This is a genomic window from Serratia sp. Res13-Sevr-LER1-36-b (assembly GCF_015673035.1).
In the GTDB taxonomy this organism is placed as follows: domain Bacteria; phylum Pseudomonadota; class Gammaproteobacteria; order Enterobacterales; family Enterobacteriaceae; genus Chania; species Chania fonticola_C.
The window spans coordinates 1-40,670 of the sequence record NZ_JADACK010000009.1 but is presented as its reverse complement, the minus strand read 5'-3'; the positions used below and the strand labels follow the sequence as shown (position 1 = coordinate 40,670).

Annotated in this window: 33 protein-coding genes; 15 read left to right on the top strand and 18 right to left on the bottom strand. The window is 53.2% G+C overall.

The genetic code is table 11. The annotated features are described in order from the left end of the window. The first annotated feature begins 179 nt into the window (after positions 1 to 179). A complete protein-coding gene (alr, locus tag IMQ33_RS06980) occupies positions 180 to 1,409 on the top strand; it encodes an alanine racemase (protein WP_098928489.1) in 1,230 nt (409 codons plus the stop codon). 79 nt (positions 1,410 to 1,488) lie between these two features. Here alr and IMQ33_RS06975 read toward each other — a convergent pair whose 3' ends face one another. The 11 genes from IMQ33_RS06975 to IMQ33_RS06925 all read right to left on the bottom strand — a co-directional run bounded on the left by IMQ33_RS06975 (position 1,489) and on the right by IMQ33_RS06925 (position 14,906). Beyond that, the gene (locus tag IMQ33_RS06975) at positions 1,489 to 2,610 is read right to left on the bottom strand and encodes a cupin domain-containing protein (RefSeq protein WP_196061636.1); all 1,122 of its coding nucleotides are present in this window, start codon (positions 2,608 to 2,610) and stop codon (positions 1,489 to 1,491) included. A 253-nt stretch (positions 2,611 to 2,863) separates the two neighbouring features. Next, positions 2,864 to 4,402, bottom strand: a complete 1,539-nt coding sequence (gene gadC, locus IMQ33_RS06970; RefSeq protein WP_065683871.1) for a glutamate:gamma-aminobutyrate antiporter — start codon at positions 4,400 to 4,402, stop codon at positions 2,864 to 2,866. A gap of 102 nt (positions 4,403 to 4,504) precedes the next feature. Further along, positions 4,505 to 5,905, bottom strand: coding sequence for a glutamate decarboxylase (locus IMQ33_RS06965; protein ID WP_196061635.1), 1,401 nt, complete (start codon positions 5,903 to 5,905; stop codon positions 4,505 to 4,507). Between the two features lie 295 nt (positions 5,906 to 6,200). Then, positions 6,201 to 8,240, bottom strand: coding sequence for a reverse transcriptase domain-containing protein (locus IMQ33_RS26120; protein WP_230326654.1), 2,040 nt, complete (start codon positions 8,238 to 8,240; stop codon positions 6,201 to 6,203). 91 nt (positions 8,241 to 8,331) lie between these two features. Beyond that, complete coding sequence (locus IMQ33_RS06955) at positions 8,332 to 10,950, bottom strand: fimbria/pilus outer membrane usher protein (RefSeq protein WP_196061634.1); 2,619 nt, start codon at positions 10,948 to 10,950, stop codon at positions 8,332 to 8,334. Positions 10,951 to 10,995: 45 nt separating this feature from the next. Beyond that, on the bottom strand, positions 10,996 to 11,748 hold the full coding sequence (locus tag IMQ33_RS06950; RefSeq protein WP_196061633.1) for a molecular chaperone: 753 nt from the start codon (positions 11,746 to 11,748) through the stop codon (positions 10,996 to 10,998). Next, the gene (locus tag IMQ33_RS06945; protein ID WP_230326655.1) at positions 11,748 to 12,494 is read right to left on the bottom strand and encodes a molecular chaperone; all 747 of its coding nucleotides are present in this window, start codon (positions 12,492 to 12,494) and stop codon (positions 11,748 to 11,750) included. The genes IMQ33_RS06950 and IMQ33_RS06945 overlap by 1 nt, the downstream gene beginning before the upstream one ends. Positions 12,495 to 12,512: 18 nt before the next feature. Then, positions 12,513 to 13,067 (bottom strand): fimbrial protein, encoded by a 555-nt coding sequence (locus tag IMQ33_RS06940; protein WP_196061631.1) that lies wholly within the window; start codon positions 13,065 to 13,067, stop codon positions 12,513 to 12,515. A 21-nt stretch (positions 13,068 to 13,088) separates the two neighbouring features. Next, entirely contained in the window at positions 13,089 to 13,631 is a 543-nt protein-coding gene (locus tag IMQ33_RS06935; RefSeq protein ID WP_196061630.1) for a fimbrial protein, read from the bottom strand. Continuing rightward, positions 13,615 to 14,331 carry a molecular chaperone gene (locus tag IMQ33_RS06930; RefSeq protein WP_173409745.1) on the bottom strand — a complete coding sequence of 239 codons (717 nt, stop codon included), beginning with the start codon at positions 14,329 to 14,331 and terminating at the stop codon, positions 13,615 to 13,617. Before IMQ33_RS06930 ends, IMQ33_RS06935 begins: the two co-directional genes overlap by 17 nt. Positions 14,332 to 14,396: 65 nt before the next feature. Continuing rightward, on the bottom strand, positions 14,397 to 14,906 hold the full coding sequence (locus IMQ33_RS06925) for a fimbrial protein (RefSeq protein ID WP_173410229.1): 510 nt from the start codon (positions 14,904 to 14,906) through the stop codon (positions 14,397 to 14,399). 577 nt (positions 14,907 to 15,483) lie between these two features. Between IMQ33_RS06925 and IMQ33_RS06920 the strand changes: the two genes are divergently transcribed. Continuing rightward, positions 15,484 to 16,125 carry a LuxR family transcriptional regulator gene (locus IMQ33_RS06920; RefSeq protein ID WP_196061629.1) on the top strand — a complete coding sequence of 214 codons (642 nt, stop codon included), beginning with the start codon at positions 15,484 to 15,486 and terminating at the stop codon, positions 16,123 to 16,125. Positions 16,126 to 16,358: 233 nt separating this feature from the next. Here the strand turns inward: IMQ33_RS06920 and IMQ33_RS06915 are convergent, their stop codons facing one another. The 3 genes from IMQ33_RS06915 to IMQ33_RS06905 form a co-directional block, all read right to left on the bottom strand. Next, positions 16,359 to 19,955, bottom strand: a complete 3,597-nt coding sequence (locus IMQ33_RS06915) for a transporter substrate-binding domain-containing protein (protein ID WP_196061628.1) — start codon at positions 19,953 to 19,955, stop codon at positions 16,359 to 16,361. 4 nt (positions 19,956 to 19,959) lie between these two features. Then, positions 19,960 to 20,574: an acid-sensing system DNA-binding response regulator EvgA gene (evgA, locus tag IMQ33_RS06910; RefSeq protein ID WP_024483683.1), complete on the bottom strand. Its 615-nt coding sequence runs from the start codon at positions 20,572 to 20,574 to the stop codon at positions 19,960 to 19,962. A 229-nt stretch (positions 20,575 to 20,803) separates the two neighbouring features. Then, positions 20,804 to 21,958: an IS481 family transposase gene (locus IMQ33_RS06905; protein ID WP_196061627.1), complete on the bottom strand. Its 1,155-nt coding sequence runs from the start codon at positions 21,956 to 21,958 to the stop codon at positions 20,804 to 20,806. Positions 21,959 to 22,358: 400 nt separating this feature from the next. Between IMQ33_RS06905 and IMQ33_RS06900 the strand changes: the two genes are divergently transcribed. Together IMQ33_RS06900 and IMQ33_RS06895 are read left to right on the top strand one after the other, a co-directional pair. Beyond that, a complete protein-coding gene (locus tag IMQ33_RS06900) occupies positions 22,359 to 23,528 on the top strand; it encodes an EmrA/EmrK family multidrug efflux transporter periplasmic adaptor subunit (protein ID WP_024483682.1) in 1,170 nt (389 codons plus the stop codon). 3 nt (positions 23,529 to 23,531) lie between these two features. Then, on the top strand, positions 23,532 to 25,064 hold the full coding sequence (locus tag IMQ33_RS06895) for a DHA2 family efflux MFS transporter permease subunit (RefSeq protein ID WP_196061626.1): 1,533 nt from the start codon (positions 23,532 to 23,534) through the stop codon (positions 25,062 to 25,064). A 39-nt stretch (positions 25,065 to 25,103) separates the two neighbouring features. Here IMQ33_RS06895 and arsC read toward each other — a convergent pair whose 3' ends face one another. Genes arsC through IMQ33_RS06880 form a run of 3 tightly spaced genes read right to left on the bottom strand, consistent with a single transcriptional unit; the run spans position 25,104 to position 27,230 of the window. Further along, the gene (gene arsC / locus IMQ33_RS06890; RefSeq protein ID WP_174334258.1) at positions 25,104 to 25,523 is read right to left on the bottom strand and encodes a glutaredoxin-dependent arsenate reductase; all 420 of its coding nucleotides are present in this window, start codon (positions 25,521 to 25,523) and stop codon (positions 25,104 to 25,106) included. Between the two features lie 12 nt (positions 25,524 to 25,535). After that, positions 25,536 to 26,825 carry an arsenic transporter gene (locus IMQ33_RS06885; protein ID WP_196061625.1) on the bottom strand — a complete coding sequence of 430 codons (1,290 nt, stop codon included), beginning with the start codon at positions 26,823 to 26,825 and terminating at the stop codon, positions 25,536 to 25,538. Between the two features lie 54 nt (positions 26,826 to 26,879). Further along, complete coding sequence (locus tag IMQ33_RS06880; protein WP_196061624.1) at positions 26,880 to 27,230, bottom strand: transcriptional regulator; 351 nt, start codon at positions 27,228 to 27,230, stop codon at positions 26,880 to 26,882. Between the two features lie 304 nt (positions 27,231 to 27,534). Here IMQ33_RS06880 and IMQ33_RS06875 point away from each other — a divergent pair, with 304 nt between their 5' ends. From IMQ33_RS06875 to IMQ33_RS06845, 7 genes are all read left to right on the top strand, one after another. Further along, complete coding sequence (locus tag IMQ33_RS06875; protein WP_196061623.1) at positions 27,535 to 27,891, top strand: YdiL family protein; 357 nt, start codon at positions 27,535 to 27,537, stop codon at positions 27,889 to 27,891. Between the two features lie 193 nt (positions 27,892 to 28,084). Beyond that, on the top strand, positions 28,085 to 29,293 hold the full coding sequence (locus IMQ33_RS06870) for an MFS transporter (RefSeq protein WP_196061622.1): 1,209 nt from the start codon (positions 28,085 to 28,087) through the stop codon (positions 29,291 to 29,293). A gap of 577 nt (positions 29,294 to 29,870) precedes the next feature. Beyond that, on the top strand, positions 29,871 to 31,106 hold the full coding sequence (locus IMQ33_RS06865; RefSeq protein WP_196061621.1) for an MFS transporter: 1,236 nt from the start codon (positions 29,871 to 29,873) through the stop codon (positions 31,104 to 31,106). Positions 31,107 to 31,168: 62 nt separating this feature from the next. Next, positions 31,169 to 32,035, top strand: a complete 867-nt coding sequence (gene ydiB / locus IMQ33_RS06860) for a quinate/shikimate dehydrogenase (RefSeq protein WP_196061620.1) — start codon at positions 31,169 to 31,171, stop codon at positions 32,033 to 32,035. Positions 32,036 to 32,111: 76 nt separating this feature from the next. Further along, positions 32,112 to 32,864, top strand: a complete 753-nt coding sequence (gene aroD / locus IMQ33_RS06855) for a type I 3-dehydroquinate dehydratase (RefSeq protein WP_196061619.1) — start codon at positions 32,112 to 32,114, stop codon at positions 32,862 to 32,864. 179 nt (positions 32,865 to 33,043) lie between these two features. Beyond that, on the top strand, positions 33,044 to 34,639 hold the full coding sequence (locus tag IMQ33_RS06850; protein WP_196061618.1) for an acyl CoA:acetate/3-ketoacid CoA transferase: 1,596 nt from the start codon (positions 33,044 to 33,046) through the stop codon (positions 34,637 to 34,639). Between the two features lie 13 nt (positions 34,640 to 34,652). Next, entirely contained in the window at positions 34,653 to 35,804 is a 1,152-nt protein-coding gene (locus tag IMQ33_RS06845) for an acyl-CoA dehydrogenase (RefSeq protein WP_024483672.1), read from the top strand. 70 nt (positions 35,805 to 35,874) lie between these two features. Here the strand turns inward: IMQ33_RS06845 and IMQ33_RS06840 are convergent, their stop codons facing one another. Beyond that, positions 35,875 to 36,759 (bottom strand): AraC family transcriptional regulator, encoded by an 885-nt coding sequence (locus IMQ33_RS06840; RefSeq protein ID WP_196061617.1) that lies wholly within the window; start codon positions 36,757 to 36,759, stop codon positions 35,875 to 35,877. A gap of 361 nt (positions 36,760 to 37,120) precedes the next feature. Between IMQ33_RS06840 and IMQ33_RS06835 the strand changes: the two genes are divergently transcribed. Genes IMQ33_RS06835 through IMQ33_RS06820 form a run of 4 tightly spaced genes read left to right on the top strand, consistent with a single transcriptional unit; the run spans position 37,121 to position 40,497 of the window. Continuing rightward, a complete protein-coding gene (locus tag IMQ33_RS06835; RefSeq protein ID WP_024483670.1) occupies positions 37,121 to 37,885 on the top strand; it encodes an electron transfer flavoprotein in 765 nt (254 codons plus the stop codon). Positions 37,886 to 37,907: 22 nt separating this feature from the next. Then, entirely contained in the window at positions 37,908 to 38,858 is a 951-nt protein-coding gene (locus IMQ33_RS06830) for an electron transfer flavoprotein subunit alpha (RefSeq protein ID WP_065683857.1), read from the top strand. 59 nt (positions 38,859 to 38,917) lie between these two features. Further along, on the top strand, positions 38,918 to 40,207 hold the full coding sequence (locus IMQ33_RS06825) for an FAD-dependent oxidoreductase (protein ID WP_161740113.1): 1,290 nt from the start codon (positions 38,918 to 38,920) through the stop codon (positions 40,205 to 40,207). Then, the gene (locus IMQ33_RS06820) at positions 40,204 to 40,497 is read left to right on the top strand and encodes a ferredoxin (protein ID WP_024483667.1); all 294 of its coding nucleotides are present in this window, start codon (positions 40,204 to 40,206) and stop codon (positions 40,495 to 40,497) included. The genes IMQ33_RS06825 and IMQ33_RS06820 overlap by 4 nt, the downstream gene beginning before the upstream one ends. The last annotated feature ends 173 nt before the right edge of the window (positions 40,498 to 40,670 follow it).

Genomic DNA, 40,670 nt, shown 5'->3' with positions numbered 1-40,670 from the left:
TTAACCAAATAGCTACATTTATTACCCCCTCCTCTGTAGCTTATTAATAAATTTGACAAAAAGTAACTTTTATCATTTATTGAATGCCGCTGATCGCTCAGCCACACCCGCCGTCAAATCAGATATAAAAACTGACTGAGGCCGATAAAAACTATTTTTTATTTCACCAGGAAGGGAATATGCCGCTACATTTACGCCATTTAGTCTTGATACCGATATTAACGTTGGTGGCTTGCCATCAACCCACTGCGACCAACCCCACTCATTCCCTCACCGCTACGGTTAAAAGTTCACCGACGGTGGTAAGCAATGCCCGGTTGGAAATCTCACAAAGCGCGCTGGAATATAACACCCACAAAATTCAGCAACTGTTGGGCGATAAAACGACCCTTTGCGCCATTTTGAAAGGGGATGCCTATGGGCACGACCTTTCGCTGGTAGCACCCGTGATGATCAAGAATCACGTACAGTGCATTGGCGTGGCCAGTAATCAAGAGCTGCAAACCGTGCGCGAACTCGGCTTTAAAGGCCGCCTGATGCGCGTGCGCAATGCTACGGAAGCAGAGATGCGCCAGGCTACCGACTATGACACCGAAGAGCTGATCGGTAATCTGGAAATGGCGAAGCGCCTGGATGCCATTGCCGCTCAGCAGGGCAAAACACTACGTTTCCATTTGGCATTGAACTCTGGCGGCATGTCACGTAACGGTCTGGAAGTCGGCGATCGCGCCGGATTGGCCGAAGCCAAGGCTATCTCAGCACTACCCCATCTGAAAATGGTCGGCATCATGTCCCACTATCCTGAGGAAGATGCGGCAGCGGTGCGCAAGGATCTCGCCCGCTTCAAGGTTCAATCCCAGCAGGTGCTAGACATTACCGGGATCAAACGCAGCGACGTGACCTTACACGTTGCCAATACCTTCGCTACCCTCACCGTGCCGGAGTCCTGGCTTGATATGGTGCGCGTTGGCGGGGTGTTTTATGGCGATACCATTGCCAGTAACGACTATAAACGCGTGATGACCTTCAAGTCATCCATCGCGGCGCTCAACCATTACCCTAAAGGCAATACCGTCGGTTACGATCGCACCTACACGCTGAAACGTGATTCGGTGTTGGCCAATATCCCGGTGGGCTATGCAGACGGCTATCGCCGAGTGTTCAGCAATGCCGGTCATGTACTGATCCAGGGGCAACGGGTGCCGGTGGTGGGTAAAACCTCGATGAACACCGTAATGGTGGATGTAACCGATGTGAAAGGCGTCATTCCTGGTGATGAGGTGGTGTTTTTCGGCAAGCAGGGTAATGCCGAAATTACTGCAACCGAAGTCGAAGACATTAGCGGGGCGTTGTTTACCGAGATGTCGATCCTGTGGGGCGCGACCAATAAGCGGGTGTTGGTAGATTAATTAACGTCCTAGGCAACGGCTTACGCCGTTGCCTAGGGGAAATCTATGCATACTGTCCGTTGCGAATTTAGTAGCACGCTTACTCGTCGAAGAACCAGTACCCCTGATTAACCAGTCCGGTTAACTCGGCAACGAACGCCGGGTTTTGCAGCGCGCTACCCAGTTCTTTTTTGCCAACTATGGTGTAACGGCATAGGGCATCGGCGGCTTTAGGCTCGACGGTATCCAAGCGTTCGCTGTTGATAAAGAAGCTGCCTCCCACCTCCAGCACTCTTAGGCCACTCAGGCGGGTCAGGACGGCACCGTCCATCAACGCTTCGATAACCTCATCCTGTTCGTAAGGCGGTTGCGCTGGGGCAATATCCAACTCGTGGCGTGGCGTGGTCACGAAGCGACCAAACCACTGTTTAAAATCTTCCGGCTGATTAATCATCTCGGCCATCATGCTGCGCAGGCGATCAAGCTCATATTCTTCAACCCGGCCAGGGTGTTCCCGGCAGGTTAAATCAGGATCGCTGTAGTGCTCGCCCCCGAGATCGTTTTCCAGCGCATAGTCCGCAAAGCTGCTGATGAGGTCCCTGCCGTTAGGGCCACGGAAGCCAACGGAGTAGTTAAGCGCGGTTTGGTGGGTAAAGCCGTCGTGCGGGAAGCCCGGCGGAATATACAAGATATCGCCCGGTTCCAGATCTTCATCGATAATCGGCTCGAAAGGTTCCACGTGCAGCAGCGCCGGATGCGGGCAAAACTGCTTCAACGGCAGTTTGTCACCGACACGCCAGCGGCGGCTCCCCATCCCCTGAATGATGAATACGTCGTACTGATCGATATGTGGCCCTACGCCGCCGCCAGGTACCGAGAAGGAGATCATCAGATCGTCCAACCGCCAATCCGGTAACACGCGGAACGGGGTCACCAACTCCGCTGACGGGGCATGCCAATGGTTAACCGCCTGGGCCAGCAGCGACCAACCGGTTTCTCCCAGGTTATCAAAATGCTCGAACGGCCCGTGGCTGGCCTGCCATTGGCCATTGGTTTGGCTGACCAGACGGCTGTCTACCTCAACCTCCATCGCCAGACCGGCCAACTCGTCCGGCGTGATCGGATCGATAAAGTTCGGGAAGGCATTTTTTAATACCACAGGTTGTTTTTGCCAGTATTTTTCTAAAAATTCGGGCCAGTTAAGATTCAGTTGATAAGCCATGGGTCTACACCAGTGAGAAGACAAACGGGCCTGATTATAAAGAGGCTGACAACGGTGCCGCCTTGTCATTGGTCAATGACTGGGCGTTCAATCAGGCGAAAATAATGACCCTCTCCCAAAGGGAGAGGGTTGGAGTCCGGTGCAGGAAGCAATTTGCAGCATGTTTCGCCCCCCTTAAACGAAAAAAGCAGATTGAAGTGGGTTATTACCCACCGCAACCTGCCTGGTGATTCAGTGCTTGGTCAAATAATGATTAATGCACTTGCTTATCATCGACAAAAATATGGTGCGCGGAGCGTGCACGCGGGTGGATAAAGAAGTGCCCTTCTGGCGCAGAATCCGTGCTTACAGGCACCAGCTTGAGGTTGGTCGCCTTCAAGCGTTTATCATGCAGCGCATAGATAATGAACGGAATAGCCACAACCACCAGGAAACACACCACCAGCATAGTCACATACATATGGTTGGCTTCTACCCCGGCCAGACCTGAAGGCGGGAAGAACGAAACCACAAAGGCAACCGCAGAGATCAGCAAACCAATAGTAGCCACGGCAAGCTTGACCATTTTGCCACCCGGAATATTGAAGACACGTTCGTTTTCCGGCTGTTTGCGTACCAGTTTGATGTAGCCCAGGAACAGCAGGAAATAGCTGCACAGGTAGATCACCACGGTCAACGCCAGCGCAATCAGGAAGGACATGTTATTGCCACCCCCGGTGTTGGTCAGGACAATCAGCGCAATCGAGGTAATCACCAACTGAGAAATCACCAGTACGACAGGCACACCATTCTTGTTCATTTTGGCAAAGCGAGCAGGCAAGATCCCTTGTTGTGCGGTAACCAGCATGCCGCGAGACGGCCCAACAATCCAGGCGGCAATTTCTGCCAGCACGCCCAACAGCAGCAGTGCGGCAATGACGCGAACAGCCCATTCAAACTGCGGACCGAAGTGCGAGATCAACACGCTGAAGGTTTGCATTACCCCCGCAGAAAGGTTGATTTCACCATGTGGGATCACCGCTGCGATAGAAAGCCCGCCGACAGAGCTTAAACAAATGGCCGCAACCATCAGCAACAGCATGGCAAGCGGGTAATCCCGGCCTGGGTTTTTCATCTCGTTGACGTGAGTCGCCGAGGCTTCAACGCCCATATAGCTCAGGATAAACGCCACAAACACCACCAGCGTGCCCATTTGGGTAAAGTCAGGGAAGAAGGTAGAGGCGTTCATTTCGATGGCCAACGGCGCACCAGAATGCAGATAGCTGACGGACAGGATCACCAGGACAGCCGCCGGTAACAGGATGCCGGCAAAGAAGCCAATCTTGGCAATGCGCGCGGTGTTTTTGGTGCCACCGAACTGGGTGAAAGCCAATCCCCACAAGATAATCAATGCAGCGACGGTTTTAACGATCGGGTCTTCGTTCAGTTCAGGCCACTTGAGGATATAAGACAGCGCCCCCAGCACAAAATAGAGCATAGGGATAAAACCTATGGCAATTTGCAGATAGCCAAAAGAGATGGCGGCAAAGCCCCATTTCTCACCCAGAGTTTTAGACACCCAGGTGAATACCCCGCCTTCCTGCCACCCCTTTACGGTCGCCATCTCGGCCGCGCATAGACCGACGGGAATAAACCATAAGAACCCGCCTAACAACAGGAAGAAGATCAGAGAAAAACCCGATGTTGCAAAGGTCGGATATTCATAAACCGCCATCACCATAGATGCGGTAATAGCAAAAAAGCCTAACAACGTTAATTGTTTTGGAGCGGCGCTTTTTTCTGTGCTCGCCATAACGATTCTCCTGCAGGAAGAGGTTACTCTTCCCAGCGAATATTGGTGGGGAAAAAAGCGGGGCTGGCATCAACGCCGCCCCGAAATAATAAAGTCGTGGCCTTAGCCGTGATGGAACCCGCTGCCTTGTTGCGCAGACACTGGGTTGATGACAGGGTGATTCTCGAATTCAACCAGCGCCCTTTTGATATCTTCGATCAGCAGGCAACCGAGGTCGTAGCTCACGCCGTGGCGCACCAGAATGCGTTGAATAACCAGATCTTCACGGTGTGTCGGCATCGAATAGGCCGGAACCTGCCAACCGCGAGCACGCAGTTTTTCCGCCAGATCGTAAAGGGTATAACCACCGATCGCCGCGCCGTCTTTCAGTTTCCACGCCAGCGCCGGGATGCCTTTATCGCTGTCACCATCAAACAGGATTTCAAACGGCCCTAACTTGCCAATCTCGGCCGCCAAATGCTGAGCCGTGGCGTAGCAAGCGCTGTGAATTTTGGCGTAGCCTTCGCGGCCAAGGCGCAGGAAGTTGTAATACTGCGCAACGATCTGGCCACCGGGGCGTGAAAAGTTCAGTGCGAAGGTTGGCATGTTGCCACCAAGATAGTTGACGTTGAAAATCAGCTCTTCGGGCAAATCAGCCGCTTCACGCCATACTACCCAGCCAGCACCCAACGGCGCCAAACCAAATTTATGACCGGATGAGTTAATGGATTTCACCCGTGGCAGACGGAAGTCCCACTCCAGTTCTGGCGAGCAGAATGGAGCCAGGAAAGCACCGCTGGCACCATCGATGTGCATCGGAATATCCAGACCGGTTTCCTGCTGCAAGCGATCCAGCGCATCACTGACCTCTTTCACCGGCTCGTACTGGCAGGTGAACGTCACGCCCAGCGTTGGCACGACACCGATGGTGTTTTCGTCAACGCGCTTGAGCACTTCTTCCGCGTTCATGATCAGACGATCGCCTTCCAGCGGGATTTCACGCAGCTCTACGTCAAAGTAACGAGCAAACTTGTGCCAGCAGATCTGCACCGGGCCACAAATCAGGTTCGGTTTATCGCTAGGCAACCCCTGCTCGGCACGCTTTTTGCGCCACTGCCATTTCAGCGCCAGCCCACCCAGCATGGCGGCTTCTGAGGAACCAATAGTTGAACAGCCAAGGGTGCTTTCCGGCGTTGGCGAATTCCACAGGTCGGCCAGCATTCTGACGCAGCGGGCTTCAATTTCGGCCGTTTGCGGATATTCGTCTTTATCGATCATGTTCTTGTCGATAGACAGATCCATCAGTTCACGAATTTCGTCATCCACCCAGGTCTGGCAGAACGTCGCCAGGTTTTGGCGGGAATTACCGTCCAACATCAGTTCATCGCGGATAGCATTAAAGACGTTACGCGGATTACGCTCGGTAATGGGGAAGGTTGACTTAGGTAATTCACCCGCTAAATCTACTGACGCGTAAACATCATCATTTTCATTATAAGTTGGAGTGTTATTTGCCTTGTTCATAATAATAACCTTTTAAGAGAGACCTATTAATCAAGAATTAAATTCGCGATATCAGGCAGCATAAATAGCGTTATTATTTGAACGCTACGTTCGCCGCAAAACTTGATAAGGATATTAGAACAGGCATCGTTTCGAAGATATGAGAGGGATTGGTAATTACTGTAGGTGCGGGACTACAGTTGTAGGCTTATATCAAGGGGCGCAGCAAGCCGCGCCCCTACTGGGAATGAATATACCTAAGGGCGGGAAAATGCCTCAATAACTGCATTCAGCCCCTGCATCAACTTTTCCGCCGTTACCAGGTTACTTCCAGAGACACCCGGCCGCTCGCAACACCGGGCACAGCCCCCCGGTCAGGGCACAGGGTCCAGGTTATGGGATAAGTTCGTGTTGTCCCCCCCGAGCTCGCAGGGAACGTGGGGTCGATAACAGAGCCTCGACCGTCCGTATACAGGGCGGTCGGCGAAGCGCCGCAATTCGCATCGGAAGACGTCCCCCAGTATCCAGACACGACACCAACACGAGCACCGGACGCGTCATTGGTTAGAAGAGTGCCTAGGGCTCCCGGTGAAGGTGCGGGCGACGTCGCCCTGATGGTGAGGGCTAGGTTTTGCCCCCCCCCCGTGCAGGTGACCTTCACATCCTCGCGGATCGGCCGCACATTGCCTAACCCAACATCCCCGAACACGACCGACCCCGGTGTCGACACGGTGCAGGCCGCGGGGTGATACGACACGGTGAACATACGGTATGTATAGGGGCCATTTATTGAGTCATACTGCAACATCAAAGACTTGGAAAACGGGGCTGCACCCGGTTTAACATAAATGCGGTAGGACAGGTCAACCACACGGGAACTGGTCGTAAAGCGGGCATACTCGAGGGACGGGGATGTCGGTTCGTTCCCGACACATACGTATCCACCAGGAGCGACGTAGGAAGCAGAGACGACGACCCCCTTGTCGTTTAGCGTGGCGAAAGCCTCATGGCCCGAGGTATTAGCCCACCGGCCTCCTGTAGCGCGCCAGTCCCATGCTACGGTGGCCGCGATCGTCCCCGAGACTACGAGGATAGCGCCGGGGGCGATGGTCATCCCGCGGTACCCGTCGATTTCGGCGGTTGGAAATCCCCCCCCACCATCGGGTGGAGTGGCGGAGCAGTAGACGAACTGAGGCGGCTTTGGTCCAAGGTAGATGACGCCGCCCGTCACGACCGCGGTGCCGGACGGCGACCGCCCCAGTTCCCCGATGCTCCCACCCTTATCGGAAAATCGGATGGTGCCCAGTTCCGGAGAGAGGCCGATACCTACGGGGATGGCGCCAGCGCCACCGACATGTACCCCCAGGGCAACTAACGCCCATCTCATCCACCTTGCTCGGTACACCGATACCTTGGCCTGCCGCGTTATACGCGATAGCCAGGTTTGCTCATAAAGCCATCGGACCTTCGCCCTGTGGTTAGCCAGCGCGCGCGGGGCTACCCCCGTCACGCCGCTGGCACCTAATTGTGCCCCCATCCAGTCGAATCCTTTGGCTGTCCGGCCGATAAAGGTTTTATCCGGATGCTGGCGAAAACCATAATCATTGAAAAAACGGTTAAGGCTTGCAACTTGCCGCCGTAATTGCCAGCGGGTTTTCGTCAGGATCACAAAGTCATCTATATAACGTGCGTAATAGATACCCGGCTGACGCGCAAAATGGTTGTCTACCGCCCAAAGGTGCAAGGCGCCCATAAGCGGGCTTAGCGCACAGCCGCGCGGGATACCGCGTTCCGGGGTATGAAACTCACCGCCACTTTCTACGCTGTAATACAAATACTGCTCAAGCAAATACAACACCTCTGGTGCTAACCGTTGCTGCCGCAATTGCTCCAGCAAGAAAGGCTTCTGTATTGCGCCGTAATAGCCTTTAATGTCTGTGCGGCACACCCACGGGTAATCGCCGCTGCGTACGACCTCGCTTAGCCGCCGCAGAGAGGCTGCCCCTCCCCCATGGCCCTTGACATGTTCGCAGCGTGGATGCAGTGGCAAACGCCCGGCAAGTTTCAGCGCCACCCACTTCAGCACCAAGGCGTCCTGTGCTGTCCACATCGCCTGTTTTTTTTTCCCAACAACCAACATAGCCGACAACCGGTAGCGGCCCACCTTGAGTTGCGTGAGCAGCCCGCAGCGCTGCTGTGGCCAGTGCAAACGCAAATCCCAGATATCTGCGCTCGGCGGGGCATTTTTCCGCGCGCTGCACAGCCAGTCCCAAGCCATGTCTAACAGTTGCTCATCCTTGTTCCCGGTTATCAGGCTGTCGGCATCGCCATTGGACGTAAAGGTTTCTTGAATCATCGGAGACTCCTGGCCCGGCAGAGCGTGCGATTTTCGCCGCCTGACCACCGGGAATGATTGTTAATTAAGACTATGCCCTGTCAGCATGCGATTACCGGCAGTCGCCATTTAGCTGGATCACCGGCATCTGTGGTGTCGGCGCAAGGCCGTCAAGATTGAAACTGACGCGGCACTGCTTATCCGCATTTTTACCCCACACAACAGACAATTCACCCGTTGGCGGCAAGCCCGCCAGATAAACCTGGCCGTTATCGCCCACAATACCGGTGGTCTCTTCCTGTGCCACGCGGTGCACTAACGATGCGGTTGCGCCAAACGGGACCGCACCTAACCCCTCCTTGCGGTTCAGCGTCATGAGTACCTGATAGCCAATACGGGTAGCGAAATTCGCTTTCACCACTGCGCCATTGGTCGGGTAGACCGACATCTGGTTCAGCGGCAGGTCGACGTTGTCCGGGAGCGTGCTCGGGTCAAGCCCGATGCTATTGTTGCTATAATCAGACAGATAAGGCACCACCGCATAACCACGCCCGTCCGTTATTCCCCCGCCATTGGAAAGTTTTACGCCGGCAGCGCCCGGGGCGCTAACCAACGCCACCGAACTGCCTAACGAACGCGACAAAGTGACCCCTTCGGCATGCGCCACCATGCCACCGCTCATGTTGACATTCATCGAACGTGAGTCTTTGGAATACGCGTACCCGACGCCAACGTTACCTTTACTGCCCTGATACGCCATATTCAGATTACTGTTACTGACCTGCTCCTGATTACCCCACCCTTGCTGCAGGCTATAAGAAAGCGCCCCATCCCGATCGCTACCACTCATCCCCACCTGGTTCTGGGTTCGTCCACGGTTGTCATGGGTCACCTGACTGCTGGCGTAGGTATTCTTCCAGGCGGATGAATAGCTGAAGAGGCTAAACGGCACGCTCATATTGAACGAAATTTGGCGGTTTTCCGGCCAGTTGAAACTCCCCTTCATGCGATCAATGGTGTAGTTCACCCCGTAGCTGATGCCGTACAGGCTGCCGTTATACCCTGCCGATAAACCGGTCAACGTTTTACTTGAGCCCCAGTAGCTATCACGGTTGGCTCGTAGGCTGACCGAGCCAAAACGGCCCAGTTGCTGGGTGATCTGAGTCTGGAAGCTACTTTGACGGCGGTCGAGTTGCCACGGCGCATCGTCATCACGCCGTGCACGACCAATGCCGTTGAATTCGGTAAAGTTATAGAAATTTCGTGTTGAATAGCGCAACGCCGTCAGATCCACCGACGTCCCGGTAGACAACAGACTTTTAGAGTAACGCAGTCGCCAAGACTCACCGGTCTGCCGTTCACCCTGGTCAAACGTCGCCATCGATAAGGTGGCATCCGCAGAAAGCGCCCCCATATCCCCCAGAGAGACGCCGGTACCTAAACTCAGAGCGGTATAAAAGTGAGAAACCAGCCCGCCGCCGTACAGAGTCAGGTTTTTCGGCAAACCGTAAATCAAGGTGCCAAGGGCAAAATTGGTGTCGCGTGTGCCCCGCGTATTGCCATCGCTGTACTGACCAACGGTCACTTCATATTTTAACGCGCCCGGACGTAACATCACCGGCAGCGATGAGTAAGGCACAATAAAACCGTGGATACTCCCATCCGCCTCGGTCACCGTGACGTCGAGATCGCCCGACATCCCGGCCTGAGAGAGATCTTTGATATCGAAAGGGCCAGGGGCGACATACGTTTCATAGACAATGTAACCATTCTGACGCACGGTGATCCGCGCATTGCTATTGGCAACGCCCGTGATTTGGGGCGCAAATCCACGCAGACGCGCCGGCATCATTTGTTCACTGGAGCGTAGTTGTACACCACGAAACGGCACACTATCCAACACCTCACTGCCCGTGCTGGTTTCACCCATGGTCAATTGGGAGCGCCAGGCAATAATGTCACGCGCCAGATACGAAGAGGAAAAACGCGTGTCGTCACGGTGGTTACGCGCCAGGCGATCTCCCCCATCAGCATCAGAATGGCTATGCGTAATGGTGCTACGTACACGCCATGCACCGGCATTCGCACCGAGTTGGGCGTTGGCAAACAGGTTATTATTGGTACGCCTGTCGTTATTGATTGTCTGTTCGTTACGACCGGCACTGAGGCTGTAATTAAGCAACAGTGCCGTAATGCCCTCATCCCACCTTTCAGGCTCAAACCGGCTATCTTTACCGGGCTGCATTGCCACCTGTGGGATACTGATATCCAGCCGCAAGCGCGATAAATCAAAGGTGACCGTCGACTGGGGGAGCAGCGCAGCCAGATCGCCCACCGGTTTATCTTTCGGTAACGTCTGCAGCGCAGGTAAGTGATCAACGTTCACCCCCAGTTCGGCTAACAACGCCGGTGTCAACTGTGGCACAACACTCCCCTGCGCATTTTTACTGAACACCAACTCCCGTGATACGGCCTCACGCTGGTTGATAAACAGGGTGACGAGGTACTTCCCTTCGGCGACCCCCCCCGCACTGGCAAAGGCAGACAGGTCCACATCCGAATGGCCTGCCCCGAGTGACAACAGTTCCGGGTCAAAATAATCGGCTGCCCATACGCTTCGACACCCCATCACGATAAAAAGAGACAGCGTTCTACGCGGGAAAGCACGCACGCTGGCAACCCGCGTATGGGGGCGCAGCCGGTTTTGGGAGGTCAATGATCTACTCAACATAAGTCTCTGCTTTTTATTCAACGCGATCTATCTGGTTATCCAGTCTTACAACGCTTGGTGCTGTAGGGGACTCGCCTGGCTGTCTTCATCGATTACCTGCCATTCCACCAAATCCGAGGTGCCACGAGGCAGGGGGTAGCTCTGCTGCCCCTTGGGGGGAACCAATTTACGTAATGCGTCTGCTGGCAAGGGTTTCCCCCCTACCGTGACCCGGCTGAAATTGATGTAAAATGGCGTGGGATTGTCGACCACCAACCGATCGCCGCGCTGGCTGAAACGAAGCTGACTTGACGCGGTGACGACACCGCCCTCCGGTAATCCTTCGGGGCGGTAGAACAGCTTCATGTTGTTCACCACCGCGACCACCATTTGCCCGCCAACCTGGGTGTTTTTGTCCGGCACCGATGGGATCCCTTTCACCGACAGATAAAACACCGATTCACGATCCTGCGGTAGTGTGCGTTCGGTGAGGCGTATACGCAGGGTCAACGACTGGCCAGCCTCGACACGTTCAAGCGGTGGCGTCACCATTAGCGGGATTGCCGTTTTCGCCTTCTTGGTATCGTCTTCAGCCAGTGGCAACCCGGTGGCAACATCCATCGGCCGGACCCACGACTGCATCAGATAGGGACGGTTTGTGTTGTTGGTCAGTGACCAGGTAATACCTTTTGCCGCCGATGCGGGATAAATAATGCGGAATTGATTCAACGTTATCCCGGATGACGAAGCCTCGTTGGCATGGCACGGCAACACCGCGAACAGCGCAGTCATCCACAGAGGCACTTTTTGCCAAAACATTATGATCCCCCCCCGTTGGATACCGGTGCACTGTACAGACGGCTATTGCCCCCATAGTCATTAATCACCGTCCACTGCGCCTGATAAACCGGACCGACCACCGTATAACCCGCCTGCGAAAACGGTGCGATCATCGGTACGCTCTCACGCACCTTGACCTCCGTACCGTCAAATATCAGACGGGATAGTGTCAGGTAATAAGGGGTCGGGTTAGTTACCAGGACCTTGTCCGCCTGATAATCAAACGTTAAGCGTCCTTCAGCCGCCTCGGCTGTCATTGCCAACCCGGCTGGGCGGTAAAATAGTTTGATGGTGTTTTGAATCCCCACGGAAACGCGCGCCGCCGTCGAGCCCGTATCGGCCTCTTTGGGTTGTGCCGATCCCGGTATCGCGATCGCGGTAAAGTAAAATATTGACTCCCGATCGGCGGGCATGACCGCATCGCCCTTGCGCAAAATTCGCAGCGTGTTTTGGCTGTTGGCTTCCAGACGAAACAGGGGGGGCATGGTGATAAATGGGGCCATTTCATGGCCTTCAGCCGACATCACAACGGCAGACTGAACCAAATAGGGACGAGCCCCCTGGTTCTGTATGGTCAGCGTCTGCGTATTGTCCGTCGACAGGTAAATAATGCGTGTACGGCTGAGGCTAATCCCTCCCTCGGTCTCAGCCGCCATCGCCAACGGCATCGGATTGCTCCACAGGCTAGATATCAGTAAAACACACGGTAAAATCGAACGGATCATAGACACACGAACCTTCCCTTACTGCCAGGTAAAATTAAAGGTAACGGCGGCCGTCAACATGCCACCCCTGGCATCGGCGCACTTATTGCCGCAAGACAGCGACGCTTTCAGTGGGATCGTCGTGCTGCCGCCATCAAAGCTTTCGCTGGTTAACGGCGCGGCCACAAAGGTATTGTTGGCAACAACAGCGCCAGTTGCGGTGGTAATGCGCACACCGTAACCCACGGTCTGCGAAGTGGGTTGGCGAAACAGGAAGTCACCCGCATCAGCATTGCCATTCCCCGTCACGGTGACCCCCGGCTTTTTGACTGTTCCGATAAAGCCAGCACACTGCGATAGCGTAATATCCAGATTCAGTGGATGATTCAGGCTGTCACCTTGTTTGATACTGGCTGATTGCACCGAGCCAAACTCAAGAGTAGGCGGTGCAGAAACCTGACAGGTCGGAGCCTGAAAGGTCGCGGTGAACACCACATCGACCGCTTGCGCACCAGGTACGACGGCCAACAGACACAGGCTCAGAGCAAACCAAAGGGGGGGAGGGTTCCCCAAAAACACATTGAATTTTTTCATCACATCTACATGTCAACAACGTTATGGGAAGATAAAGGCAAAGGTGATTTTTGCGTTGACCACCCCGGTGGCAGGCATCGGGTCACCGGTGCTATGCACTAACCCCACGCTAAACTGCTGCACGGAACGGCCATCCATCGGCGTAATCGGCAGCACCTCGCCTGGCGTTACCGTGCCAGCGGCGTTATAAAATGCGACCAGGTTGGTGGTGCTGCCTTTTTTCAACATAAAACCAACATGGTTTGCCGTTGAACTCGCATCACGGAACAGCCGGATATCATTGACGCCAGACGACTCACCGGTGACTTTTAATGCTGGCGATAAGCCAGCCATGTTTTCACAATTGAGGTTAACCGCCAGCGGACGTATCTCTGCCGTACCGGTTGCAAACTGCGAGGGATCTCTTTTGCCAAATGCGATACTGCTGCTGTCAACTGAGACCTGACATGTACCATCGGTAATGTCGGCACTTATTGCTGTCTTCGCCGCCCTCACCGTGTTCGCCAACATGCCCGATGAAACAAACAGCATGGCGAGAGCGATATATTTAGTTAACCGTGGCATGGAACGTCTCCTCTCCGCCATAGTCATTGATTGCTTTCCATTGCGCCGCCCCTATACCCACAATGGCCGGATAGACATTTGCGGCAAAGGGAGCCACCATGCTGGTGCCTTTAACCACATCCAACTTGATTTTCTTGCCATCAATCACTAATTGGTTCAGCGAAATAAAATAGGGCGTTGGATTAGAAACCCGGACGTGGTTTCCTTGCCTGGAGAATTGTAACTTTCCCATCGCCTCTTTCTGCGTCATCGACAAGTCACTCGGCCGGTAGAACAGCTTAATGGTATTGCCCGTCGCTACCTGGATCGAGCCATCGAGATGATTGTTATCATTGGCCTCCCCCGACTTACTCGCGGGTATGGCCAATACGCTAAAATAAAACACTGATTCCCGATCCCGGGGTAATGTATTCGGCTTTTTTAAGATACGCACCTTGTTGCTTGCCCCGGGTTCAATACGAAATAGCGCAGGCGTAGTGATAAACGTGCTATCTGACGATTTAGCCGAAAGACTCTCTGAAATGCCGACATTAATAAGGTAGGGTTGATTTGGCGAACGGTTATTAATCTCAACACTTTGGCTGCTTTCCGCGCTGGGGAAAATAATACGTGACGAACCAACGCTAATACTGGCTAGCGTTGGCTGGACCCACAGGGTGCTCAAGCATAAAGTGAGACTCAGCTTTTGATATAACGTCATAATGTTCTCTATATTATGGAGGAAGGAAAGAGAGGCGGTACCCCCTCTCTTTCCTTTGGATAATATTAATTGCTTACGTAGGAGATTTTGATGGGGGCGTGATAGCTCCCAGGCTGAACAGCTTCTTTATTTAACACGGCCATGCCCGCGGTAAAGGTGTACTCCAGTGAGCCATCTTTATCCGCAGTCACAGGGATGCTGACACCATTAGCGACCGCAGTCGTACTATCTTCCGGAGTCAGCATGAAACCTGCAGCCTGGCCAATATCGCTGAGGAACACATCCTTTTCCGTCCCAACCACGCCGGTCACCTGCAATGCCCCATTCGCATCTGGGGAACAATTTTTCAACGTCACAAACAGAGGCTCACTACCCACCTGTTTTTTCGCTGCAGTAAACTGAGTTTTAGCGTAAGCCCCCACATTCAGCGTCGCCGCGCCATGGTTAGCGGTCACTTCACAGGTGGTATCAGCGATGGTGCCTTGCAACATCACGTCAGCCTGAGTGGCCGCTTGCACATTACCCACCATGGCCGCAATCAAAGCGGCGGGTGCTAGTGCGATAATTCTTCTCATCATGGTTCCTTTACTAAAAAGTGTATTGCTAAAATTAATTTCTTTACGTGCAACCAACGCCGACTGACCAGCGCAGAGCACATCATCACGGGTGTAAATATAGAGCGAGACGCGGTCAAACCCTTAAAACCCTAATACCCACGCGGGCATTTAAGGTAATTATGATTAATCGTGTAACGAGCGCCATACTACGGAAAAATACTAAACAAACCCTCAACAACAATATGCGAAACCATTAAAACGATCCTTTATTCTAAATATAAGTGTTAAATGGATGCAAAATCAGATCGAAACGCCAAATAAAGCCACATAACAGAATAATATTCTAATTGATTTCGTTTATGTAGTGTTTTAGATCGCGAGATGCACATATGATAGTGTATTGATCTGAAACGCGTTCAGAGATCAATCCCATGAAAAACAAACCATTTCGTTAGGTACCCCTTCATCCTTGTGGTGATAAAAAGCCTGACATGCGATTGTTATTTGAACGACAACCGTTATTAACTGATAAGATAAAATACTGGACTTAGTTTACATGAATACCGATACGCTATATTTCGAGGGGGTTCAGCACATGAAAATGAAGATGCGACGAGTGTTAAAAAAACCCTCCACAACCCCCAGTTTGACAATTTGCATACGCTTACGAGACAACTATTTTTCTCAAGGCTTACAAAGTATTATCCGTGCCTACTTTGATGGTCTTGGCATCCTGACCACCTTTATTATTGGAGAGGGACAGAGGGAGAGTGCAGATATTCTATTCTGCGATGCGTCGCCCTACCACCCACAGCTTGTCTGCGCAAAGACATCAACATATCGCAGGATTTTTATCATTGAACATATCCCTAACACGCCGATGAAAACACCTTGTTCATGTGGCTGTGAAGATGCTCTTTTTTCCTACAATACACGTCCTGAGGAAATCATTCGAAAACTTAGGGACGTATTCATTGCTCAACCTTCTGAAGAAAAAAAACCTTGCCTGGCCTCAACATTGTCCAATAGAGAGAGGCAAATCCTCGACTACATTGTCCAGGGTATTAGCCCAAAAAGGATATCAGATGTGCTTTTGATTAGTCCGAAAACCCTGAGCACCCATAAGATAAACGCAATGAAGAAACTGGGTACCAATACGTCGACCGGATTGCTCTATTGGTTACGGGAAAATGCTGCACATCTGTTGCCTATACCCATGAATGAGATCGTTCTATAACATCGATGGAGAACGATTTATGGGTTCTATCGCATTAACGACAACAAGTCAGCAAATGCTGCGGTTACCGAACAGCGCCTTAATGCGACAGAACCAAACTTGATAAGGATATTAAACCAGACCTCATAACGAAGATATCAGAGCGATTGGTAGATACTGTAGGCGCGGGACTACACCCGTAGGCTTATATCAAGGGGCGCAGCAAGCCGCGCCCCTACTGGGTATGAATATACCTATGGGCGGGAAAATGCCTCAATAGCTGCATTCAGCCCCTGCAGCAACTGTTCCAGCTCGCGCATGCCCTCTTCGATCACCGCCTCATGCTGTTGAGTCGCCAGCGCATTTTCCAGTTCTTCGCTAAGCAGATGTAGTGACGTGGCCCCCAGCAGCTGAGCTGTACCATTTATGCGGTGTAAATGGCTTTGCAGAGTTGGCCAATCCTGAGAGTGGAGTGCCTTTCTCGCCGCCAGCAAATCTTGGTCATTTTCCAGGCGCGACTGTGCAAGCATCTGGCGCATCAGGGCGTTGTCACCCAAGCTGAGAGCCTGCAGCGTAGCCATATCGATAAACTCGCTGAGTGGATCGGCCTGCGAAGGCCCTGCCACGCTTTGCAACGCCGCTTCCAACTGCGGTAAATCTACCGGTTTAAACAAGCACAGGTTCATGCCCATCGCCAGGCAGCGCTCTTTCTCTTCGGCCTGTGCGTTGGCGGTTAGCCCCCAGATAATGATGTCCTGATTGAATTCACGCACCCGACGGGTCAGCGTTATGCCATCCATATTAGGCATGTTGAGATCGGTGATGAGCAGATCGTACGGATTGGCCTCAATCAAGGCCAGGGCTGCCACACCATCAATGGCCTCGTCGACCCGATAGCCAAGCGTAGCCAACTGACGACGCAGCAGCAGCCGGTTGGTGGGGTGATCGTCAGCAATCACAATCCTCAGCGCTGTAGGCCCACTGACGAGCGATTTAGGTGTGAATGAAACGGCGGTAACCCTTTCCAGATCCGCAACCGCGGTGGTGAGCGTCACCGTCATGGTGGTGCCCTTGCCCGGCTGGCTGGCCATGTCTATGGTACCGGCCATGCGTTCAACCAACTCACGGCAGATCGTCAGACCCAATCCCGATCCGGTCTGTTGTTTGCCCCACTTGGTCTGACTAAAGGGCTTGAACAGATGTTGCTGTTCCTGCGGGCTAATGCCCGCCCCGCTATCTCTCACGCTCAGCGTCAGGCGAGTTTGCTCGGTGCCCTGCGCATGCGTTTGCGCTATCACCTCGATCCCACCCTCAACGGTAAATTTGATGGCGTTACTGAGGAGATTGGCCAGCACCTGTTTCACCGCCTGCGGATCGAGCCACAGCGCCTGCGTTTTTTTCAGGCGGTAATCGACCGACAGCCGCAGGTTTTTCAGCGTGGCCACCCCTTCAAAGCTACTGACCGTCGTAGCTAACAACGAGGCCAGATCCACCCATTCTGGCGCCAGCTCAAAGTTGCCAGACTCAATTTTTTCCATATCCAGCACATCGCCAATCAGGCCGAGTAGTGACTGAGCGGTGGAATAAGCCAGCTGAATAGATTCCTTCTCTGCTGCCGGACTTTGGCTGTGAGTAGTCAGTAACTCCAGGAACCCCATTATCGCACTCACCGGCGTACGGATCTCATGGCTCATGGTGGCAAGGAAAGTGCTTTTGGCCCGATTGGCATCGATAGCCTTGTCTTTCTCCACCTGCAACGCCCCCATCAGTTGCCTGGATTCGGTAATGTCCTTCCAGCCGCAAATCAGCGTTGGCGGCGTGTTGGCGGGCAGTTGGCACAGCGTTAACCAGTGCAGGATCAGGCGCTCTTCCGTACCATTATTCAGCACCAGTTGATGAGGGATAACCTGGTTGACTTGCAGCCCTTGCTGGATATCGGGTTGAAGCGCTGCAAAAATGTCTGCCAGCGGATGACGGCGATCGAACAATGAATGATGCATCGCGGCATGTAACTCGGGGGTGAAGAAGGCCCCGAAGGCGCTGTTGTAGCTTTCAAGCTCGCCTTCCAACGAGATTACGTACACCGGTACGGGGATCGAGTTGAATAAGGTCTGGCGGAAACCGAGCTGATACTCCAGCGCAGCCTGTGCCTCTTTGCTTTTACGGATGGCCCGCAGTAGATAGGCTCCCCACAGCAAGCTGCTGACAACCAGCAGCGTAGCCAGAACGATCACCAGGTAAAAAGGCCGATTATAAAGGTTCCAGGTGTCAATTTTCACTTCGGGGGTTTTTACCCACTTCCCGGCCAAATTCAGCATCTCTTTGGGGGGAATATCGTCGAGCGCCTTATTCAGAATGCTTTGTAATTCTTGTGAACCACGTGGAACGGCAAAGGAGATCTGGGCGATGCGCTCGCCGGGAATACGGAAGTAGCTCAACCGATTGGGATAATAGTGATCGATGATGTAGCGCGAGGCGAGTTGCGTGGATAGCACCGCATCTACTTCCCACCGATCCAGCATGCCCAGCGCCGCTATGGTGTTCTCTACCTCGACCCATTGCACACCTGGGTATTTGGCCTTTAGCTGGTCCGATAACGTGTGGTAGGCCGGAATGGCCACTTGCATACCGGCCTTCAACTCTTCGCTATTCTTGGTTGAAACGCGGGTGACCATCACAAAGGGGGTTGCCAAAAATGGATGGGTAAAGGCGATCTGCTCTTCCCGTTCTGGGCTGTACGTTGCCGCAGACAGGATATCCCAATCGCCACTACGTATAATGCTGGCCATCTCTTCATTGGTATTGGCGATCACCGGTTCAAAGGTCAAACCGGTTTGCAGTTGGATCAGGTTAAGGATATCGCCAACCAGCCCACGTATTTCCTGGTTTTCATCCACCATGCTGAACGGGGCATAATAAGGATTAATCACTACGCGCAACTTGCGGTGTTTTTCCAGCCAGCGAGTTTCCTGTGGGGTAAAAGCCAGGTCCTTGGTTAAAAATGTGAGGTTACCCATATCAATCCACGATTGAGCAATCTGGCTGTGCAGAGGTTCGGCCAGCGAACCGATAAATTTGTCGATAATGTTAACTAACTGCCGCTGGCTATCGAGCGCAATAAACACGTTGCTGCTTTGCGGCTCTTGCCAGAACTTCACCATTCCCAGCGTCTGGTAGAAATCGCGCGCGATAATAAAACTGGTGGTGAGGTTATTGCCGAGAAAGTAGTCACTCTGCTGGTTGGCCACCGAGGCCAACGCCTGATATTCATTGGCAAAAGAAACGACGCTGGCGTTAGGAAATGCCTGTTTAATAAATGATTCTGGGGGGAAATCCCGGGTGATAGCCACCCTGACCTTGTCGCTATTATAGTTAAACGGCTTCATCACCTCGGCAGTCCGCGTCACCAGAGTTGGATAGCCTTTCACCAGAGGCAAGCTGGTAATATAAGGCGCCCCTAGCGGTCTACCCTCAGCAGGCTGGCTGAGAACAAGATCGACGTTGCCCGCACGAAGTGCGGCCAAAGCCTGTTGCTTATCGGCGTAGAGTTTGACGGTCACATGGATATGCAGAGTCTTTCCCAGCAGCACAAGATAATCCGCATTCATTCCCCGATAGCGCCCGATGGCACTATTTATACTCAGCGGCGGCGATTCAGCATCGTACACGGCAACGGTAAGGCTGTATTTTTGCGCCAGCCATGCCAGATCGCCGTAGCTAAATGGGGTGGCCGGAGGCGTAACTATGTAGTTACTCGACAGCGCTAACGTGATCGGCCCGTTGATCACGGCTTGTGCAGGCAGCATCAGACACAGTAAAACCAGCCAAAACCCCAATACCCGTTTTAGCATGCACTCACCCAATTTTATTACGGTTGGCGAAAGCAAATAGATCGGCTAACGAGCTACAGCCAAGCTTCTCCATTAAACGGCTTTTATAGGTGCTGACCGTTTTATTGCTGATAAACATCGCCGCCGCAATCTGCATATTATCTGCCCCGCTGAGGAGGGAACGCATCACCTTGATCTCCTGGCTGGAGAGCGACAGCAGCATTTCCTGTTCCGAAGAAAGACTGCCGACAAAACCGTTCAGTGAGAAAGGAAAATAGCTGTAGCCATTCTGGGCAGCATGCACCGCGGCGATGATATTGGTCATACCCTCTTTTTTACTGATAAACGCATTGGCCCCGGCATCCGCGCTACGCTTGCCGTAGAACAGATCGTTTTTGGCGGAAACCACGATAATGATTTGGCTGAACTGCTGCTTTCTGAGCTTTTCAACCACCTCAATGCCGCTCATGATGGGAATATCGACGTCGACAATCACCACGTCTGGCTGCTGCTGCGCCACCTGTAGCAGCGCCTCTGCCCCGTCCCCCGCCTCGCCAATGACGCTAATGCCTTCACTTTCCAGCAGGTTCTTGATTGCCATACGAGCCAGAGGATGGTCGTCAACAATTACGGCGCTCAAAGACTTGGTTTCACTCATTGTCGTTTCCTGGTCATATAAAAAACACGGGCAGCGTTGGTCAACGATGTTTCTTCGCTTACGAAATATCTTAAGGATTTCAAGCTATCTACGAGCTTATAGCATAACCCTGTTTATAGTTCTAATTCGCTGTTGTCCCCTCACCCCAACTCTCTCCATGTACAGACCGGGGACATGGTGAACAGGTGTTCAAGGACATGGTGAACACTTTTTAACATCCTTTACCCATGATGATCGACCTATTTCTCAGGTCGATCGTCCCCACTTTCGTGCTGTACCACCATACCTCGTAGTAGCCCTCTCTCTCACTTTCCTTCAGTCCGACATATTCACCGATAAAGGCCTTGCCCACTTTCAGGCCCATCCCTTTCAGACTCAGTTTTCCACTGACATCCACTTTCCTGACCAAGACCCCCTCGTCATACTCGGCTGCCGCTGGATTACCATTGTACTGTCGCGATGAAGGCTGATAACGGGACGCCGGTACCGCCATTGACAGGGCTTCATGTGGGCGTTCCAGGTTGTAGGTTTCTCGCCAGGCGTCGAACACCTCCTGCAACTGCGCGGCATGGGTAAACCACCGCCCCTGCAGGAGCTCTGCCTTCAGGCTGCGGTGGAAGCGCTCCAGCTTACCCTGAGTCTGAGGATGATAAGGCCGCGAGTGTCCCACCCGGATACCCTGACGCATCAGCCACAGTTCCAGTGCGGTCCAACTGCCCGTCGTGTCGCCCCAGGGCGCACCGTTATCCATGGTCATTCTCTCCGGCAAGCCATAACGTTCGAACACCGCTACCAACTGAGACTGCACGGTGACGCGTCGTTCGTCTGGGCAGTGCGCCAGACAGAGCGAGAAGCGTGAATGGTCATCCAGCAGGGTCAGCGGATGGCAACGCCCTTCGGCGAAGGGGAAGTGGCCTTTAAAGTCCATCTGCCAGAGCTGGTTCGGTGCATCATGTTCAAAGCGTCCAACAGTGGGCGCTGGTGATGGGCCACCCGGTAGCAGGTCATGGCGGCGCATCAGGTTATGCACGGTGCTGGCGGCAGGTAACGTATGCCCCTGCATCTCAAGCCACCGCTTGAGCTTGCGCGCCCCCCACATCGGATGGACCAGATGCGCAGCGCGGAGGTGTTGGACAACGATATCGGGTGTTCTGGAAGGGGAATGGTGTGGCACTCGAGAACGTTCGTTCAGACCGGCGCGCCCATCAGACTGCCAGCGATGTAACCACTTGTATGCGGTAGCAGGCGCTATGCCGAACTGACGGCATAGCGCACGGATATTAGCGCCTTCTTGCGAGGCGAAAAGCACAAACTCGGTACGTAATGACATGGCAGATCTCTCATTCCACGGCATAAGCAGCTCCACTCAGAAGTACTCATACCTATGTTGTAAGTGTCTACCATGTCCCCGAACAAGTGTTCATGATGTCCCCGGTCTGTACACTCCAAAAGGGAGAGGGGGCTGTACGGAGCCGAAGTCAATCTGTGGCATATTCACTCCCCTTCCCCTGTACCTGTAGTTGCAGGATGGACTTCACGTGTAGGACGCTGCCTGCAATGATTTCCGATGTCTCTGCTGTGTTACGGCAACACCTGCTTTTATAATCACTACGAACTTTCAGCGTTTCTTCCCATAGGCCTATGCCGCTTTAAGCTGAAGGTGATTAACCAAGCCATTCAATGAATAAATTACGCGCTGAGCTTATTGCCCACAGCAGCGTAATGGTTTGCTATTGCTCATAAAACAGACAAGCAAGGGTTTTGCCATGCCACAACCACCACAGTCAGACAGTAATCAGGTGAAAACACCATTAGAAAAAAGAAAGCAGTGGCTGCTCATTTTTCTAATGGTGATTATTATTGCGGCCATGGCCAGTGCAACCTGGTGGTATTTCAATTCACGCAATGTGCAAAGCACCGATGATGCCTATGTAATGGGCAATCAGGTCACTATTTCTTCGCAGGTTAACGGCAGCGTGGTCAGCGTGAATTACACCAATACCGATTTAGTCCAGCAAGGGGATGTCTTGGTCAATTTAGATGATACCGATGCCAACCTCAACTTTAAAAAAGTCAAAAATAAGCTGGCGGAAACGGTGAGAAAAACCAAACAGATCTATGTCAACGACGCACAATATAACGCCAATATTGCCCAGGCTAAAATCGCTTACCAACAAGCACAGGCCGATTATCAACGCCGTACCCAATTGATGGGTGCGGGGGCTTTTTCAAAAGAAGACCTGCAACATGCGCGCAATGCCGTTAGCAGCAGCAAAGCAGCGCTGGACGTTGCTATCGAGCAATATCGCAGCAATCGTATCCTGATCCAGAACTCCACGCTTGAACAGCAGCCGGCCATCCTGTTGGCGGCAGAACAAATGCGCGAAGCCTGGCTCGCGCTTCAACGCACCAAAATTCGCAGCCCGGTGACCGGCTATGTCGCTCAACGCAATGTGCAGGTGGGCGAAACGCTCAGTGCTGGCCAGGCCTTATTGTCCATCGTCCCGGCCGATCAACTGTGGATTGACGCCAACTTCAAGGAAACCCAGCTCAGCGGCGTGCGCATTGGGCAAAAGGTGAGCGTGGTGAGCGATCTGTATGGCAGCAACGTGGTGTTCGACGGCGTGGTTGAAGGGATCAATATGGGGACCGGCGGCGCGTTCTCGGTGCTGCCCGCGCAGAATGCCACCGGTAACTGGATCAAAGTGGTTCAACGCCTGCCGGTGCGTATTACCCTGGATGCGGAACAGCTCAAGGCATACCCACTGCGAATTGGCTTATCCACCACGGTGACCTTGCGCGAAAACAACACCAACGGCCCTGCCCTATCTACCACCCAACGCCTGAAACCGGCTTACCAAAGCCAGGCGCTGGTGCTCGATACCTCCAGTATCGATGGGGAAATCCAAGACATCATCAAAGCCAATGCGATGTGATTTATGAGCAACAACACACTGCTGCCGTTAAAAGGCTGGTCATTGATCCTGGTGACGCTGTCGCTGTCGATGGCGACCTTTATGCAGATGTTGGACTCCACCATCTCCAACGTCGCCATTCCCACCATTTCCGGGTTCCTGGGTGCTTCTACGGACGAAGGAACCTGGGTGATCACCTCGTTTGGCGTCGCCAATGCGATCTCCATCCCGATAACCGGGCGTCTGGCGCAGCGGTTCGGCGAAAGTAAGCTGTTTTTAGCTTCGGTGACGTTGTTTGCACTGGCGTCGCTGTGCTGCGGGTTCTCCACCAATCTCGATATGCTGATCTTTTTCCGCGTCATTCAGGGATTGGTCGCAGGCCCGTTGATCCCACTGTCGCAAAGCCTGCTGCTGCGCAACTACCCGCCGGAGAAACGTAATATCGCGCTGGCGCTGTGGTCGATGACGGTGATTATCGCCCCGATCTTTGGCCCGATTATTGGGGGCTATATTTGCGATAACTACGACTGGGGCTGGATATTCTTAATCAACGTTCCGTTCGGCATCATCGTCGTTGCCATTACCGCATGGAAGCTGAAAGGAAGAGAAACGCCCACCGAGCCGGTAAAAATCAACCTGTTCGCCCTGAGCCTACTGGTGCTCGGTGTGGGTAGCCTGCAAATCATGTTGGATAAAGGTAAAGACCTCGACTGGTTTAACTCTACCACCGTGATTGTGTTGGCCGTGATCGCCGTAGTCGCGCTGATTTTGCTGGTTATCTGGGAAGCTACCAACGATAACCCGATCATCGATCTGAGCCTGTTCCGTTCACGTAACTTCAGCATCGGCATCCTGTGTATCAGTTGTGCGTATCTGATTTATGCCGGGGCCATTGTGCTGATGCCGCAACTGCTACAGACGGTGTTTGATTACACCTCGGTGTGGGCAGGGCTGGCCTATGCCCCCATCGGGCTGATGCCGCTGCTGATCGCGCCATTGATTGGCCGCTACGGCGATCGTATTGATATGCGGGTATTGGTGACCTTTAGCTTTATCGTGTATGCCGGTTGCTACTACTGGCGTGCAATGACGTTTAATCCGGCGATTGATTTTACTGCCGTGGTGTTGCCGCAGCTGATGCAAGGCTTCGCCGTGGCTTGCTTCTTCCTGCCGCTGACCACCATTTCATTGTCAGGGCTCGCACCAGAAAAATTCGCAGCGGCCACCAGCCTGAGCAACTTTTTCCGGACGTTATCTGGCTCGATCGGCACGTCACTCACCATGACCCTGTGGAGCCACCGGGAATCGTTTCACCATGCGCAGCTGACGCAGTCAGTGACGCAATTCAACCCGGCTGCGATCAACCTGGATCACCATCTGCAACATCTGGGGTTCAATCAGCAGCAAGCCGCGACCTATATCAACGATCAAATTACCCAGCAGAGCCTGCTGATGTCGGCCAACGATATTTTCTATCTCTCTGCCGGGGTATTCCTGATGCTGACCCTGCTGGTGTGGTTCGCCAAGCCGCCGTTTAATACGGCCAAGGCGGGGTGATAAACGGGGAATTAGAGAGGCGCTGGCGCGCCTCCCGATTTACTTAATCCGTTTGCCGGAGACATCAACAATCTTTTCGCCGTCCTCTTTGGCCAATGCCCCTATTTGCGGATCGGGCAGGATATCAAGCACCGTTTCGGAGGGGCGGCATAGGCGGGTCCCCAGCGGCGTCACTACAATCGGCCGGTTAATCAGAATCGGGTGTTGCAGCATAAAGTCAATCAGTTGCTCGTCGGTGAAGACGTCTGCTGCCAGCCCTAACTGCTCGTAGGGTTCCACGTTATTGCGCAGCAAGGCCCGCACGCTGATCCCCATGTCTGCAATGAGTTTCGCCAGTTCAGCGCGGCTGGGGGGTGTCTCCAGATAATGGACGATCGTTGGCTCTGTACCGCTGTTGCGAATCAGCGCCAGCGTATTACGCGAGGTGCCGCAGGCCGGGTTGTGGTAAATCGTAATCATGGGTGTTCCTCGCTACAAAGTGATGGATAGACGTAACGCCAAGGCCGTCAGCGTGACCAACAACACGGGTACGGTCATGATAATTCCGGTACGGAAGTAATATCCCCAGGTGATCGTCATGTTTTTCTGTGACAAGACATGCAGCCAGAGCAGCGTTGCCAAGCTGCCAATCGGCGTGATTTTTGGCCCCAGATCGCAGCCAATAACGTTGGCGTAAATCATGGCCTCCTTAATCACTCCTGACGCAGTACTCCCCTCAATGGACAGCGCGCCAATCAACACCGTTGGCATATTGTTCATAATGGATGACAGGAACGCAGTCAGGAAGCCGGTGCCAAGCGTGGCGGCCCATAAACCATTCTCCGCCAGCAAGTTCAGCACGCCGGAGAGGTACTCCGTTAGCCCGGCGTTGCGTAGGCCATAAACCACCAGATACATCCCCAGCGAGAAAATGACGATTTGCCAAGGCGCACCGCGCAGCACCTTCCCGGTGTTGATGGCATGGCCTCTTTTGGCCACCGCAAACAGGATCAGCGCCCCCACGGCAGCAATAGCGCTGACCGGAATGCCGAGCGGCTCCAGCACGAAGAAACCCACCAACAGCAGGATTAATACCACCCAGCCAGTTTTGAACGTGGCCGGATCTTTGATGGCTTTCGCCGGTTGTTTCAGTCGTTCAAGATCATAGGTCGGCGGAATGTCCTTGCGAAAGAACAGGTGCAGCATCACCAGCGTCGCGATAATCGCAGCGATATCGACAGGCACCATCACCGAAGCATATTGCGTGAACCCCAGATCAAAGAAGTCTGCCGAGACGATATTGACCAGATTGGACACAATCAGCGGCAGACTGGCGGTATCAGCAATAAACCCGGCAGCCATGACAAACGCCAACGTGGTGCCTTTGCTGAACCCAAGCGCCAACAGCATGGCGATCACGATGGGGGTCAGGATCAGCGCTGCTCCATCGTTGGCAAACAAAGCCGCCACGGCTGCGCCTAGTAACACGATGTAAGTGAACAGCAGGCGCCCCTGCCCGTTTCCCCAACGGGAGACATGCAGCGCAGCCCATTCGAAAAAGCCAGACTCATCGAGCAACAGGCTGATCATGATCACGGCGATAAAGGTCGCCGTGGCATTCCAGACAATATTCCACACCACCGGGATATCGGCAATCTGCACCACTCCGGTAAGCAAGGCCAGCCCCGCGCCAAGTGTGGCACTCCACCCAATCCCTAACCCTTTCGGCTGCCAGATCACCAGCACAATGGTCAGGATAAATATCGCCCCAGCCAATAACATACTTACCACCTCAAGATTTATATATGTATTTTCATATGTGTTTGCGCAAAAAATTTAGCTACACAGGGTTTTACCCTCGTTGGAGCCATTCGCCGCTGCCAGCTTACGTGCCATAGTGTGGACTTCGTCCTGTTGGCTCAACCAGGCTTGTTCAACAACCAGGGCTGCCCAGGCAGGAATATGCGGGGAAAGACGATAATGCACCCACTTGCCCTGCTTACGATCCAACAGCAACCCGCACTCTCTGAGCATTGCCAAGTGGCGCGATATCTTGGGTTGCGACTCTTCCAGCCCGGTGCAAAGATCGCAAACGCACAGTTCACCCAGCTGTTTGAGCAGCAACACGATACCCAGGCGGGTTTCGTCCGACAGGATTTTGAACAGCTGCAAGGAAGTCAGGGTCATCGGTCTCTCCACTACGTTCGGTGGATAAATCATACCCACAGGCACTTTCAAGTCAACAACACATTTGAATTTTCATATGTGTTTTCTTCCCTTGCCCCAGATAAGCGGTCAATATTGTGTCGATACGTCGCTCCGGCAATATGGCTTTACATTTAAGCCAATTAAAAAGCCATAATGCGGTAATATATTCACACCCCGGCAACAAATAATATTGCACCAAATAGTGTGACCCTGTTCAAGACGAAAAACGCCCAATAATGCTATTTATTCTGCATGGTTTTCTCTAACGTGGATCTGCGTCATCATGAATCATTTAGAACTGCAGGCACTGCGTCAGCTTTTTTTTATGACGGTCGAAGAATGTGCGACCTATATTTCACCTGACAACAATTTAGCTACATGGCAACAATGGGAGCGTGGTGAAAGTGAAATACCGAACGCTATTATTGATACATTCACAAAAATGATTAAAAAAAGAAAAACCCACATCAACGCCATCATCGACAAGATCAACAATCGCATTGGGAATAACACCATGCGCTTCTTCCCCGATTATGCGTCCTTCCTGGCTGTTTACCCCCAAGGTGATTATCTGGAATGGAAAATTTATCAGTCGGTTGCCGCACAACTTTATGCTTATGATCTAGAGCGGCTATGTTAACCCAAACTAATAGGATAAATCGCGCTCGTTAACCTGGATGGAATTTAATAAGGACGGCTTATCAACACCGCCTGCCCATAGTTTTAACTGACTATCACTCCTGACAGCAGGCTAACGCCTGTAACAATCTCGTGCCCAGCCGTTTTTCCCGGCACGAATTATTTATTATGAACGAGTTTCTGAGCAACAACCTATGGAAAACAAGTATGTACCAACGGCCTTGGGGCTGTATCTGAACTATCTGGTGCACGGTATGGGGGTGATATTAATCAGCTTGAATATGCCTTATCTGGCAGAACAATGGCACACCGATGCCGCAGGCATCTCTATCGTCATCTCTTCTTTGGGCATTGGCAGGCTAAGTGTGTTATTAATCACCGGCATGTTATCCGATCGTTTTGGCCGCAGACCCTTTATTTTCCTGGGGATAGTGTGCTATTTGGGCTTCTTTTTCGGCATTCTGCTTAGCCACACCATTATTATCGCTTATGTATTTGGTTTTTTAGCCGGCGTCGCCAACAGTTTTCTCGACTCGGGCACCTACCCTACGCTGATGGAGGCGTTCCCCAAGTCGCCAGGCACTGCCAATATCTTGATCAAAGCCTTTGTCTCCGGCGGCCAGTTTATGTTGCCGATGGTCATCAGCCTGCTGGTCTGGGCTGAGGTCTGGTTTGGCTGGTCCTTCCTGATCGCCGCCGGCATTATGCTGCTCAACGGCCTGTTCCTGCTGCGCTGCCCATTCCCCGCGCACCCGGGGCGACGAGTGGCCGCCGAGCCCGATGTAGCTACAGATGACAATCACCGCTGTTCCATTGTTGATCTGATCAGCTATACCCTCTATGGCTATATCGCCATGGCCACCTTTTACCTGATCAGCCAGTGGCTGGCACAGTATGGCCAGTTTGTGGCGGGTATGAGCTATACGATGTCGATCAAGCTGCTGAGCATCTACACCATCGGCTCACTGATGTGCGTATTCATCACCGCCGGGCTGGTAAAGAAAAGGTTTAAATCAACCACCTTTCTGATGCTGTATACCTTTATCTCTTTCATTACCTTACTCACCGTTTGCCTGTATCCCAACATGTACGTCGTGATGGTTTTCGCCTTTGTTATCGGCTTCTCTGCCGCAGGCGGGGTCATGCAGTTGGGGCTGACGCTGATGGCTACCTGCCTTCCCAATGCGAAAGGCAAAGCCACCGGCATCTATTACAGCGCTGGCAGCCTCGCAACCTTCACCATTCCGTTGATTACCGCCAAGATTTCCGAAACCAGTATCGCCAACATTATGTGGTTCGATACCGCTATTGCAGCCTGTGGTTTTCTACTGGCGCTGTTTATTGGCTACCGTAGCCATAAAGAAGCTAACCGTCCCTTCAAGATGGCCCAAGTTATCAACTGATCCCACACCTTTTACCTCCTCCTGAACACGCAGATAAACGGGCGCAGCATGCAGCGCCCCTACGTTATGAGCCGGTTGAAAAATGTGGTTTTATTCCTCCGGCTGGCTGCAGAGACAATATTATTATGACCGTATGCAATATGAGACATTATTCCGTCAGCAGCTGAGCCCCAGACAAAGTAAATAGCTTGTTAATAACCATTAGCTTTCACTGCCCCCAAAAAGGAAACACCTGGCTACAGCCCTTCGCACCTAATTTAACTGGGGAAATACCGGCACAATTCGGCAACACCATCAAGCACCGTCTCAGCATCTTTCCCTGCAATAAAGTTGAAAACTAAAACGGCATATTACGTATTTATCACCTACTGCATTACCTATACTCAGCACACGTCAGGTTGCCGGTGTATTGGCGGTTATCCATGACCCAAGTTATTTACCGCAGTGTGACTTACCGGGATATTTTCACCCATTACTTTCCCGCAATGATTAACGATTGATTAAAAAGAAAGGCCACCAGAACAACAGGTCCCCTGGATCCAAAAACGTAAAAAATTAGCGACAAGCGGAGAACAGCATGAGCCAGAGCAAGGCCTTCAAAGCGCCATTTTTGTTAGCGGTCATCAGTATCTATTTGAGTTATTTTCTCCACGGCGCCAGCGTCATTACGCTGGCGCAAAACATGACGCCACTGGCCGAGAAGTTCGGCACCGACAACGCGGGTATTGCCTACCTGATATCCGGCATTGGGTTGGGCCGGCTAGTCAGTATTCTGTTCTTTGGCGTGATATCGGATAAGTTTGGCCGCCGCGCCGCCATTTTGATCGGCGTCGCCCTGTATATTCTGTTCTTCTTTGGCATCCCGGCCAGCCCTAATCTGATCGTCGCCTTTGGCCTGGCGGTTTGCGTTGGCGTTGCCAATGCGGCGCTTGATACCGGCGGCTATCCTGCCCTGATGGAGAGCTATCCCAAGACTTCCGGCTCGGCGGTGATCCTGGTAAAAGCCATGATCTCTTTCGGCCAGATGTTATACCCGATGTTGGTCAGCTACCTGTTGGTCAGCCACATCTGGTACGGCTACGCGATGGTTATCCCGGGGATCCTGTTCGTCCTGATCACCTTGCTGCTACTAAAAAGCAAGTTCCCCAGCCAGCTGGTTGATGCCTCCGTGGCCAAAGAATTGCCGCAGATGAACAGTAAGCCGCTGGCCTGGTTGGAGGGCGTCTCCTCCGTTATCTTCGGCGTAGCCGCATTCTCTACCTTCTACGTGATCGTGGTCTGGATGCCTAAATACGCCATGGCATTTGCCGGTATGGCGGAGGCCGACGCGCTGAAAACCATCTCCTGGTATAGCCTTGGCTCGCTGATGTGCGTGTTTATCTTCGCCCTGCTGTTAAAAAGCACCGTACGCCCGGTGTGGGCCAACGTGTTTAACGCCGGTGTTTCGGTGATCGCGGCAACCATTATCTATCTGTATCCGTCACCGCTGGTTTGTAACCTTGGCGCCTTTGCGATTGGTTTCTCTGCCGCCGGTGGGATATTGCAGCTTGGCGTCTCCGTCATGTCGGAGTTTTTCCCGAAAAGCAAAGCCAAGGTCACCAGCGTTTATATGATGATGGGCGGGTTAGCCAACTTCTTGATCCCATTGATTACCGGCTACCTCTCCACCATTGGTTTGCAATACATCATCCTGCTGGATATTGCCTTTGCCCTGCTGGCCTTTGTTACCGCCATCATCGTCTTCATTCGCTATTACAGAGTATTCAAAGTCCCGCAAAGTGACCTGCGATTGGGCGAGCGCTTTTTCCAATAACCCAAAACAGCAATTACGCAGGTTTGCGCCCCACACGAACATGGTTAGACAAGGAGTTTAGAATGGATGTAACCGCAAAATATGAGCTTATCGGGCTGATGGCCTATCCGATCAGACACAGCTTATCGCCAGAGATGCAAAATAAAGCGTTGGATAAAGTCGGGCTACCTTTTACCTATATGGCTTTCGAAGTCGACACCACCACCTTCGCCAGCGCCATTGAAGGGCTGAAGGCGTTAAAAATGCGCGGCACCGGCGTCTCGATGCCTAACAAGCAGTTTGCCTGCCAGTATGTCGATGAATTAACGCCAGCAGCCAAACTGGTCGGCGCTATCAACACCATCGTCAACGACGATGGCTATCTGCGCGGCTATAACACCGACGGTACCGGGCATATTCGGGCCATCAAGGAAACCGGGTTTGATATCAAAGGCAAAACCATGGTGCTGGTCGGCGCGGGTGGCGCTTCTACCGCCATCGGCGCACAGGCCGCCGTTGAAGGCATCAAAGAGATCAAGCTGTTTAATCGTAAGGACGAGTTCTTTGAACAGGCGCTCGCCTTTGCCAAACGGGTCAACGACAACACCGACTGCAAGGTGACAGTGACCGATCTGGCAGATCAGCAAGCGTTTGCCAGCGCCATCGCCAGCGCGGATATCCTGACTAATGGCACCAAGGTCGGGATGAAGCCGTTGGAAAACGAGAGTATCGTCAGCGACATCGCCATGCTGCGCCCGGAACTGCTGGTGACGGAGTGCGTGTATAACCCGCACATGACCAAGTTGCTGCTAATGGCCCAACAGGCAGGTTGCAAAACGGTGGACGGTTACGGCATGTTGTTATGGCAAGGCGCCGAACAGTTCAAACTGTGGACTGGCAAGGATTTCCCACTGGAATACGTTAAGCAGGTGATGGGATTCGAGGCGTAGCATTCCCGTAGCGCGTGGTGATGGGCTTAAATCACCACCTTATTGATTGCGGCAAAACAGCATGCAAAAGGTAAAAATGAAAACCATAACCGTAAAAAACATTGTGTTCGGCGAAGGCGCGCCAAAAATCATTGTCTCGCTGATGGGTAAAGATATCCCTAGTGTGGTGGCTGAAGCGCAGGATTATCGTCACGCCGATTTCGATATTCTGGAGTGGCGCGTCGATCATTTTGCGGATGTTGCCACGCTCAGCAACGTGATAGCCGCCGCACATCAGATCAAAGAGATCATTGCCGACAAGCCGCTGCTGTTCACCTTCCGCAGCGCGCAGGAAGGCGGTGAGCAGGAGTTGCCCGCACAGGACTATATCGCGCTCAATCTGGCGGCGGTGGACAGCGGCCTGGTCGATATGATCGATCTGGAGCTGTTTACCGGTGACGAACTGGTCAAAGAGGCCGTGGCCCATGCCCACGCCAAGAACGTCAAAGTCATCATGTCGAATCATGATTTCCATAAAACGCCGCCGCAGGAGGAAATCGTCAAACGCCTGTGCAAAATGCAGGAATTGGGCGCCGATATTCCGAAGATCGCCCTGATGCCGCAAAACAAAAGTGACGTATTGACGCTGCTGGCCGCGACGCTGGAAATGCACGAGAAGCATGCCCACAGGCCGATAATCACCATGTCGATGGCCAAAACCGGCATTGTGTCCCGGCTAGCGGGCGAAACCTTTGGCTCAGCGGCTACCTTTGGCGCCGTCAAGAAAGCCTCCGCACCTGGGCAAATCTCCGTCACGGATTTACGCACCATATTAACGATACTGCATTAATTCAGTGGTGCACTGATATTACTTTCGGCGGGAATAATAGTACTCCCGCCGAATAAAACAAGTCACTAAAAAGAGCATTCAATTTTAATGCAGCTTAATTGCGGCATCCGCACGCCTGCGTGTGGGTTTGGTTGCCCCGCAAAATAAAATAAATGCATCGGTCATCAACAGGAGTAGTTATGGATCTGGTTAAGCCGAAAAGAATCAATGGCAGAGTCCCGGTATTATCGGCACAAGAGGCGGTAAATTATATTCCTGACGAAGCCACCTTGTGCGTATTAGGGGCCGGTGGCGGTATTCTGGAGGCCACCACCTTAATTACCGCGCTGGCAGAAAAATATCAAACCACGCAAACCCCGCGTGACCTGTCATTAATCAGCCCGACAGGGTTAGGTGACCGGGCCGATCGTGGCATCAGCCCGCTGGCACAGGTTGGGCTGGTGAAGTGGGCGCTGTGCGGGCATTGGGGGCAATCCCCACGCATCTCCGATCTGGCCGAGCAGAACAAGATTGCGGCCTACAACTATCCCCAAGGCGTGTTGACCCAAACCCTGCGGGCCGCAGCGGCGCACCAGCCGGGGATTTTAAGCGAAATCGGGATTGGTACCTTCGTCGATCCGCGCCAGCAGGGCGGCAAACTCAATGAAGTGACCAAAGAAGATCTCATCAAGCTGGTCGAGATCGATAACCAGGAATATCTCTACTACAAGGCCATTGCGCCCAACATCGCCTTTATTCGCGCCACCACCTGCGACAGCGAAGGCTATGCCTCGTTCGAAGACGAGGTGATGTATCTGGACGCATTGGTGATTGCCCAGGCGGTGCACAACAACGGCGGCATCGTGATGATGCAAGTGCAAAAGATGGTCAAGAAGGCGACGCTGCACCCTAAATCAGTGCGTATCCCTGGCTATCTGGTTGATATCGTGGTGGTCGATCCACAGCAGACGCAGCTGTATGGCGGCGCACCGGTAAACCGCTTTATTTCCGGCGATTTCGTGCTCGATGACAGCACCCAAATCGCCCTGCCACTTAACCAGCGCAAACTGGTAGCGAGACGTGCACTATTTGAGATGCGTAAAGGGGCGGTGGGCAACGTTGGGGTGGGCATTGCCGACGGTATCGGCCTGGTCGCCCGCGAAGAGGGGTGTGCCGATGATTTCGTGCTGACGGTCGAAACCGGCCCCATCGGCGGCATTACCTCTCAGGGTGTGGCCTTCGGCGCGAACGTCAACACCCGAGCCATCCTGGATATGACCTCCCAATTCGATTTCTACCACGGAGGTGGGCTGGATGTCTGTTACCTGAGCTTTGCCGAGGTAGATCAACAGGGCAACGTTGGCGTGCATAAATTCAACGGCAAAATCATGGGCACAGGTGGCTTTATCGATATCAGCGCGACGTCGAAAAAGATTGTGTTCTGCGGCACCCTCACCGCCGGCAGTTTAAAAACCGACATCACCGACGGCAAGCTGAATATTGTGCAGGAAGGTCGCGTCAAAAAATTCATCAAGCAATTACCGGAAATCACCTTTAGCGGCAAAATCGCGCTCGAGCGGGGATTAGACGTGCGCTACATCACCGAACGTGCCGTTTTTACGCTCAAAGCTGATGGCCTGCACCTGGTTGAAATTGCCCCCGGAGTGGATCTGGAAAAAGACATTCTGGCAAAAATGGATTTCACCCCGGTTATTTCCCCGCAGTTAACACTGATGGACAAGAGACTGTTTATCGACGGCGTAATGGGTTTCACTTTACCTGAAGCGGTATATTAAAAGGAGTAAGGCTATGGACTTTTCTTTAACTGAAGAGCAGGAACTGCTGCTTGCCAGTATTCGGGAACTGATCGGCAATAACTTTTCGGAAGAGTATTTCCGCACCTGCGATCAGACCTCAACCTACCCTACCGAGTTTATGCGCGCGCTCGCCGATAGCGGTATTTCTCTGTTAGGTGTGCCAGAAGAGTTCGGCGGCATACCGGCGGACTATGTCACCCAGATGCTGGCGCTGATGGAAGTCTCCAAATGTGGCGCACCGGCGTTCCTGATCACCAACGGCCAGTGTATTCACAGCATGCGCCGTTTCGGTTCGGCCGAACAGTTGCGCAAGACGGCAGAAAGCACGCTGGCCACCGGCGATCCGGCCTATGCGCTGGCCCTGACCGAACCGGGCGCAGGCTCGGACAATAGCGCCGCGACCACCACCTACACCCGTAAAAACGGCAAGGTGTATCTGAACGGGCAAAAAACCTTTATCACCGGTGCGAAAGAATACCCGTACATGTTGGTACTGGCACGCGACCCTGAGCCCAAAGATCCGAAGAAGGCCTTCACCCTGTGGTGGATGGAATCCAACAAGCCGGGCATTAAGGTCAATCCGCTGCACAAGATCGGCTGGCACATGCTGAGCACCTGCGAAGTTTACCTCGATAACGTTGAGGTGGATGAGAGCGATATGGTGGGTGAAGAAGGCATGGGGTTCCTCAATGTGATGTACAACTTTGAAATGGAACGCCTGATCAACGCCGCACGCAGCGCCGGTTTCGCCGAGTGCGCGTTTGAAGATGCCGCCCGTTATGCCAACCAGCGTATCGCCTTCGGCAAGCCGATCGGCCATAACCAGATGATCCAGGAAAAGTTGGCGCTGATGGCAATCAAGGTCGACAACATGCGTAATATGGTGATGAAAGTCGCTTGGCAAGCGGATCAAAAACAGTCACTGCGCACCAGCGCCGCGCTGTGTAAGCTCCACTGCGCCCGTACGGCGATGGAAGTGATTGATGACGCCATCCAGATCATGGGCGGGCTGGGCTATACGGATGAGGCTCGCGTTTCCCGCTTCTGGCGTGACGTGCGCTGCGAAAGGATTGGCGGTGGCACTGATGAAATCATGATTTATATTGCTGGCCGCCAGATCCTGAAAGACTACCAGAGCAAATAAGGTAATAAAACGCCAGGAGGCAGTCAATAAGCCAACCTCCTGGCGAATTATTAATAAACCACCAGCGAATTCAACCCGGTAAATACGCCGGTTCTGCCAAGTTATTATTGAACTGTTTACGATAATCACTTGGGGAACAACCGACATGGCGCATAAATAATTTGGCAAAATGGTCGACGTTTTCGTACCCTACCCGCCAGGCGATCTCATTGAGGCTATTATCGGTATTGGTCAGCGTAAACTTGGCCTCGGTGATCCGGCGCTGAATAACGTAATTAATCGGTGATATATGATATTCGCGGGCAAACTCATGGCAAATATAGCTGACGCTGGCGCGAAACTTTTTAGCTAACTGTTCGAGAGTGATCTTTTCACGATAGTTATTATTCAAATAAACCAGTACATCCTTCACCAGCACATCTTTCTTTATGTATCCCAACTCTGAACGGTAAGCGTTTTTAAAGTTCTCATAAAACAGCGCGGTGAGGGCATAACCATAAGCATCGTAAATCGATGAGGTTAACTCGTTTTTCTGCTGGGGTAGCCTCACGCCGAGTTCATGAAGGATCGTTTTTATCACCTCTCCCCCTTGCCCAACGGAAACTACCGGGCAGGAGTGAGGCTGTAAAATCTGATTCTCTTCCCAGCCCTGAAACTTGAAGCCATGGACGGCACAGGTATAGGTGGTAGCCGGAGAGGTGCAGTCAGATGCTACCGCATGGAGTCGGCCAGGCTCAATAACCACGATATCACCAGCGTGTGCCACGTAGTAAGAGGAGTCGATGACCAGCCTGGCCACCCCCTGCTTAACGTAAATCAGCTCGCTCTCATCATTATGCACATGATGCCCAGACTCCCAGTTGGGATCGTCACTGATGACGAACCGTGAGAGTTTTGGCGTCATCCCCTGCGCAAAAAGGGCTTCTTTTTTATTATCGAAACAGCGCTGAAACATGGCAACCTCCACACAATACAGTTGGCTTTGGCAAAATGATCAGTGGCTAAAATAGAGCGACAGAAAACAATATACAATATGAGCCCAGACGACTAAAACAAGATAGTTTGCCCCGCATGCAAGATGGCACGAAAATAAAATCACGACGTTCGCGCCGCCGGCTTACCTTACTCACTGGCAAACCATTTTCCCGCACGGCAATCCATCCGTTGTTAACCGTTTTTTTGCAAGATTGTTAGCAACAAAAACAGATTATCCAGTCGTAAATCCCCCTGCGCACTCGCAATATATTGTCATGCTTTTTGTCCTTTCCGCTGATAGAACGCTCTCTGCCGCCAGCGAGCGACCCACAGGAGATATCATGAAAATAATAACCTGCTTTAAGCTGGTCCCCGAAGAGCAAGATATTGTGGTTACCGCACAACGTACGCTCGATTTCGATCACGCCGAAGCCAAAATCAGCCAGTTCGATTTGAATGCGATCGAGGCCGCCACCCAACTGGCCACCGAGAACGACCAGATTACCGCGCTCTGCGTGGGCGGCTCGCTGCTGCAAAACTCCAAGGTGCGTAAGGACGTGCTGTCGCGCGGCCCTCATGAGCTTTATCTGGTGCAGGATGCACAACTGGAAAACGCGCTGCCGATGGATACCGCACACGCACTGGCCGCCGCCGCAGATAAAATCGGCTTTGACCTGATGCTGTTTGGTGAAGGTTCCGGGGATTTGTATGCACAACAGGTGGGCCTGTTGGTTGGGGAGATCCTACAGCTCCCTACCGTTAATGCCGTCAGCCAAATCCAGTTTGCCGGTGACCGTGTGCTGGTTGAGCGCACGCTCGAAGAAGAAGTAGAAGTGCTTGAACTGCCGCTTCCAGCGGTGATCTGCGTAACCTCAGATATTAACGTTCCCCGCATTCCGACAATGAAGGCGATCCTCGGCGCCGGGAAAAAACCGGTCAATCAGTGGCAAGCCAATGATATCGCCTGGAGCCAGACGCCGCCTTTGGCCGAGCTGGTCGAGATCACCGTACCGCCACAGAAACAGCGTCAACGCATCATTCTGGAAAACGACTCGCCGGAAGCCATTGCCGAGCTGGCGGACCATCTGAAAAAAGCGCTGAACTAACCCACGACTGGAGAAAATCATCATGAGTAAACTGACAAACGTATGGGTGTTCAGCGACAACGTTGAGCGCTACGGTGAACTGATGGCTGGTGCACGCCAGTGGGGCGAGCATGTTTATGCCCTCGTGCAGGACAGCGAACAGGTTGCCCGGCTCAAGTCTCTGGGTGCAGACGGCATCTACGTGCTGGAGAAAACCTCTGCGCTGCAGCGCATTGAAAATTATGCTGAGACCCTGGCGGATATCCTGAAAGAGGTGAACGGCGAACAAACTCCGGCCTTGGTGCTGATGGCTGCCACCAAACGTGGTAAAGCACTCACCGCCCGCCTGGGCGTACTGCTGAACGCTGCGGTGGTGAACGATGTGACCGCCGTGCACGTCGACGGGGCTGATTTCATCGCCGAACACCGTATGTATGGTGGATTGGCCTTTGGTAAAGAAAAGATCAACTCCACCACCGCTATCATCACCCTGGCTCCCGGTGTGGTGGAGCCTGCCGCTGCCGACCCGGCGCATGACTGTCTGGTCACTCAGCTCAGCTATGTTGCCCCGCGTCAGGAAATCCTCTGCAAGGAGCGCCGTGCCAAAGCGCTGAGCAGCGTCGATCTCAGCAAGGCCAAACGCGTGGTTGGTGTCGGACGTGGGCTGGCTGCACAGGACGACCTGAAAATGGTCCATGAGCTGGCAGCCTTGTTAGGAGCAGAAGTTGGCTGCTCTCGTCCTATCGCCGAGGGCGAAAACTGGATGGAACGCGAGCGCTATATCGGGGTATCTGGCGTGCAGTTGAAATCCGATCTCTACCTGATGTTGGGCATTTCCGGGCAGATCCAGCATATGGTCGGCGGCAACGGTGCCAAGATCATTGTCGCGGTCAACAAGGACAAAAACGCCCCGATCTTCAACTATGCCGACTACGGCCTGGTGGGCGACATTTACAAAGTGGTCCCAGCCCTGATCGACCAATTAGGTCATTAACCCTTTGATTCACCGCACGCATCCCGCCGCACACCCGCGGCGGGATAGGGAGCATAAGCATGTCGGATGATAAATTTGATGCCATCGTGGTCGGTGCTGGCGTCGCTGGTGCCGTAGCCAGCTACGTGATGGCGCAGGCCGGGTTGGATGTGCTGGTCATCGAACGCGGCAACAGCGCTGGCAGTAAGAACATGACCGGGGGGCGCTTGTATGCCCATAGCCTGGAACGCATTATGCCCGGGTTCGCTGAGGAAGCGCCGGTAGAACGTAAAGTCACCCGCGAAAAGATCTCATTCATGACGGAAGAAAGCGCCGTCACGCTCGATTTCCACAGCGAGAAACCGGACATTGCCGCCCAGGCGTCATATACCGTGCTGCGCAACCGGTTCGATCCCTGGCTGATGGAAAAAGCCGAACAGGCCGGAGCACAGTTTATCTCGGGTGTCCGCGTCGACGCGCTGATACGGGAAGGTAATCAAGTCACCGGTGTGCAGGCGGGCGACGATATCCTGAAGGCTGACATAGTGATCCTGGCTGACGGCGTGAATTCCATGCTCGGCCGCTCGATTAACCTGGTGCCCCCCTCTTCACCACATCACTATGCGGTAGGCGTCAAAGAGCTTATCGGGTTATCCCCCTCGGTGATCGAAGATCGCTTTAACCTCTCTGGCAATGACGGAGCCGCCTGGCTGTTTGCCGGTTCCCCGTCCAATGGCCTGATGGGGGGCGGATTTCTCTATACCAACCGGGAATCCATTTCTTTAGGGCTGGTATGCGGCCTGGGGGAGATTGGCCACGCGGGGAAAAGCGTACCCCAGATGCTGGAGGACTTTAAACAGCACCCCTCCATTCGCCCACTGATCCAGGGAGGAAAACTGCTGGAGTACGGCGCGCATCTGGTTCCGGAAGGCGGCAAGGCCATGGTGCCAACGCTGGCTGACGGCGGCGTGATGATCGTCGGCGACGCGGCAGGATTCTGCCTGAATCTGGGCTTTACCATACGCGGCATGGATCTTGCCATTGCATCGGCTCAGGCCGCCGCCAATACGGCCATCGCGGCCAAGCAGCGGCAGAACTTTTCCGCCAGCAGCCTGGGGGAATATAAGCACGCCCTGGAGCAAAACTGTGTGATGCATGAGGTACACCACTTTCGCAAAATCCCTGCGCTCATGGAAAACCCGCGCCTGTTTACCCAGTATCCGCGCATGGTCGCGGACATCATGGGGGATATGTTCACCATCGATGGCAGCCCTACTCAGCCCGTGCGTAAGGCTCTGATGAAAAGGGTGAAACAGATTGGACTGATGAATTTATTGAAAGACGGCATCAAGGGGGCAACAGCGCTATGAGCAGCGAAAATCCGGTCAACGTAGACGTCAAACTGGGCATCAACAAGTTCCATGTCAATGAAGGCCATCCGCACATCATTCTGGTGGATAACCCCAATATGGACGAGTTCCGTAAGCTGATGCTGGCCTGCCCTGCCGGGCTGTATAAGCAAGACAGCGCAGGCAATATCCATTTCGATTCCGCCGGTTGTCTGGAATGCGGGACCTGCCGCGTGCTGTGCGGCGACACCATTCTTAAGCAGTGGGAATATCCTCTGGGGACGTTTGGCGTTGAGTTTCGCTACGGGTGAGCGTCTGCCTGAAAGAGCGTGCCAGCCCCTCACCCCAACCCTCTCCCGTAGGGAGAGGGAGCTGATAGCCCTTGCACTTTTGGCAGTAAAGAGACCCTCTCAGCAAACCGCTCGTCACTGATCAAAGGTGGGTCACTACAATTTCAAACACGCTCGATCGGTCCCCTCTCCCT

Excerpts from the sequence above, each read along its gene's own strand:
- alr (WP_098928489.1), top strand. The coding sequence starts at position 180 with ATGCCGCTACATTTACGCCATTTAGTCTTGATACCGATATTAACGTTG.
- IMQ33_RS06975 (WP_196061636.1), bottom strand. The coding sequence starts at position 2,610 with ATGGCTTATCAACTGAATCTTAACTGGCCCGAATTTTTAGAAAAATAC.
- gadC (WP_065683871.1), bottom strand. The coding sequence starts at position 4,402 with ATGGCGAGCACAGAAAAAAGCGCCGCTCCAAAACAATTAACGTTGTTA.
- IMQ33_RS06965 (WP_196061635.1), bottom strand. The coding sequence starts at position 5,905 with ATGAACAAGGCAAATAACACTCCAACTTATAATGAAAATGATGATGTT.
- IMQ33_RS26120 (WP_230326654.1), bottom strand. The coding sequence starts at position 8,240 with ATGATTCAAGAAACCTTTACGTCCAATGGCGATGCCGACAGCCTGATA.
- IMQ33_RS06955 (WP_196061634.1), bottom strand. The coding sequence starts at position 10,950 with ATGTTGAGTAGATCATTGACCTCCCAAAACCGGCTGCGCCCCCATACG.
- IMQ33_RS06950 (WP_196061633.1), bottom strand. The coding sequence starts at position 11,748 with ATGTTTTGGCAAAAAGTGCCTCTGTGGATGACTGCGCTGTTCGCGGTG.
- IMQ33_RS06945 (WP_230326655.1), bottom strand. The coding sequence starts at position 12,494 with ATGATCCGTTCGATTTTACCGTGTGTTTTACTGATATCTAGCCTGTGG.
- IMQ33_RS06940 (WP_196061631.1), bottom strand. The coding sequence starts at position 13,067 with ATGAAAAAATTCAATGTGTTTTTGGGGAACCCTCCCCCCCTTTGGTTT.
- IMQ33_RS06935 (WP_196061630.1), bottom strand. The coding sequence starts at position 13,631 with ATGCCACGGTTAACTAAATATATCGCTCTCGCCATGCTGTTTGTTTCA.
- IMQ33_RS06930 (WP_173409745.1), bottom strand. The coding sequence starts at position 14,331 with ATGACGTTATATCAAAAGCTGAGTCTCACTTTATGCTTGAGCACCCTG.
- IMQ33_RS06925 (WP_173410229.1), bottom strand. The coding sequence starts at position 14,906 with ATGAGAAGAATTATCGCACTAGCACCCGCCGCTTTGATTGCGGCCATG.
- IMQ33_RS06920 (WP_196061629.1), top strand. The coding sequence starts at position 15,484 with ATGAAAATGAAGATGCGACGAGTGTTAAAAAAACCCTCCACAACCCCC.
- IMQ33_RS06915 (WP_196061628.1), bottom strand. The coding sequence starts at position 19,955 with ATGCTAAAACGGGTATTGGGGTTTTGGCTGGTTTTACTGTGTCTGATG.
- IMQ33_RS06900 (WP_024483682.1), top strand. The coding sequence starts at position 22,359 with ATGCCACAACCACCACAGTCAGACAGTAATCAGGTGAAAACACCATTA.
- IMQ33_RS06895 (WP_196061626.1), top strand. The coding sequence starts at position 23,532 with ATGAGCAACAACACACTGCTGCCGTTAAAAGGCTGGTCATTGATCCTG.
- arsC (WP_174334258.1), bottom strand. The coding sequence starts at position 25,523 with ATGATTACGATTTACCACAACCCGGCCTGCGGCACCTCGCGTAATACG.
- IMQ33_RS06885 (WP_196061625.1), bottom strand. The coding sequence starts at position 26,825 with ATGTTATTGGCTGGGGCGATATTTATCCTGACCATTGTGCTGGTGATC.
- IMQ33_RS06880 (WP_196061624.1), bottom strand. The coding sequence starts at position 27,230 with ATGACCCTGACTTCCTTGCAGCTGTTCAAAATCCTGTCGGACGAAACC.
- IMQ33_RS06875 (WP_196061623.1), top strand. The coding sequence starts at position 27,535 with ATGAATCATTTAGAACTGCAGGCACTGCGTCAGCTTTTTTTTATGACG.
- IMQ33_RS06870 (WP_196061622.1), top strand. The coding sequence starts at position 28,085 with ATGGAAAACAAGTATGTACCAACGGCCTTGGGGCTGTATCTGAACTAT.
- IMQ33_RS06865 (WP_196061621.1), top strand. The coding sequence starts at position 29,871 with ATGAGCCAGAGCAAGGCCTTCAAAGCGCCATTTTTGTTAGCGGTCATC.
- ydiB (WP_196061620.1), top strand. The coding sequence starts at position 31,169 with ATGGATGTAACCGCAAAATATGAGCTTATCGGGCTGATGGCCTATCCG.
- aroD (WP_196061619.1), top strand. The coding sequence starts at position 32,112 with ATGAAAACCATAACCGTAAAAAACATTGTGTTCGGCGAAGGCGCGCCA.
- IMQ33_RS06850 (WP_196061618.1), top strand. The coding sequence starts at position 33,044 with ATGGATCTGGTTAAGCCGAAAAGAATCAATGGCAGAGTCCCGGTATTA.
- IMQ33_RS06845 (WP_024483672.1), top strand. The coding sequence starts at position 34,653 with ATGGACTTTTCTTTAACTGAAGAGCAGGAACTGCTGCTTGCCAGTATT.
- IMQ33_RS06840 (WP_196061617.1), bottom strand. The coding sequence starts at position 36,759 with ATGTTTCAGCGCTGTTTCGATAATAAAAAAGAAGCCCTTTTTGCGCAG.
- IMQ33_RS06835 (WP_024483670.1), top strand. The coding sequence starts at position 37,121 with ATGAAAATAATAACCTGCTTTAAGCTGGTCCCCGAAGAGCAAGATATT.
- IMQ33_RS06830 (WP_065683857.1), top strand. The coding sequence starts at position 37,908 with ATGAGTAAACTGACAAACGTATGGGTGTTCAGCGACAACGTTGAGCGC.
- IMQ33_RS06825 (WP_161740113.1), top strand. The coding sequence starts at position 38,918 with ATGTCGGATGATAAATTTGATGCCATCGTGGTCGGTGCTGGCGTCGCT.
- IMQ33_RS06820 (WP_024483667.1), top strand. The coding sequence starts at position 40,204 with ATGAGCAGCGAAAATCCGGTCAACGTAGACGTCAAACTGGGCATCAAC.